The following is a 57,671-nucleotide window of genomic DNA, read 5'->3' as shown; positions in this document are numbered from 1 at the left end:
ACCGCGTCGCCGTCCAGCGTGGCCTGACAGTCTGCGCCAGTCAGCGCAATCACCGCCGCGGCATGAAAACGCAGCACCGGGCCTTGCAGGGTAAACTCCAGCCCCGCCGCCGCGTCGTGGTTGCCGACAATACGGTTCGCCAGCCGGAAAGCAAAATCATCCATCGGGCCGGAGGGCGGCACGCCGATGTCCCAGTAGCCGAGGCGTCCCGGATAATCCTGCACGCTGCTCCAGGTGCCGGGTTGCAGCACTTCAATCACCGCGCTCTCCACCGTTACGCTGTCCAGCATCCGCGTCCAGACATTGCCCTCCACGAAGGCGTCGCTGGCGGTGATCTGCCGCAGATAATCGAGGTTGGTGGCGATACCGTGCAGGCGCGTGGCGTTCAGCGCCTGCTGAAGTTTTGCCAGCGCCGCTTCGCGGGTTGGCGCGTGGACAATCAGCTTGGCGATCATCGGATCGTAAAACGCCGAGACCTCGCTGCCGGTGATCACACCGGTATCAATCCGCACGTCCGGCGGGAACACCACTTCGGTCAGCACGCCGGGGCTGGGCTGGAAGTTTTTCAGCGGGTTTTCCGCGTAAATACGCACTTCGATGGCCACACCCTGCGGCGCCTGTGCCAGTCGCGCCCAGTCGATGGACTCTCCGGCGGCGACACGCAGCATGCACTCCACCAGATCCAGCCCGGTGACGCACTCGGTCACCGGATGCTCCACCTGTAAGCGGGTGTTCACTTCGAGGAAATAAAAGGCGTCCTGCGCGCTGTCATAGATAAACTCCACCGTTCCCGCGCTGCGATAGTTCACCTGTTTACCCAGCTGTACGGCGGCGTTCAGCAGCGCCTCGCGGGTGGCTGGCGGCAGATGCGGCGCGGGCGTCTCCTCCACCACTTTCTGATTGCGGCGTTGCAGGGAGCAGTCGCGCTCGCCGAGGGCCACCACGTTGCCGTTGCCATCGCCAAAAATCTGCACTTCGATATGGCGCGCGCGATCGATGCAGCGTTCGAGGAACACCCCCGCATCACTGAAAAACTGTTCTCCCAGACGGCGCACGCTTTCCCACGCCTGCGCCAGCGCCTCATCGTCGGCGCAGCGCGTCAGGCCGATGCCGCCACCGCCCGCGGTGCTTTTCAGCATCACCGGATAGCCGATCATCGCCGCAGCACTCTGCGCCTCCGGCAGGGAATTGAGCAGCCCGGTGCCCGGCGTCATCGGCACGCCTGCGGCGGCGGCCAGTTCACGGGCGCGGTGCTTGAGGCCGAACTCGCCGATCTGCTCTGCGGTCGGGCCGATAAAGACGATCCCGGCGCTGTCGCAGGCGGCGGCGAACGCCAGGCTTTCGGAGAGAAAACCGTAGCCGGGCCAGATGGCCTGCGCCCCGCTCTCCTGCGCGGCGGCAATGATGTTGTCGATGCGCAGATAGCTGTCACTGGCTTTTTCACCGCCGAGGGGCAGTGCCACATCCGCCTGTTTGACGTGTTCGGCGTTTTTGTCGGCGTCGGAATATACCGCCACGCTGGTGATGCCGAGGCGCTTCAGGGTGCGGATAGCGCGGCAGGCAATTTCGCCGCGGTTAGCGATAAGAACGGTATTAAACATGGCGGGTCTCCTTGCGGGCGATCCAGTTGCGCCAGCCTGCAAATGCGGTAATGTCCGTGGCATCAGACAGCGCTGCCGGTTCACAAATAAAGCCTTTCACCAGACGGCCATCACTCAGCTCCAGCGTGCCGATGCCGAGCGGCGGCGGGATCTCCGCAACGAATTCGCCGAAGCGGGCCAGCGGGATGTCCCACAGCTCCACCTCAATGGCCGCGCCCTCATCCGCGCGGGCAAGACCGGGTTTCTGTGGCTGGGTATTCGCCAGCGCATACAACCGGTAGCAGGCGGCGGTTTGCGTGGTTTCCACAAATACCGCCTGGCGGCTGACAAGCTGGAAATTGAGCGGCATACCGCGCAGATGCGCGCCAACCACCGCCACCCGCACATGCTGCGCCGATACCGGCAGCGCTGTTGTCGATGGCGTAAACGCGAGGCCCGTCGCTCCCCGCGGCAGCGCCAGCTGCTGCTGCCAGCGGATCCCAAAATCCGCCAGCGCGCGATCGTGCCAGGCCGGGGCGATCAGCGTGATCCCGGCCGGTAAGCCGTCGGCGCGGAACGGCGCAGGCAGCGCCAGCGCCGCGAGATCCGCCAGATTGGTAAAGTTGGTATAAGTGCCAAACTGCGAGTTAAAGCGCACCGGCTCCTGCTTCATCTCATCAATGGTGTGAATGGTCGGCGAGGTCGGCACCACCAGCGCATCCACTTCACGCAGGGCGGCGTTGATCTGCTGCGCCAGCTCGGCGCGCAGGTATTCCGCCTGAAACGCTTCCACGGCACTGAACTTGCGTCCGGCAGAAATAATGCCGTGCACGGTGGGATCCATTTTCTCCGGGGCATTCAACAGAGCGCCCACCGCGGCGGTGCGCTCCGCCACCCACGGCCCCTGATACAGCTGTTCTGCGAGGCGGGTAAACGCCGAGAAATCAATCGGCTTCAGGCTTGCGCCGCTTTCGCGCAGCGCTGCCAGCGCCTGTTCCCACGCGGCTTCCGCCTTGGCATCATCAAAGAAGGTCAGGGTTGCCGGGATGGCAAACACCGGATTTTGGGGGATCGCGGCAGGCGCGGTGGCCGGATGCACGCGGGAGTACGCATCCCCGGCGTCATAGCCCGCAGCCAGTGACGTGATATAAAACGCGTCTTCAGCCGTCAGGGCGAATACCGATAACGTGTCGTTCAGGCGGCAGGCAGGCACCACGCCCTGCGCGGAGAGCCAGCCTTTGGTGGGCTTCAGTCCGACGATATTGTTAAAGGCCGCCGGGACGCGCCCGGATCCGGCGGTGTCGGTGCCCAGCGCGAACGGCACCAGACCGCGCGCCACCACCGACGCCGAGCCGGAGCTGGAGCCGCCGCTGACGTAATCGGCGTTAAAAGTATTGCTGACCGCGCCATAAGGTGAGCGCGTGCCCACCAGCCCGGTGGCGAACTGATCCAGGTTGGTTTTGCCGATAACAATCGCGCCCGCCGCTTTGAGTTTTGCCACGGCGAAGGCATCGCGCTCAGCGAGATAAGCGAAGGCCGGACAGGCGGCAGTGGTCGGCCAGCCCGCGACATCAATATTGTCTTTCACCGCAAACGGAATGCCGAATAACGGCAGCGCATCCGGCGTCTGCTGATACTGCGTCAGTAAGGGTTCGAGCTGATCTCGGATCTGCGTGGCGCTGGCAATGGCGATCCAAGCGTTATCCTCTGTCGACAGGGATCCGGCATACGCCTCAAGAAGTGAAATTAGATCGTCGCTGTGCTGGCGAATATACTGCTGCCACGCGGCCAACCCCTGTCCTGTCATTGCTGTCATATTCTGGATCCCTGTTGGTATACAAGATGAAATCCAGATAGCAACCGCCGTGCCAGAAATTTAAGATATTGATTTATTGAGTTTATTTAAAATATTAAAGGGTATTTCAAATAATGCGCTGCACTACCGTTGCACATATTTGTACCAGCGCAGTGCAGGGGGTCATTGGAATAACGAATAAAAGAAAAGGCCATCAGATAATAATCTGATGGCCTTTTGCCGAGAATTAACGTGGAAATATATCAGGCGCGAATATCGTCATACTCGCGGGTATTATCAAATTCATGTTTGGCAAAGGGGCAGAGAGGGATAATTTTTCGCTCTTCCTGACGCATCTTTTCCACCACGCGCGCTACCAGCTGTTTGCCAACGCCCTGACCTTTCAGGCTCGGGTCGACATCCGTATGTTCGATAATGCTTAAATGCTCGCCGGTCGGGACGAAAACGATTTCCGCGATCTGCTCGCCGTCGGCGTTATTCACATAAAATTTATTATGGCCTTCAAGGATTTCCATCATTCGCTCTCTTTGTTCTGGCGGTACTGTAGTGCACCGCTCGGGCAGGTGTCGATAATGCGTGTAACCGTTGCCGCATCCACTTCATCCGGCATGATCCAGGGTTTGCGTTTCAGATCGAAAAGCGCCGCGCTGCCGCGGACACACTTTCCGGCATGCTGACAGAGTGCGGTATTGAAATAGACATCTATTTGCTGACCGCGGTAGAGGCGGTAGCCCGCTTCCAGGAGTGCTTTATCCATGACATTGGCTCGGTGTGATGTTTTTATAAGGTCGAATCTAGCATACCGATGTGCAAGCGTGGTGACTACGAGGTTAACAACAAAGGGTGTGGTAAGCGCAGGAAACGGAGAGATCTGGAGCGGGCGAAGGGAATCGAACCCTCGTATAGAGCTTGGGAAGCTCTCGTTCTACCATTGAACTACGCCCGCTTTGAGGTGCGTAGGGCATTATAAACCTTACGCACCGTCTGGCAAGCCGCATGGCGGCTAACCGGCGATATATTAATCGCTTAGCCGTTGATCAACATTTAGGCGGAGTGCCCTGCGGCGGCAGATAACGCGCCGGATCGATAGCCGTGGCGCGATAACGCAGCTGGAAGTGCAGTCGCACTGAGTCGGCGTCGGTGCTGCCCATGGTGGCAATCTTCTGACCGATCTTCACGCTCTGACCGTTATTCACCAGCAACGAATCATTATGGGCATAGGCCGTAATGTAATCCTCGCTGTGCTTGATCATGATCAGATTGCCGTAACCGCGCAGTTGGTTGCCGACATACACCACTTTACCGGCACCGGCGGCGTAGACCGGCTGTCCACGCGTACCGGCAATATCCAGCCCCTTGTTACCGCCATCGGCGGAAGAGTACGGCAGGATGATTTTGCCGTTCGTCGGCCAGCGCCAGCAGCGTTGCCCCACTGGCGGCCACGAGGCTAACGGCACGGAGGCTGACGGTCTGGCGGACGCGGTTTTGCCGCCCTTGCCCGAGGATCCACCTGATTTTCCGCTGCTGTTTATTCGCAGACGCTGACCAATTTCAATGGTATAAGGCGGCGAGATACTGTTCAGGCGCGCCAGCTCTTTCACACTGGTGCCGGTGACGCGGGAAATTTTATAAAGGGTGTCACCGCGCTTAACGGTGTAAGTCTCGCCATCGGCGGCATTTTTCGATGAGCATGCCGCCAGCAACAGGCTGAACGCCAGGCAGATAAGAAGTCGACACGGGTTTTTCATCAGGCGTCCTGCAATCAAAACACTTCCCCGGAACAAATGAATATGACTGCATATGATAGCAGCCACAGCCGCGATGCAAAATGCATTAGCGATGATTCCCTTATCCAGCTGGCGAATGGATCTGGTCGAGCCAGATTAAGCGCGCCAGCGCAAACTGCTTTATCGACGCTCACGTATAATGAAGCCGTTATTCTGGCTGGATGAGAGTGGATGATGGTAATGCTACAGGAACATGTGATTTTACTGGATGAGCACGGAATGGCGTCCGGAACCCAGGAAAAATATGCCGCGCATCATGCTGACACCCCCCTGCATCTTGCCTTCTCCAGTTGGCTGTTCAATATGCACGGTGAATGTCTGCTGACCCGCCGCTCACTGCATAAAAAAGCCTGGCCGGGCGTGTGGACGAATTCTGTGTGCGGGCATCCGCAGAGCGGGGAAGCGTTTACCGCCGCGGTGATCCGCCGCTGCCAGTTTGAAGTGGGTGCAACCATCGCCGACATTGCGCCGATCTGTCCGGAATTCCGCTACTGCGAAACCGATCCCTCGGGCATTGTCGAAAATGAAATCTGCCCGGTGTTCGCCGCGCGCGTCATTACGCCGCTGGCGGTCAATGCCGATGAGGTGATGGATTATCAATGGGTGACGCTGGAAGCGCTATTCTGCGTCGTGGATGCCACGCCCTGGGCGTTTAGTCCGTGGATGGTGCAACAGGTGGCCCGGCCTGAGGTACGCGAAAAGCTGCGCCTTTTCGCCGCTGCATAAAAAAAGCCCCGGCATTGCGGCCAGGGCTTGTTTGCATTCCGCGTGATTATTTAACCGGGCGCATGGCCGGGAAGAGGATCACGTCGCGGATGGTATGGCTGTTGGTGAACAGCATCACCATACGGTCGATACCAATGCCGAGGCCGGCTGTTGGCGGCAGGCCGTGCTCCAGCGCGGTAACGTAGTCTTCGTCAAAGAACATGGCTTCGTCGTCGCCTGCGGCTTTCGCGTCAACCTGATCCTGGAAGCGTTTCGCCTGATCCTGCGCATCGTTCAGCTCGCTAAAGCCGTTACCGATTTCACGTCCACCGATGAAGAATTCGAAGCGGTCGGTGATCTCCGGGTTTTCATCGTTACGACGTGCCAGCGGAGAAACTTCTGCCGGGTATTCGGTAATGAAAGTCGGCTGGATCAGATGCGCTTCCGCGGTCTCTTCAAAGATCTCGGTCACAATGCGACCCAGACCCCAGCTCTTCTCAACTTTGATGCCCAGGCTTTCAGCGATGGCTTTCGCGCTGTCGAAGTTATCCAGATCGGCCAGATCCGTTTCAGTACGGTATTTCTTGATCGCTTCGCGCATGGTCAGTTTTTCGAACGGCTTACCGAAGTCGAAGACTTCTTCACCGTAAGGCACTTTGGTGCTGCCCAGAATATCCTGCGCCAGGGTGCGGAACAGGGACTCGGTCAGCTCGATCAGATCTTTGTAATCCGCGTAGGCCATATAGAGTTCCATCATGGTGAACTCAGGGTTATGACGAACGGAGATACCTTCGTTACGGAAGTTACGGTTGATCTCGAACACGCGATCGAAGCCACCAACCACCAGACGCTTGAGGTACAGCTCCGGCGCGATACGCAGGTACATGTCCAGATCCAGCGCGTTGTGATGCGTCACAAACGGACGCGCAGAAGCGCCGCCAGGGATGACCTGCATCATCGGGGTTTCCACTTCCATAAAGTCGCGGCTCACCATGAACTGGCGGATACCGGCCATGATCTGCGAGCGGATCTTGAAGGTGTTACGGGATTCTTCGTTGGCGATGAGATCCAGGTAGCGCTGACGATAGCGCGCTTCCTGATCCTGCAGGCCATGGAATTTGTCCGGCAGCGGGCGCAGGGCTTTTGTCAGCAGACGCAACTCGGTGCAATGGATGGACAGCTCGCCGGTTTTGGTCTTGAACAGCTTGCCGCGCGCGCCGAGGATGTCACCGAGATCCCACTTTTTGAACTGCTCGTTGTAGATGCCTTCCGCCAGATCGTCACGGGAGACGTACAGCTGAATACGGCCGCCCACGTCCTGCAGCGTCACGAATGAGGCTTTACCCATGATACGGCGGGTCATCATACGGCCCGCGACGGCGACTTCGATACCGAGCGCTTCCAGCTCGTCATTCTCTTTGGCGTCGTAGTCGGCATGCAGTTGGTCAGAGGTATGATCGCGACGGAAATCGTTCGGGAACGCAACACCCTGCTCACGCAGTTGTGCCAGCTTTTCGCGGCGAGCTTTCAGTTCATTGTTCAGATCAACTACGGTTTCAGCGCCCTGTGCTTGTTGTTCAGACATGTTGGTTCCTCATAGCCCTGCTTTCAAACTTGCTTCAATAAATTGGTCCAGACTGCCATCCAGCACCGCCTGCGTGTTACGGGTTTCAACACCGGTACGCAGGTCTTTGATGCGGGAGTCGTCCAGCACATAAGAACGGATCTGGCTGCCCCAGCCGATGTCGGACTTGTTATCTTCCATCGCCTGCTTCTCAGCGTTTTTCTTCTGCATTTCCAGTTCATAAAGCTTCGCTTTCATCTGCTTCATGGCCTGGTCTTTGTTCTTATGCTGAGAGCGGTCGTTCTGGCACTGCGTGACGGTGTTGGTCGGCAAGTGGGTAATACGCACCGCCGATTCAGTACGGTTAACGTGCTGACCACCCGCACCGGAGGCGCGGTAAACGTCGATACGCAGATCCGCCGGGTTGATTTCGATATCAATATCGTCATCCACTTCCGGGTAGACAAACGCCGAGCTGAACGAGGTGTGACGGCGGCCGCCGGAGTCGAACGGGCTCTTACGCACCAGGCGGTGAACGCCGGTTTCGGTACGCAGCCAGCCGTAGGCATAATCGCCGGAAATCTTGATGGTCACGGATTTGATACCCGCCACTTCACCTTCGGATTCTTCGATAATTTCGGTTTTGAAGCCGCGGGCTTCAGCCCAGCGCAGGTACATACGGGTCAGCATACTGGCCCAGTCTTGCGCTTCAGTGCCGCCGGAGCCAGCCTGAATATCCAGGTAGCAGTCGGCGCTGTCATATTCACCGGAGAACATACGGCGGAACTCAAGCTGTGCCAGCTTATCTTCCAGCCCGTCCAGTTCAGCTACGGCTTCGTTGAAGGTTTCTTCATCGTCGGCTTCCACAGCCAGCTCAAGCAGGCCTGCGACGTCTTCCAGACCCTGGCTCATTTGATCCAGCGTTTCAACGATAGCTTCGAGGGAGGAACGCTCTTTACCCAGCGCCTGAGCGCGTTCAGGTTCGTTCCATACGTCCGACTGTTCCAGCTCGGCGTTTACTTCTTCAAGACGCTCTTTCTTGGCATCGTAGTCAAAGATACCCCCTAAGAACGTCCGAGCGCTCTGTGAGGTCCTGAATGCGGTTTTTTACCGGATTGATTTCAAACATGGTCTGTTTTCTTTTATTGGACTTGTCAAAATGCGGTTATAAGGGCGGAATTCTACCGGAATTACGCCCTGTTTTATAGCGAATACTGGCGCTAAATTGGCCAGATGTCGTCGATGATCAGCTGAACGCTGCGATTTCCACGGAACTCGTTTACATCGAGTTTATAGGCCAGGTTCACCTCGCGCACGCCGTTGTCCGGCCAGAGGCTGGTATCGACATTAAAGGCGATGCCATCGAGCAACGGGCCACCGCCGATCGGCTCGACCATCACTTTCAGATGGCGCTCGCCGACAATGCGCTGCTGCAACAGGCGAAAATGGCCGTCAAACAACGGCTCCGGGAACATCTGTCCCCACGGTCCGGCATCACGCAGCATTTCGGCCACGCCGAGCGTCATCTCCTGCGCATCCAGCGGGCCATCGGACACGATCTCCCCCTGCAACAGCGCCGGATCCAGCCATTCGGTCACCAGCGCGCCAAAGCGCTGCTGGAACTCGTCGAAACGTGCCACTTCCAGCGACAGCCCGGCCGCCATCGCATGGCCGCCGAATTTAATCATCATACCGGGATAGAGCGTATCCAGGCGCTCCAGCGCATCGCGCATGTGCAGCCCCTGAATAGAACGGCCCGAGCCTTTCAGCAGGCCTTCGCCTGCGGGGGCAAAGGCGATCACCGGGCGGTTAAAGCGCTCTTTCAGGCGGGAGGCAAGAATGCCGACCACGCCCTGATGCCATTCAGGATGGTACATCGCCAGCCCGCCGGGCAGCGCTTCGCTGCTGCGCTCCAGCTTTTCGCACAGCGCCAGCGCTTCAGCCTGCATCCCCTGCTCGATCTCTTTTCGCGTCTGATTTAGCGCATCCAGTTCGCTGGCCAGCACGCGGGCTTCGCCAACGTTATCGCACAGCAGCAACGCCACGCCGACCGACATGTCATCCAGTCGTCCGGCAGCGTTCAGGCGCGGACCGAGAGCAAACCCCAGATCGCTGGCCGCCAGTTTTTGCGCGTCACGATTCGCGACTTCCAGCAGGGCTTTAATACCGGGGCGGCACTTGCCTGCCCGGATACGGCTCAACCCCTGCCAGGTGAGAATACGATTATTGGTGTCAAGGGGCACCACGTCAGCCACGGTGCCCAACGCCACCAGATCCAGCAGCTCAGCCAGATTAGGGATCGCCAGTCCCTGCGCTTCAAACCAGCCCTGATCGCGCAGATGGGTGCGCAGCGCCAGCATCAGATAAAAAGCCACCCCAACGCCTGCCAGTGATTTCGACGGGAACGCGCAGTCGCGCAGGTTTGGGTTAACGATGGCTTCCGCCTCCGGCAGCGTGTCACCTGGCAGATGGTGATCGGTTACCAGCACTGGAATGCCCAGTTCATGGGCGCGATCCACACCCGCATGGGACGAAATGCCGTTATCCACGGTGAGGATCAGTTGCGCGCCACGGGCATGGGCCTGATCGACCACTTCCGGGCTTAATCCGTAGCCATCGTCAAAGCGGTTCGGCACCAGATAGGCGACGTTCGGACAGCCCATCGCCCGCATCGCCAGCACGCTCAGCGCGGTGCTGGTGGCGCCGTCGGCATCGAAATCGCCGACCACCATGATGCGCAGCCCCTGCTTGAACGCCTGGTACAAATGCTCCGCCGCCTGCTCCACGCCGCTCAGCTGCTGCCAGGGCAACATGCCTTTCACGCCGCGCTCCAGCTCCGCAGGCGATACCACGCCACGGCTGGCATATAAACGGCGTAACAGGGGCGGCAGGTTATCCGGCAGATTTGCCGCCGGATCAGGCTCGCGACGGCGAAGTTGTCTCTGAAGTTTCACGAAAATTATTTACCGCCGGTCTGTTTTTTATGTTCATCCAGGAAGGTTTTCATCTCCTGCGGGCCCTGATAGCCCGGCACCACATAGCCATTGCTCAGCACAATCGCCGGCGTGCCGCTAACACCAAACTGCACGCCCAGCTCATACTGGTCGGCAATGTCGATGTCACAGCTGGCCGCTTTCACGCCTTTACCCGCCATCGCCTCGTCAAAGGCTTTGTTGCGATCTTTCGCACACCAGATGGCCTTCATGTTGTCCGCCGCTTCGCTCTGCATCCCCTGACGCGGGAAAGCCAGATAACGCACGGTGATGCCCAGCGCGTTGTAATCGGCCATCTGCTCATGCAGCTTGTGGCAGTAACCACAGGTGATGTCGGTAAACACGGTGATGACGTGTTTTTCATTCGCCGCTTTATACACGATCATCTCTTTTTCCAGCGCGTTGAGATGCGTCATCAGCATGCTGTTGGTGGTGTTGATCGGCTGCGCGCCGCTCACGTCATACAGCGGCCCCTGGATCATGTGTTTGCCGTCTTCGGTGACGTACAGCACGCCGCTGTTGGTCAGCACGGTTTTCATCCCGCTAATCGGCGATGGCTGGATTTCTGTACTCTGCACGCCCAGCTTCGCCAGCGTCTGCTTAATGGCCGCATCGTCGGCCTGAACCGCAGAACTGAACGCCGCCAGCAGGGTGAACATCATCAAACTCTTTTTCATTTCACATCCTTAATAAGTCAGCATCACGCGCGTGGGTGGTGCTGTTGATGGAGTTGCCGCAAGCGTTCCGTTGCCACATGCGTATAAATCTGCGTAGTGGAGAGATCGCTGTGCCCGAGCAGCATCTGCACGACGCGCAAATCAGCGCCATGGTTTAACAGATGCGTGGCGAAGGCATGTCGCAACACGTGCGGCGAAAGCTTTTCACTGTCTATACCCGCCTGAATGGCATAATGTTTTATGCGATGCCAGAACGTCTGGCGGGTCATTTGTTGGGCGCGATTACTGGGAAACACCACATCAACCGATGCGCCGTTTAAAAGCCAGGGCCGCCCGTGCTCAAGATAGTTCTCCAGCCAGTAGACCGCTTCTTCGCCCAGCGGTACCAGCCGTTCTTTATTACCTTTACCGATCACCCGCACCACGCCCTGACGCAGACTGATGTCGCTCATCGTCAACCCGACCAGTTCCGACACGCGCAGGCCGGTAGCATACAACACTTCCAGCATGGCTTTGTCACGTAACTCCAGCGGTTGATCGGTAAGCGGCGCCTGCAACAGGCGGTCTACCTGCGCTTCGCTGAGATCTTTTGGCAGCCGCTGCGGCAGTTTTGGCGATGCCAGCACGGCGCTGGGATCGTCGGGACGCACTTTTTCCCGGTACAGATACTGGAAAAAGCGCCGCATTGCGCTTAGCAAACGGGCAGAGCTGGTGGCTTTGTAACCGCCGGTGACGCGCTCGGCCAGCAGCGCCTGTAAATCGTCATGCTGCACGCTAAGCAGATCACTGTTGCGATGGTGCAGCCACTCAACAAGCATGCGCAGATCGCGACGATAGGCGCTCAATGTATTCTCAGCGACATTGCGTTCCAGCCACAGGGCGTCGAGAAAGTGTTCTATGCGTGCGAGATCCTGTTCCATCGTTGCCCCTTCTTTTCTGCGTCAGTGCATTATGCCTGAATGCGTATTGATTCTGGTACACTGTGCGCAAAGCCACATCAGGAATTGAGACGTTTACGCTATGAACATTGGTCTTTTTTATGGTTCCAGTACCTGCTATACCGAAATGGCAGCCGAGAAAATTCGCGACATTATCGGCCCGGAACTGGTGACGCTGCACAACCTTAAAGACGACGCGCCAACACTGATGGAGCAGTATGATGTGCTGATCCTCGGTATCCCAACGTGGGATTTCGGCGAACTGCAGGAAGACTGGGAAGCCATCTGGGATCAACTGGATTCGCTAAACCTCGATGGCAAAATGATTGCCCTCTACGGCATGGGCGACCAGCTCGGTTATGGCGAATGGTTCCTCGACGCCCTCGGCATGCTGCACGATAAACTGTCCAGCAAAGCGGTGAAGTTTATCGGCTACTGGCCTACCGAAGGATATGAGTTCACCAGCCCAAAACCGGTCATTGCTGACGGGCAGCTGTTTGTCGGCCTGGCGCTTGATGAAACCAATCAATACGATTTAAGCGAAGAACGCCTGCAAAGCTGGTGCGAGCAAATCCTCGGTGAAATGGCAGAAAACTTCGTCTGATCCTCAGTGTTTTTCCTGCGCCGGTAGCTGCAAAATCATCCGGCGCAGCTCACGCCATTCCTGCACATCCATACTGTCTGCCGCCAGCCATAAATGGTGCCGTTTGCCGTCCGGGCTGCGACGTAAACGCAACATCATGCCGCTGTTTAACATCCAGGGCGTGCCGGTAATCTCCCATTCCTTACCCTGCCAGCGCAGGCGCGAATCCATCAGCAGTTTAATTTCACCGTGGCTGGCGTTGATGCGGCGCTGGCTGCGAACGCAGTCAAACACCACCAGCGAAAGCAGTAATAACCACAGCGGCGTCAGGCTCAACGGCCAGGGGATAAGCAGCACCAGCGCCGCGACCAGGCCGTGGACTAATAAAGAGAGCCACTGTGAGCGCCATGAGACGCGTAAATCAGATTGCCACAGGACCACGTTCCCGATTCCGTGTCTGAATTAACTGTACCATCCGCTGCAATTCCGTATCCGCAGGTTTGCCGTGATTCATCAGCCAGTTGAATAAATCCGGATCGTCGCTCTCAAGCAGGCGGATAAACAGGCGTTTGTCGTCATCGCTTAGCGAATCGTACTCATGTTCGAAGAAAGGCATGATGGAAATATCGAGTTCACGCATACCTCGGCGGCACGCCCAGTGAATGCGGGCTTTGTTAGTAATATCCATGTTCTTTTCCTGCATAGCGACGTTAAAGAAGGCTTCTAGTGTAACGCTTTTTTCAGTCAATCCTCACCGGAATGTTCGGCTTCGGAAGCAGGCTTCCAGAATAAACCACTAAAAATGTAAGGATTACCATTTTTTGCGTGCAAACTCGCAAGCTGTGCGGAACGTGCGATTACCGCTTGCATTGACCCACGGCTCTTTTACCATTAAGCCTTCATACAGCGTTAAGCTAACCAGGACATCATTATGGCTTTTACTCCGTTTCCTCCGCGTCTGCCCTGCGCCTCTGCGCGTTTGCCGCTGACGCTCATGACGCTCGATGACTGGGCGCTGGCAACCATTACCGGTGCCGACAGCGAGAAATACCTGCAGGGCCAGGTCACCAACGACGTGGCCCAGTTAACTGAACATCAGCATCTGCTGGTCGCCCATTGCGATGCGAAAGGCAAAATGTGGAGCAACCTGCGTCTGTTCCGTCGTAACGGCGGCTTCGCGTGGATTGAGCGTCGCAGCATCCGCGAAACGCAACTGACCGAGCTGAAAAAATACGCTGTCTTCTCGAAGGTAACGATCGCCGCCGACGACGAGCATGTGCTGCTGGGCGTGGCGGGCTTCCAGGCTCGTGCCGCGCTGGCCAACCTGTTTTCTACCCTTCCCGACCCGCAGACGCAGGTTGTGCAGGAGGGTGCCACGCAAATTCTGTGGTTTGAGCACCCGGCAGAGCGTTTCCTGCTGGTGACCGATGTCGCGACCGCGGAGCGCATCACCAAGGCCCTGCGCGGCGAAGCGCAGCTCAATAACAGTCAGCAATGGCTGGCGCTCAACATTGAGGCCGGTCTGCCGGTCATTGATGCCGCAAACAGCGCGCAGTTCCTGCCACAGGCCACCAATATTCAGGCGTTGGGCGGTATCAGCTTTAAAAAAGGCTGCTATACCGGTCAGGAGATGGTGGCGCGGGCGAAATTCCGTGGCGCGAACAAGCGCGCGATGTGGTATCTGGCGGGTAAAGCCAGCCGTGTGCCAGAAGCCGGTGAGGACCTGGAAATGAAACTGGGTGAGAACTGGCGTCGAACCGGCACGGTGCTCGCCGCCGCTCAACTGGAAGATGGACGCCTGCTGGTGCAGGTAGTAATGAATAACGATATGGAGCGGGATAGCGTGTTCCGTGTGCGCGATGACAGCTTCACGCTGGCTATCGAGCCGCTGCCTTACTCGTTAGAAGAGGCCTGATCCAGGCTGGTTTGCCCGGCGGCGCGTTGCTTGCCGGGCTTTCAATCACCTTACCGGCAATGATTACGCTGTGCCGATATACAGATAAATCGCCAGGAAGTGACAGACGCTGCCACCCAGCACAAAGCCGTGCCAGATGGCGTGGTTATACGGAATGCGTTGGCAGGCGTAAAAGATCACCCCCAGCGTATAAACCAGGCCTCCCACGGCCAGCAGCGTCACGCTGCCGACGGCCAGCTTCATCACCATTTCATAAATGACCACCAGCGACAGCCAGCCCATCGCCAGATAGGTGATCAGCGACAGCACCTCAAAGCGGTGCGCAATGGTCAGCTTAAACAGGATCCCCAGCAGTGCCAGGCTCCAGATCACTATCATCAGGCCACGCGCCAGCGGCGAATCCAGCCCGATCAGTAAAAATGGGGTATAGGTGCCAGCGATTAATAAATAGATGGCACAGTGGTCAAATTTCTTTAACCAGGTTTTGGCCTGCGGATGCGGAATGGCGTGATAGAGCGTGGAGGCCAGATACAGCACAATCATGCTGACGCCGTAAACGGTAAAACTGGTGATCGCCGTGATGCTGGCGTGGTTATCCACCGCCTGCACCAGCAGCAGTATCAGCCCGACAATCCCAAACACCAGCCCAATACCGTGACTGATGCTGTTGGCTATTTCCTCAGCCACTGAATATCCCTTGGTGTTAAGCGGTTTTTCAACCATTAGCGTACTCCAGGAAATCTAAAGATGACTCACCGCCACTCAGGGGCGCGAGGATGACAAACGCGCGACACGGGCGATAACCTGTTCAGAGTAACTGAGAATGATTCCAGTGCACACCTGTTCGCTAAAAAAATTGTCAGCCGCTTCGCTTCCATCTGTGGCGGGAAATATTAAGTTTACAGCTGTTCATTTTTTATGGGCGCGTCTCTTCGCAACGGGTTGATTCCTGTTTCCGCCGTTTTGTGGCAGCATAGAGCCGTTCAGTTGCCCTGAAAGGATCCTGCAAGCCCGTGACCCTGTTTACTCACTCCGCTGTCGCCAGCCTCAATAATCTTGAGATGATGGTTTATCACTACGTCATCAAGAATAGCGACAAGGTGATGTACATGACTATTCGCGAGCTGGCCGACGCCGCTGGCGTCTCCACGACCACCGTGCTGCGCTTTTGCCGCAAGCTGAACTGCGACGGCTATTCAGAATTCCGCGTGCGCTATAAATTATATTTAGAGCAGAACGAACCGCCGCAGGCAAATTTTGGTGCCGGGGAGATCATCAGCTTTTTTAAAAGCGTGAATAACGATGAGTTTGATACGCTTCTGGATCAGGCGGTCGATATTATTTTCGCTTCCGAACGTATTATTTTTGTCGGCGCAGGCACTTCTGGATCGCTTGCAAAATATGGCGCACGCTTCTTTTCCAATATCGGAAAATTCAGCAACCATATTGACGATCCTTATTTCCCGGTGACCAATGATATGGCGAAAAACGCGCTGGCGATTGTGCTGTCAGTCTCCGGCGAAACGGAAGAGATCCTGCGCTTTGCCAGCCAGTTCAGCCTGCATAACTGTAAAGTAATGACCATCACCAGCCATGAGCACTCCCGTCTGGCTAAGCTTGCGGATTTCAATATTTCCTGGCATGCGCCGCAAATGCGTATTGCCGGTGTTTATGATGTCACCACGCAAATCCCGGTTATTTATATTCTCGAATCATTAGGCCGTAAACTGGCGAAGAAATTAGCATAAAAAAACAGGCTGTTTTTTCAATGTAACAAGTCACCGCAGCGGTGATTTTTTATATCGTGACATTTCCCCGTCCTTTGTTAGACTCATTTTCAGAGTGAAACTGCCCGGTAGATTATATTTACCGCACACAACGAGAAAATGATCGATGAAAAAGCTGACATTACCGAAAGACTTTTTATGGGGCGGCGCGGTTGCGGCGCATCAGGTTGAAGGCGGCTGGAACAAAGGCGGCAAAGGCCCGAGCATTTGTGACGTGCTGACCGGTGGCGCACACGGCGTACCGCGTGAGATCACCCAGGAAGTGGTGCCGGGCAAATACTACCCCAACCATGAAGCCGTTGAGTTTTACAGCCACTACAAAGAAGACATCAAGCTGTTTGCCGAGATGGGCTTCAAATGCTTCCGCACCTCCATCGCCTGGACGCGCATCTTCCCGAAAGGCGATGAGGCTGAGCCGAACGAAGAAGGCTTGCAGTTTTACGACGACATGTTTGATGAGCTGCTCAAATACAACATTGAGCCCGTGATCACCCTCTCCCACTTCGAAATGCCGCTGCATCTGGTGCAGGAGTACGGCGGCTGGACCAACCGTAAAGTTGTGGATTTCTTTGTGCGTTTCTCGGAAGTGGTGTTCGAGCGCTACAAGAATAAAGTCAAATACTGGATGACTTTTAACGAGATCAACAACCAGCGTAACTGGCGCGCGCCGCTGTTCGGCTACTGCTGCTCCGGCGTGATCTACACCGAGCATGACAATCCAGAAGAAACCATGTACCAGGTACTGCATCACCAGTTTGTGGCCAGCGCCATGGCGGTGAAGATTGGTCACCGTATCAATCCGGAGATGAAAATTGGCTGCATGCTGGCGATGGTGCCGCTGTATCCGTTCTCCTGTAAGCCAGAAGATGTGATGTATGCGCAGGAATCTATGCGTGAGCGTTATGTCTTTACCGATGTACAACTGCGTGGCTACTACCCATCCTATGTGCTGAACGAGTGGGAACGCCGGGAGTTCAACATCAAAATGGAAGCGGGCGACGAGCAGATCCTGCGTGAAGGCACTTGCGATTATCTGGGCTTCAGCTACTACATGACCAACGCCGTGAAAGAAGAAGGCGGCATCGGTGATGCGATTTCTGGCTTCCAGGGCAGCGTGCCGAACCCGCACGTTAAGGCCTCCGACTGGGGCTGGCAGATTGACCCGGTTGGCCTGCGTTATGCGCTGTGTGAACTTTATGAACGCTACCAGAAACCGCTGTTCATCGTGGAAAACGGCTTTGGCGCGTACGACAAAGTGGAAGAAGACGGCAGCATCAACGACGATTACCGCATCGACTATCTGCGTGCACACGTCGAAGAGATGGTCAAAGCGGTGACTTATGACGGCGTGGATCTGATGGGCTATACCCCGTGGGGCTGCATCGACTGCGTGTCCTTCACTACCGGTCAGTACAGCAAACGCTACGGCTTTATCTATGTGAACAAGCACGACGATGGCACCGGCGACATGTCCCGTTCACGTAAGAAGAGCTTTAACTGGTACAAAGAAGTGATCGCCAGCAACGGCGAGAATCTCTGAATCCCCTCACCCTAACCCTCTCCCCTGGGAGAGGGAACAGATCGGCGCGCATTTCCCCCTCTCCCTCAGGAAGAGGGGGACCTTATTTCCCGCCCGCCAGCTCCAGAAAACTCCCCGTCACATAGGATGCCTTGTCGCTCAGCAGCCAGACGATCGCTTGTGCGACTTCTTCGGGCTGACCGCCGCGCTGCATCGGCAGCGAGGCCTTCACGCGATCCACCCGCCCCGGCTCGCCGCCGTCGGCATGAATATCGGTATAAATTAAGCCAGGACGCACACCATTAACGCGGATCCCCTGCGCTGCCACTTCCAGCGCAAGGCCGGTCGTCAGCGAATCCACCGCCCCTTTCGAGGCGGCATAATCCACATACTCCCCTGGCGCACCTAAGCGCGACGCAGCGGAAGAGACGTTAACAATCGCGCCGCCCGTGCCGCCGTGTTTGTGCGACATGCGTTTTACCGCCTCGCGACTACAAAGAAAATAGCCGGTGACGTTGGTCGCCAGGACGCGGTTGATGCGTTCGGCACTCAGGTTTTCGATGGTGCTCTGTTCAAACAAAATGCCCGCGTTATTGACCAGCGCAGTCAGCGGTTCACCTTCGCGATCGATGCTGGCGAACATTGCCAGCACCTGCGCTTCGTCGCTGATGTCAGCCCGCAGCGCAAAAGCGTTACCGCCTGCCGCCACGATGTCGTTCACAACCCCGGTAGCCGCCTGAATATTGTGGTGGTAGTTCACCGCCACCGTATACCCTTCGCGCGCCAGTTGCAGCGCCGTTGCTTTGCCGATCCCGCGGCTGCCGCCGGTAACCAGTGCGATTGCCATACTCTCTCTCCCAATAAAAAAGCCGGGTGGCGCATGCGCTTACCCGGCCTACAGAACAGCATGGATTAATTATTCGTAGTCGCTCATCGGCACGCAGGAGCAGAACAGATTACGGTCGCCGTACACGTCGTCGAGACGCTTCACGGTCGGCCAGTATTTATTGTTCAGCCCTGCCGGGAAGACCGCCTGCTCGCGGCTGTAACCGTGCTGCCACTCCGCTACCAGCTCGCGCTGCGTGTGCGGTGCATTCACCAGCGGGTTGTCTTCCAGCGTCCATTCGCCAGCCTGCACACGGTCGATTTCCGCGCGGATCGCCAGCATCGCATCAATAAAGCGATCCAGCTCGACTTTGCTTTCTGACTCCGTCGGCTCGACCATCAGCGTACCCGCCACCGGGAAGGACATGGTCGGCGCATGGAAACCGTAGTCGATCAGGCGTTTAGCGATGTCCAGCTCGCTGATGCCAGTCTCTTCTTTCAGCGGACGAATATCCAGAATACATTCGTGCGCCACGCGACCGTCGCGACCAGTGTACAACACAGGATAGGCGTCTTTCAGGCGGCGGGCGATGTAGTTAGCGTTAAGGATTGCCACCTGACTCGCTTTTTTCAGGCCTTCTGCGCCCATCATGCGGATATACATCCAGCTGATCGGCAGAATAGAGGCGCTGCCGAACGGGGCCGCGGATACCGCGCCCTGACGGGTCAGCATACCTTCGATTTGCACCACGCTGTGACCCGGCACAAAAGGTGCCAGATGCGCTTTCACGCCAATCGGCCCCATGCCCGGACCGCCGCCGCCGTGCGGGATGCAGAAGGTTTTATGCAGGTTGAGGTGCGAAACATCCGCGCCGATAAAGCCCGGCGAAGTGATGCCCACCTGCGCATTCATGTTCGCGCCATCGAGGTATACCTGGCCGCCGAACTGATGCACGATCTCACACACTTCGCGGATGGTTTCTTCATACACGCCGTGGGTGGAGGGGTAAGTCACCATGATGCAGGAGAGATTGTCGCCTGCCTGCTCAGCTTTGGCGCGCAAATCGTTCAGATCGATGTTGCCGTTTTTATCACAGGCCACGACCACCACCTGCATCCCCGCCATCTGCGCCGATGCCGGGTTAGTACCGTGCGCGGAGCTTGGGATCAGGCAAATATCGCGATGCCCTTCGTTGCGGCTTTCGTGATAGTGACGGATCGCCAGCAGACCGGCATATTCGCCCTGCGCGCCGGAGTTTGGCTGCATGCACAAGGCATCGTAACCGGTGAGTTTTACCAGCCAGTCGGATAACTGGTTGATCATCTGATGATACCCTTCCGCCTGGTCTGGCGGGCAGAACGGGTGCAGCTCTGAGAATTCAGGCCAGGTGATAGGGATCATTTCGGCTGCGGCATTCAGCTTCATGGTGCAGGAGCCGAGCGGGATCATCGCCTGGTTGAGAGCCAGATCTTTGCGCTCAAGGCTGTGCATGTAGCGCATCATTTCGGTTTCGCTGTGATAGCGGTTAAACACCGGATGCGTCAGGATCGCGTCGTCACGCAGCATAGCTGGCTGAATGGAACGGCTGTCGTGGGCGACGTTTTTATCCAGCGCATCAACATCATGCAGCTCAACACCGGTGAGCACGCTCAGCAGAACCTGCACGTCTTCGCGAGTGGTGGTTTCGTCCAGCGTGATGCCGACCGCGTTAATAATGTCGCTGCGCAGGTTGATTTCACGGGCTTCGGCACGCGCCAGCACCTCGGCTTTATCTGCCACTTCCACGCACAGGGTGTCGAAGTAGTGGGCGTGACGCAGCTTCAGGCCGTGCTGTTGCAGGCCGGCCGCCAGAATATCCGCCAGACGGTGAATACGGCCGGCAATGCGCTTCAGGCCAGCCGGACCGTGGTAAACGGCGTAGAGGCTGGCAATGTTCGCCAGCAGCACCTGCGAGGTACAGATGTTGGAGTTCGCTTTCTCGCGGCGGATATGCTGCTCGCGGGTCTGCATCGCCATGCGCAGCGCGGTGTTACCAGCGGCATCTTTGGATACGCCAATAATACGGCCTGGCATGGAGCGTTTAAATTCGTCTCTGGCCGCGAAGAACGCCGCGTGCGGGCCGCCGTAGCCCATAGGTACGCCAAAGCGCTGGGCAGAGCCGAAGACGATGTCTGCGCCCTGCTTGCCCGGTGCGGTTAACAGCACCAGCGCCATAACGTCGGCGGCAACGCTGACAATCACTTTGCGGGCTTTCAACTCGGCGATCAGCGCGCTGTAATCATGCACTTCGCCGGTGGTGCCCACCTGCTGTAACAGCACGCCGAACACGTCCTGATGATCGAGCACTTTGTCGGCATCATCGACAATCACGTCAAAACCGAAGGTCTCGGCACGGGTGCGGACCACATCCAGCGTCTGCGGGTGTACGTCGGCCGCCACGAAGAAACGGTTGGCGTTTTTCAGTTTGCTGACGCGTTTTGCCATCGCCATGGCTTCTGCGCCTGCGGTCGCTTCATCGAGCAGCGAGGCGGAGGCAATGTCCAGTCCGGTCAGATCCAGCGTCACTTGCTGGAAGTTGAGCAGCGCTTCCAGACGGCCCTGGGAGACTTCCGGCTGATACGGGGTATAGGCGGTGTACCAGCCTGGATTTTCCAGCATGTTGCGCAGGATCACCGGCGGCAGCTGCACGGCGGTGTAGCCCATGCCGATGTAAGATTTAAAACGTTTGTTGCGGGCGGCAATGGCTTTTAACTCCGCCAGTGCGGCAAATTCGGTAGCGGCGTCACCCACCTGCGGCGGGGTGTCCAGCTGAATATCTTTCGGTACGATCTGGCCGATCAGCGCGTTAAGGGACTCTGCGCCCACGGCGTTCAGCATTTCTTGCTGCTGCGTGGCATCCGGTCCGATGTGGCGTTCAATGAATGCGCCGCTGTTTTCAAGCTGGCTTAGCGTCTGTGTCATGGGCGAGGGTTCCTGAAACGGTCTGGCAGATTTGCCCGGTAGCGCTGGCGCTTACCGGGCCTACAAGGTAATGAAAGATCCAGCAGAGATTTACTCGTCTAACAGCGCTTCATACGCGCTGGCGTCCAGCAGAGCGGCAACTTCGCTTTCGTCGCTGGCTTTGATTTTAAAGATCCAGCCGCCAGTGTAAGGCTCGCTGTTAACCAGCTCCGGGGTATCGCTCAGCGCGTCGTTGACGGCCACGATCTCACCGCTGACCGGCGCATAAATATCGGACGCGGCTTTGACGGATTCGGCAACGGCACAGTCGTCGCCCGCACTGACGGTCGCACCGACATCAGGCAGATCAACAAACACCATATCGCCCAGCAGCTCCTGCGCATGCTCGGTGATGCCAACGGTGTAGCTGCCATCCGCTTCTTTGCGCAGCCATTCGTGTTCTTTACTGTATTTCAGTTCAGCCGGTACATTGCTCATAAACATTTCTCCACAATAAAAATGCGTTACGCGACAGGTTTACCCATGCGCACAAAAACAGGTTTGGTAACGGTAACCGGCATTTCGCGGTTACGGATCTGTACGATGGCGGTGTCGCCAATGCCTGCCGGTACGCGGGCCAGCGCGATGCTGTAACCCAGCGTCGGTGAGAACGTACCGCTGGTGATAATGCCTTCCTGCTGATTGCCTTCCGCGTCGGTGAAACGTACGGGCAGTTCATTACGCAGCACGCCTTTTTCGGTCATCACCAGGCCGACCAGCTGTTCGGTGCCTTTTTCACGCTGCACTTCCAGCACTTCGCGGCCAATAAAGTCGCGGTCTGCCGGTTCCCAGGCGATGGTCCAGCCCATATTGGCGGCCAGCGGCGAGACGCCTTCGTCCATCTCCTGCCCGTAAAGATTCATTCCCGCTTCCAGACGCAGCGTATCGCGCGCGCCCAGGCCGCAAGGTTTAACGCCTGCTTCTACCAGCGCGTGCCAGAATTCGGCGGCCTTTTCATTCGGCATAGCGATTTCATAGCCCGTCTCGCCGGTGTAGCCGGTGGTGGCAATAAACAGGTCGCCCGTTTCCACGCCAAAGAACGGTTTCATGCCGTTGACGGCTTCGCGTTGTTCATCGCTGAACAGCGTGGCAGCTTTGGCTTTGGCATTCGGGCCCTGGACGGCGATCAGCGATAAGTCATCGCGTACGGTAATGTCGATGCCGTAAGGCGCAGCGTGCTCTGTGATCCACGCGAGATCTTTTTCGCGGGTGGCGGAGTTAACCACCAGGCGGAAAAAATCTTCGCTGAAGAAGTACACGATCAGGTCATCAATCACGCCGCCGGAGGCGTTGAGCATGCCGCTGTAGAGCGCCTTGCCGGGGGTGGTGAGTCTGGCAACGTCATTTGCCAGCAGGTAACGCAGGAAGTCGCGGGTACGGGTGCCTTTCAGGTCAACGATGGTCATGTGCGACACATCGAACATACCCGCATCGCGGCGTACCGCGTGGTGCTCGTCGAGCTGAGAGCCATAATGCAGCGGCATCATCCAACCGTGGAAATCCACCATGCGCGCGCCACATAGCGTGTGTTGTTCAAACAAAGGAGTCTGCTGAGCCATCTTTTCCTCATTGAATAAGCGGGGCTGTTAAGGATTTCACGGGTCATCAAAACCGCCACGACCCCCGGCGTCAGCTTCCTTTTGGATTGCCGACGCAAACGTTACCTTTCGCCTGAACTTATCACTGAAAAGCGCCCTAAACCATAAGTAAAAATGGGCCATCACATTAGCTTATGACTAAAAAACCCTTAAAGCCGCGCAGATTAAAAAACTACATAACGCGCCGTTAACCATCGTTTTACATGGCGCATATGACGTCAATCCGGTTCGAGCTGACATTTTTCACCAAAAAGCATGAGATTTTCCCGACAATGAAAAATCCGCACATGAGAAAAAGTAATCTGAAAAAGAGAGTGAAATTAGATTATTTCAAATGAGAAGAGGATACCCTTCCCGTTGCCGGGAAGGGAAAGTGTGACGCAGATCTTAATTCAGTCGGGGAGCAAAAAAGCGGTTATCGCAGCCAGTCGGGGAGGTCGTTAAGACCCATTGCCTGACGGATGAGTTGCGGCTTCACGCCAGGGAGCGTGTCGGCCAGTTTAAGACCAATATCACGCAGCAATTTTTTCGCCGGATTATTACCGGCAAACAGCCCACGGAAACCCTGCATACCGGCGAGCATTATCGCCGCGCTGTGCTTGCGGCTGCGCTCGTAGCGGCGCAGATAGAGATGCTGCCCGATGTCTTTGCCCTCACGATGCAGACGGCGCAGCTCGTTGACCAGCTCTGCCGCATCCATAAAGCCGAGGTTCACGCCCTGCCCCGCCAGCGGATGAATGGTGTGCGCCGCATCGCCAACCAGCGCCAGACGGTGACCCGCGAAATGACGGGCGTAGCGTCCGGTAAGGGGATAAACCTGGCGTTCGCTCTCTACCTGACACAGGCCAAGGGCATTGTCGAACGCCACGCCCAGCGCCTGGTTAAACGCTTCGGCGCTGGCCTGCTGCATTTTCTCCGCCTCAAGCGGCGGCAACGACCAGACGATAGAACACAGATGCGGATCTGCCAGCGGCAGAAATGCCAGGATACCGTCGCCATGGAAGACCTGACGCGCGGTGGCGTTGTGCGGCTCAACGGTGCGGATGGTTGCCACCAGTGCGTGATGGCCATAATCCCAGTAAGTCAGCGGAATATCGGCTTTGTTACGCAACCAGGAGTTGGCCCCGTCTGCCCCAACCACCAGCCGGGCCGTCAGCATACTGCCGTCCTGCAGAGTGAGGAAGGCGTCGTTTTCACCCCAGGCGACCTGTTGCAGCGTGGCCGGGGTAATCAGCGAGATGTCGCTGCTCTGCTGTGCTTTTTGCCACAGCGCCTGGTGCACCACGGCGTTTTCCACAATGTGCCCCAGATGGCTGTAGCCCATGCTTTCGTCGTCGAAGGCGATGCGGCCAAAGCTGTCTTTGTCCCACACTTCCATGCCGTGATAGCAGCTGACGCGCTGCGCCAGGATGTCAGACCAGACGCCCAGATGAGTGAGCAGTTTTTCACTGGCGGCGTTGATGGCAGACACGCGCAGTTCAGGCGGCGCATCGGGGGCCAGCGGCACCGGCGCATTCTGCTCCAGCACCGCCACGCGCAGCCCGCTACCCTGTAATCCGCAGGCCACAGCCAGTCCGACCATGCCCCCGCCAACAATTGCTACATCTACACTTTGCACTCATGTCTCCTTAGCGCGCGACCCAACCCAGCGTCCGCTGCGCCAGCACATCGCGTGCCGGGGTAAATAATTCCATTGCCATCAGACCGGCGTTACGCCCCGCGACCAGCGGTGCCCAGCGGTTGGCGAACAGATGCACCAGCCCGTCGGTGACGCCGATGGTGGCCTCTTTGTCGGCCTGGCGGCGTTTTTGATACTCGCACAGTACCGGATAGATCCCCACGTCCGTCTGGCTGGCCCACGCGGTGGTCAGCGTTTCGGCCAGCGTCATTACGTCGCGCATGCCGAGGTTAAACCCCTGCCCGGCGATAGGATGCAGCGTCTGGGCGGCATTGCCTACCAGCACCATGCGATGCGAAATGGACGACGAGGCGGTGGTCAGCGACAGCGGATACGCGCTGCGCGTTCCGGCGTGTACGATGCGCCCGAGCCGCCAGCCGAAGGCTTTTTGCAGCTCGTGACAGAATTTTTCATCAGACCAGGCGAGCACTTCATCGCGCTTGTCTTCGGCATGGCACCAGACCAGCGAGTAGCGTCCCTGGGTCATCGGCAGCAGCGCCAGCGGGCCGTGCTCGGTAAAACGCTCGAACGCGCGGCCAGCTTGTTGCGCGGACACCGTGACGTTGGCGATCACCGCCACCTGATGATAGGGCGTCTGCTGCCAGGTGATGCCGCTTTGCGAGCCGAGCGACGAACGGGATCCATCGGCGGCCACCAGCAGGGTGCCGTCAAGCTGCTCGCCGTTTTCCAGCGTCACGCTGACGCCGTTTTCCGAACGGGAAAAAGCACTCACCCGCGCCGGACAGTGCAGCGTGACGCCGGGGGCATTTTTCAGCATGGCAAACAGGCGCTGGCCGACGTCGTGCAGTTCGACCACCTGCCCTAACGCCTCGACGCGATAATCTTGCGCCTGCAAGGTGACAAAACCCGCATGGCCGCGATCGCTGACGTGCACGGTAGTAATAGGTGTTGCGCAGTCGGCAAGCCTTTGCCAGATACCGACGCGCGCCAGTTGCTGACAGGTGCCTGCCGCCAGCGCAATCGCGCGGGCATCAAACCCCGGATGACGTGTGGCATCCGGTGCGATAGCTTCCACCACCTGCACCGGCAGTTTTCCCTGCGATAAGCGTGAAATCGCCAGCGCCAGGGTCGCGCCAGCCATGCCGCCGCCGACAATAATCACGCTCATGCGCGTTTCGCTGCCGCCATCAGCGCCTCGATGTCATCGGCTTTTTTTACTACGCTGGCGGTGAGATTTTCGTTGCCGTCTTCAGTGATCAGAATGTCATCTTCAATACGAATGCCGATGCCGCGGTATGCTTCCGGCACGTCGGCATCCGGGGCGATATACAGACCCGGTTCAACGGTAATAACCATGCCCGGCTCCAGCACGCGGGAGCGATCCGCGCCGTAAACGCCGACGTCATGCACATCCAGCCCCAACCAGTGGCTGAGGCCATGCATAAAGAATGGCCGATGCGCGTTATCGGTAATTAACTGATCGACTTCGCCATGCAGAATGCCGAGCTTTACCAGCCCGGTGATCATAATGCGCACCACCTCGGCGGTAACATCCTGAATGGACACGCCCGGACGGAAGCGTTGCAGCGCCGTTTCCAGTGATTCCAGCACGATGTCATAAATGGCACGCTGGGCGGGGGTAAATTTGCCGTTCACCGGGAAAGTGCGGGTTATATCACCGGCATAGCCCTGGTATTCGCACCCGGCGTCAATCAGCACCAGATCACCATCGCGCATTTCACTTTCGTTTTCGGTGTAGTGCAGGATGCAGCCGTTTTCGCCGCTGCCGACAATAGTGTTGTAGGACGGGAAGCGCGCGCCGTGACGGGTGAATTCGTGCAGAATTTCCCCTTCCAGCTGGTATTCAAACATCCCTGGACGGCAGACCTGCATGGCGCGGGTATGGGCCAGCGCGCTGATTTCCCCGGCGCGGCGCATCACCTCGATCTCTTCGGCGGATTTAAACAGGCGCATTTCATGCACCATCGGACGCCAGTCGGTCATGGTCGCCGGTGCGGTCAGATTCTGCCGCGCGCTTTTACGCAGTTTATCCAGCGCGGCAAAGACGATCTCATCGGCCCAGGCGTATTCGCCCTGCGCGTGGTACACCACATCGAGGCCGTTCAGCAGCTGATAGAGCTGCTCGTTGATTTCGCTGAAGGCCAGCGCGCGATCGACGCCCAGTTTTTCCGGGGCGGCTTCCTGTCCGAGACGGCGACCAAACCAGATTTCGGCGGTTTTGTCGCGCAGGCGGTTGAACAGGACGCTGTGGTTATGGGTATCATCGCTTTTAATCAGCACCAGCACGGCCTGCGGCTCGTTAAAGCCGGTGAAATACCAGAAGTCGCTGCTCTGCCGATAGGGATATTCACTGTCGGCGCTGCGGGTCACTTCCGGCGCGGCGAAGATTAACGCCGCGCTGGCAGGTGCCATCTGCGCCAGTAAGGCCTGACGGCGACGAAGAAATTCAAGCTGTGTCATGACATCTCCCTATTCAACAAGACAGTTTAGTGTAGCGTGGGCTTACGCATTTCTGGTGCGGTTGGCTGTGGTCGGGTGAAAGTATCGTGGCACAGCAGCGCGGCGACGCGCACGTACTCAACGATCTCTTCCAGCGACATCTCCAGCTCTTCCTGGTCTTCGTCTTCGTCGTAACCCAGTTGCGCGATGTTGCGCAGATCGTCGATCGCCTCGCCAGTTTCACCGGTCACTTTATCCAGTTTAGGCTGCGTGACGCCCAGACCCAGCAGGAAGTGGTTTACCCAGCCCGCCATGGCGTCGGCACGTTCGAAAACGGTAATCTCGTCGCCATCCGGCAGAAACAGCTGGAACTGGAAGCCATCGTCTTCCAGCGCGTCGCTGGTGGCAGCGTGCAGCTTGCGTAAGGCTTCAGCCAGCTCGTGCCCAAAGGCCAGGCCTTCGTTTGTCAGATCGTGGAGCAGCGGCTGCCAGGAGGTGTCTTTGTTGCCGCCGCAGAGCATCCCGCCGATCAGACCGTGCATTTCTGCCGCCGTTAAGCCAACGCCCTGTTGGTTGAGTAACTGGTTAAGTTCATTGTAACCAGGCATTTCGTTCTGTATTGACATGCGCATTCGTCGTCGTTGGGAGGAATATTCATGGTATGCTACCACTTTGGACCCTGGTGATATACCCGTCAGGCCTTACGTCAGCCAATGTATTTGTGCCGTTAAAGGGCTTGAATCCTCTCATCAGGGTAGCTATAGTGACGCCCCTTCGCAGCCAGGGCTCGGCTGAGAAGGCAGAGCGCAGTCAAACAGCAGGAAGGTGGCATGTCTGCAGAACCCGTCGATATCCAAATTTTTGGCCGTTCACTGCGAGTGAATTGCCCACCTGAACAAAGGGATGCTTTGAATCAGGCTGCGGAAGATCTGAATCAGCGGTTGCAAGATCTGAAAGTACGCACTAGAGTCACAAATACTGAGCAGCTGGTTTTCATCGCCGCGTTGAACATCAGCTACGAACTTGCTCAGGAAAAGGCAAAAACCCGCGACTACGCCGCCAACATGGAACAGCGTATTCGGATGTTACAGCAGACCATCGAACAGGCATTGCTTGATCAGGGTCGCATAACAGAAAGACCGGGGCCGAAGTTTGAATAACACTTCAGGGTCTACTATGGTAGAGTGACCGTGAAGAAAAAATTTCTCTGAGATGTTCGCAAGCGGGCCAGTCCCCTGAGCCGATATTTCATACCACAAGAATGTGGCGCTCCATGGTTGGTGAGCATGCTCGGTTCGTCCGAGAAGCCTTAAAACTGTGACGACACATTCACCTTGAACCAAGGGTTCAAGGGTTACAGCCTGCGGCGGCATCTCGGAGATTCCCCTTCTTCTACCACTACCTGTTTTGTCCGTTATCATGACGCAATCAACACTTCCGGTTTCACCTCGTCAGACACTTCGTCAGCAAATTCGCCTGCGTCGTCGCGCATTGACCGCCGATCAACAATCACATTTTGCCGAACAGGCTGCTGCCCGCATGATGGCGTTTCCGCCCGTGGTGATGGCCCGTACCGTCGCGCTGTTTTTGTCCTTTGATGGTGAGCTGGATACGCGCCCGCTTATCGATCAGCTATGGCGCAGCGGCAAGCAGGTTTACCTGCCCGTACTGCACCCATTCAGCCCAGGCAATCTGCTGTTTTTGCATTATCATCCGCACAGCGATCTGGTGATGAACCGGCTGAAAATCTATGAGCCGAAGCTGGATGTGCGCGATGTGCTGCCGCTCAGTAAACTTGACGTGCTGATCACGCCGCTGGTGGCGTTTGACGCGCAGGGGCAGCGTCTGGGCATGGGCGGCGGCTTTTATGACCGCACGCTGCAAAACTGGCAGCACTACCCGCTGACGCCGGTGGGTTACGCCCATGATTGTCAGTTCGTGGAAAAGCTGCCGGTAGAAGAGTGGGATGTGCCGCTGCCGGCGGTGGTGACGCCGTCAAAAGTGTGGATGTGGTAAAACCCCTCTCCTGAAATGAGAGGGAGAAACGCGATACCAGACTCTTCCCTCTCCCAGGGGAGAGGGTCAGGGTGAGGGGAAATCAGTACAGCAGACGGGCGCGAATAGTGCCTGGGATCGCCTTCATGCTCAGCAGCGCTTTCTCCGCCACATCTTCTTCCGCTTCAATATCAATCACCACATAGCCCATCTGCGATGAGGTTTGCAGATACTGTGCGGCGATGTTCACGCCCTGCTCGGCAAAAATCTGGTTAATGGCCGTCAGCACGCCAGGACGGTTTTCATGGATATGCAGCAGACGACGCCCGCCGTGCAGCGGCAGCGAGACTTCCGGGAAATTCACTGCCGACAGCGTGGAGCCGTTATCGGAATATTTTGCCAGTTTACCCGCCACTTCGAGGCCGATATTTTCCTGCGCTTCCTGGGTAGAGCCGCCGATGTGCGGCGTCAGCAGCACGTTGTCGAATTCACAGAGCGGAGAGTTGAACGGATCGCTGTTGGTGGCCGGTTCCGTCGGGAATACGTCGATAGCCGCCCCCGCAAGATGTTTGCTGCGCAGCGCTTCACATAGCGCCGGAATATCCACCACGGTGCCGCGTGCGGCGTTAATCAGCAGCGAACCCGGTTTCATCAGCGCCAGCTCTTCCGCGCCCATCATATCTTTGGTGGAGGCGTTTTCCGGCACATGCAGGCTCACCACATCGCTCATGTTCAGCAGATCGGAGAGATGCTGAACCTGGGTCGCGTTACCGAGCGGCAGTTTGTTTTCGATGTCGTAGAAAAAGACGTGCATCCCCAGCGATTCCGCGAGGATCCCCAGCTGCGTACCGATATGGCCGTAGCCAATAATGCCGAGCTTTTTGCCGCGCGCTTCATAGGAGCCGGTCGCCAGCTTGTTCCAGATGCCGCGGTGCGCTTTGGCGTTCGCTTCCGGAATGCCGCGCATTAACAGCAGCAGCTCGCCGATCACCAGTTCCGCTACCGAGCGGGTATTAGAGAACGGCGCGTTAAATACCGGAATACCGCGTTTCGCGGCGGCATTCAGATCCACCTGGTTGGTACCGATGCAGAAGCAACCCACAGCGACCAGTTTTTCTGCCGCCGCAAAAATCTCTTCCGTCAGGTGGGTACGGGATCGCAGGCCGATGAAATGAGCATCACGGATGGAGGCTTTCAGCTGTTCGCTGTCCAGCGCCCCTTTGTGGAATTCGATGTTGGTGTAACCCGCAGCGCGGAGGCTATCGATTGCTTTTTGATGCACCCCTTCCACCAGCAGAAACTTAATTTTGTCTTTTTCCAGTGATACTTTTGCCATTTCCCCGACCCTGTTTGTCTTAACTTATGTGTGTTCGCTCTAGCCAACATATCAAAAAAAACTATTGCAGCAATATGAACGTTTGCGTCGGCACGTTGAAGGAAAGTCATACAGCGGAATTTGGCAGAGGAAAATGCTGGAAAAGAAAACGATTGCGGCAGGAAAATCAGAGCAGGTTTAAAAACGTGATACATGTCACCAAAATCTGGCACACGAAATTTTTTTAGCGGGGAGGCGCGCTCCCCGTCAGATCATTTTACGATGGTTTTCACGCCGTCGGCGGTGCCAATCAGCGCGACATCCGCGCCACGGTTGGCGAACAGCCCCACCGTCACCACGCCCGGCAGACCATTGATGGCGTTTTCCAGTGCGATGGGATCGATGATCTCCAGACCGTGCACGTCGAGGATCACGTTGCCGTTATCGGTCACCACGCCCTGACGATATTCCGGACGACCGCCGAGCTTGACCAGCTCGCGCGCCACGGCGCTGCGGGCCATCGGGATCACTTCCACCGGCAGTGGGAACGCGCCGAGGATCGCCACTTCTTTGGAGGCGTCGGCGATGCAGATAAATTTATCCGCCACCGACGCGATAATTTTCTCGCGGGTCAGCGCCGCACCACCGCCTTTGATCATCTGCATCTGACCGTTGATCTCGTCAGCGCCGTCAACGTACACCCCCAGACGATCGACTTCGTTGAGATCAAAAACGTGAATGCCAAGGCTTTGCAGTTTCGCCGTAGAGGCATCGGAGCTGGACACCGCGCCTTCGATCTGGCCTTTCATGGTGCCAAGCGCGTCAATAAAATGCGCCGCCGTGGAGCCTGTGCCCACCCCGACGATCGTGCCCGGTTCAACGTATTTTAGCGCCGCCCATCCAACTGCTTTTTTCAGTTCATCCTGCGTCATGATCATTGGCCTGTGGTGAGAAAATCCAGCCCGCATTATAAATGCATCCCGCCAGGACGCCAAAATTATGTCATAGTGCGCCTAATCACAAACGGGGATAAAAGTTATTGCAATGAAACGTCCTGACTACAGAACATTACAGGCGCTTGACGCGGTCATCCGGGAGCGTGGCTTTGAGCGCGCCGCGCAAAAGCTGTGTATCACTCAGTCCGCCGTTTCTCAGCGCATTAAACAGCTTGAGAATATGTTTGGTCAGCCGTTGCTGGTGCGTACCGTGCCGCCGCGCCCGACCGAACAGGGGCAAAAACTGCTGGCGCTGCTGCGTCAGGTAGAGCTGCTGGAAGAGGAGTGGCTCGGGGATGAACAGATCGGTTCAACACCGCTGCTGCTGTCGCTGGCGGTTAACGCCGACAGTCTGGCGACCTGGCTGTTACCCGCGCTGGCCCCGGTGCTGGCTGACTCGCCGATCCGTCTGAATTTGCAGGTTGAAGATGAAACCCGCACCCAGGAGCGGCTGCGTCGTGGCGAAGTGGTGGGCGCGGTATCTATTCAGCCGCAGGCGCTGCCAAGCTGCCTCGTGGATCAGTTGGGCGCACTGGATTACCTGTTTGTTGGCTCGAAAGCCTTTGCCGAGCGCTATTTTCCAAACGGTGTGACCCGCCAGGCGTTACTGAAAGCCCCGGCCGTGGCATTCGACCATCTGGATGATATGCATCAGGCGTTTTTACAGCAGAATTTCGATCTGCCGCCGGGCAGCGTACCCTGCCACATCGTTAACTCATCGGAAGCTTTCGTGCAGCTGGCGCGTCAGGGCACCACCTGTTGCATGATCCCGCATTTGCAGATCGAAAGAGAGTTAGACAGCGGCGAGCTGATCGACCTGACGCCGGGCCTGTTTCAGCGCCGGATGCTCTACTGGCACCGCTTTGCGCCAGAAAGCCGCATGATGCGCAACGTCACCGACGCGCTGCTCGCGCACGGTCATCGGGTATTGCGTCAGGATTAAGATTTTGCCCGGCGGCGCTGCGCTTGCCGGGCCTACGTACTGGCTGATGTAGGCCGGGTAAGCGCTAGCGCCACCCGGCACAACGAATCTGACTAAACCTTACTGAGCTGCCGGAGCCGACTCGCTGGCAGGCGTGGACTGTGCCGGTGCCGCGTTCGCACCCGGTTGCAGTTCAAACACCACATCAACCTGATCGTCAAACTGAATGGTCGGCTGCTCGTAAGTTTCCTGCGCAGAGACCGGGGCAGCATCCGCTTTCATCATGCGGACCATCGGGGTCGGCTGATAGTTGGATACGTGGTAGCGCACGCTGTACACCTGACCCAGTTTGCTGTTAAAGCCTGCCGCCAGCTGTTCAGCCTGATGCTTCGCATCGTCAATCGCCGCTTTACGCGCTTTGTCTTTGTACTCTTCCGGCTGTGCCACGCCCAGGGTCACTGAACGCACTTCGTTCAGGCCTGCTTTCAGCGCGCCATCCAGCAGCGAGTTAAGTTTATCCAGCTCGTGCAACGTGACTTCTACGCTACGTACCGCGCGGTAGCCTTTCAGAATGCTTTTGCCGTCCTGATAATCGTAATCAGGTTGGGTACGCAGGTTGGCGGAGTTGATGTCTTTCTTGGCGACACCATTTTTTTCCAGGAAGCCTAAATACTGCGCCACGCGATCGTCTGCCTGTTTCTTGGCAGAGGCCGCATCCTTAGCCGCTACGTTGACCTCAATTGCCAGGGTGGCAATATCCGGAACCGCATCGACGCTCGCCGTGCCCGAAGTAACGATGTGCGGCCCGTTCGGCAATTCACTCGCCTGTACCGACATCGCACCTAATCCAACCATTGCTGCCAGGGCTATAACGTTAAACTTCACTGTAGTTCCTCCATGTCATCACCATCGCCCATCAATACAGGCGTCTGCCAGCAAGCTTAGCGTTTTCAGCGCGCTTGTCCACAGGTATGGTCCGATTACCACAGCGCCTGTAAATGATGAATGCCTTCGCGCGCCAGCTGGACGGCGATAAACCACATGACCAGGCCCACCAGCGTATTGATGATACGTTGTGCAGTGGCCGTGCGCAGGCGCGGAGCAAGCCAGGCCGCCAGCAATGCCAGGCTGAAAAACCACAGGAAAGAGGCGCTGATAGTACCGAGCGCAAACCAGCGTTTCGGCGCTTCCGCCAGTTGCCCACCCAGGCTGCCGAGCACCACAAAGGTATCGAGATAAACATGGGGATTCAGCCAGGTGACCGCCAGCATGGTGGCGATGATCCGCCCACGCCCCTGTTTTAACGCTTCCTTACCGGCAAACTCCGGCTGGCTGCCGAGCGCCGTTTTCAACGCACCAAAGCCGTACCACAGCAAGAACGCCACCCCGCCCCAGGTGACGATAGCCAGCAGCCACGGCGACTGCATCAGCAATGCGCTGCCGCCAAAGATCCCTGCGCAAATCAGTAGCAAATCGCTCACTGCGCACAGCGAGGCGACCAGCAAATGGTGATGACGGCGAATGCCCTGATTCATCACAAAGGCATTTTGCGGGCCGAGGGGTAAAATCATGGCCGCACCGAGGGCAAGCCCTTGAATATAATAAGTTAACACGTTGAATACTCACGCTGCTAAAGAATGCGCCGACTATACCGGGCGTGAGTTATTAGCGGAAATGGATAATTTTAATCGGGGATAAGTGGCATTAATAATAGGTTGCCCGGCCTGTGTATTACCTGGAGGCCGGGCACGACGACTATGCTCAGGCTTCAGCTTCCGCCTGTTTTTCTTCTTTCACGCGTTTGAAGTTTACGTCCATATGCGGATGCGCAAAACCGATGCCGTTAGCATCGAACGCCTTTTTGATTCGCTCCAGCACATCCCAGTAAACACTTTGCAGATCGCTGCTGTTGCTCCAGATGCGGATCACAAAGTTCACCGAGGAGGTGGTCAGCTCGTTCATGCGCGCGGTCATTTCACGATCTTTCAGGATGCGATCGTCAGACTCAATAATGTCAGTCAGAATTTTTCGCACCTGATCAATATCAGCGTCATAGTCCACGGCGATGACGATTTCGTTACGCCGCACCGGCTCGCGGGAAAAGTTAATGATGTTGCCGGCAATGATTTTACCGTTCGGGATCACCACAAAGCGCCCATCGGCGGAACGCATGGTGGTGGAGAAGATTTGCACGTGCAGCACAGTACCGGCCACGCCGCCCAAATCCACATATTCGCCCGCGCGGAACGGGCGGAAGGTCACCAGCAGCACCCCTGCGGCGAGGTTCGACAGCGAGCCTTGCAACGCCAGACCAACCGCCAGACCAGCGGCACCCAGCACGGCGATCACCGAGGCGGTTTGCACCCCGACGCGCCCCAGCGCGGCAATCAGCGTAAACGCAATAATGCCATAACGTACCAGCGCCGATAAAAAGTCAGCCACCGTGGCGTCAATATGTCGCGACAGCATCAGGCGATTGAGGCCATTGGAAATGATACGCGCGATGATCATCCCGATGATGATAATGGCGATAGCCGCCACGATATTCACCGCATAACTCAGCAGTAGTGCCTGGTTGTGTACCAGCCAGGTACCCGCCCCATTTACGCTGTCGACAACATTCAAATCTTCCATTGGATGTTCCTTGGTCATAACAAAAAATGAGATCGTTCTCACGAAAACAATCTGTTAAAGGTAAACAAGAATCACCGAATATGCCATTTTTCAACGCGATCCTTTTCTGGGATCAGCGTTCCGTTGGCCTGTCTACCATTCTTAAAAAGCCGCTAACCAATGACTGTTTTTGCTTAAATATCTCTGCAATTTCGCTCACCACTTTTCCACTACCCGCATTTTTCCAGGCGACCGACAGCGGTGACGGCTGACGCGGGTTGACCACTTCGCGAGCAACTAACGCACCGGATTCAACGTACGGACGACACAGTCGCTCCGGCAAAAATCCCACGCCCAGACCGCTTAAATGGCAGGCCAGCTTGGTGCTGAGATCCGGCACTTTGATCTCTTTTTGACCGCTGAGTAACCAGGCCACGCGGCGAGTAAGCGTGCGCGAAGTATCTTCAATATTAATAGCCGGGAAGCGGCGAAGCATGTCGTCAGATAATACAGGGGAAGGATGGCTGGCTAATGGATGGCTCTGCGCCACCACAAACTGCCAACTAATATCTCCCAGCGGCAACAGCGAGATATTATTGGAGAGAGATTCCGAGCCAGTGACGCCTATCGCCAACTGGAAATCGTCATAAAGCAGAGAGTCCCATACGCCCATATACACCTGGCGGGAAATCTGAAAACGGGTAAAGGGAAATTGCTGATGCAGCCAGGTGAGTAAATCCGCCGTCGACTGCGGCTGGTACAGCAGGTTATTGATGACGATATTAACCTGGCGTTCTACACCGGCGTTGATTTGTTGAAGCTCATCCGGCATCGCGTCCAGCCAGTTTAGCCACTGGCGACAGTGCTCAAGCAGATGATGCCCGGCAAGCGTCAGGCTGACGGAGCGAGTGGTGCGCAAAAAGAGCTGAGTGCCAACCTGTTCCTCTAGGGTCTTAATGCGGTAGCTAATCGCTGCTGGCGTTTTGTGCAGCGAACTGGCGGCACGGGAAAAGCTCTCAGTTTCAGCCACCCGAATAAATGTGCGTATTGTTTCCTGATCGAGCATGCATTCCCCTTGAGTCGACCGCCTGTAACCACCGTTGCGCTATCACCATACCCACCAGGATGTCGGTTCCGGAAGTGTGCCCTACCCGAAGCAAACGTCGTATGGCGGGATGCGGATCGCGCCGGGCCTGTAAATCACGCAAAACCCTCAGTACCGGCGTGGAGAACTCCCCCAATCTGGCGCTGTTCAGATAGCTACAGCTTACCGAAGTGGTGAGCAACGTGAGTTGATCCCCTGGGGGTAAAAAATGGTGCTCCCGCAGTCGCCCGAAAAAACCAGTGGCGCTTAATACTGCCATCATGCCTGTCAGCATATCATCACCGCTGGGCGTCAGCCCCAGCCCTCGTCCGATAAGCCAGTGCCAGTCAGGTTGTTGTCCCTCTAACCAGCGATCAAGTTCAGCACTTATCCGGGCGTAAACGGGGATAGCAGAGAGCGGCTGATTGAGCGAACCGCCGAGGCCAATTTGCTGAGTATAGAAAGAGAACGGGACAGGCGCGACATCTCCCACTGTTATCTGCAAACGCAGCTCGCGCGGCAGATGCAGCACGATGCCGCGTCCGTAAAGTCGGTTTCCCCGCTTGATCCAGCGTGAAACAGGGGAAACCCGGGAGAAATTGGTGGTATTTAGCAACACGCCCGACGGCCCCATCCCTTTGCCGTAGCGAAAGAACGTCAACAGTTCACCGTCGGGTCGGCAAAAGTTGATGGCCTGGGAGAAGCGGCTATGCAGCGTCCACTCTCCGTCCGGAAGTCGGTAAAGACCGGCGCAGGCCAGGGCGTTGAGAGTGATCATAACCGCTTTTCTCCGTAGGCCGGAAAGATGTGCCAGCGTCGCCATCCGGCAATGATGCCTTTCAATGCCGAATGGCGACATGAACGCCTTATCCCACTTATGCAGTGATGTGGTGCAGCTCCGCCAGCGCTTCCAGCGCTTTTTCAAAGCAGAGCAGCGGAGCACGAACGGTACCCGCCCCCACCTGACCAATCCCCGCTTCCCGGTGCGCAATACCGGTGTTAATCAGCGGCGTGATCCCCGTTTCCACTACGCGGCGAATATCCAACCCCAGGCATGCGCCTTTAAAATCCCATGACGGGATCTGGAACAGCGGATTATTTGCGAGATAAATTTCATCCATCTCTTCCGACGTTTCCAGTGCGGCTCCCATGCCACCGGCACCGACAAAACGCGTCACCCCAGGTGCCGCGATCATCGCCGCCCCGCCGATCCCCAGCGTCTCGGTGATGGCACTATCGCCAATATCAGGGTTAGCATCCGCCTGGCTGTACCCCGTAAAGAACAGTCCCTGCGGAGTATTCACCGGCGCGGTAAACCAGCGATCGCCCGTGCCGCTAACGCGAATACCAAACTCCCGACCGTTACGCGTCATCGCCGTGACGACGGAACCCGCTTTAATCTCCGCCGCCGCATCCATCACCGCTTTGCTGTATGCCATCGCCAGGTTTAAGAAGAACTGGTCGGTGACACTCAGGAATTGCAGCACTTCGATGATTTCCGCTTTTGGGCGATCCAGGCCGGCGATAATCGGCGACAGCGTACGCAGTAGCAGAGAAGATGCCGCAATATTACGTTGATGGAACTCATCACCCATCGTGATGGCCTGCGCCATCATCGCGGTCAGATCGACGCCGTTCTCCATTTGGGATAACGCATCCTGGAGCACCGGAGCCAGCGTATCGCGCATCCAGCGCAGGCGCGTTTGCACATCGTCACCATAGGCGCCAAAGCGCATCACCTTGCCAATACCTTCATTAAGGTTGCAGCAGGATTGATTGCCATGCACCACGTCACGCACAACCAGCACCGGCATATTGGCGGAGGTAATTCCGCCCATCGGGCCAACCGCGCCGACGTGATGGCAGGGGATGAACTCGACCTCTCCTTGATTCAACAGTTGGACAACCTCTTCTTCACTGCTGGCCCATCCCTCAAACAGCGATGCGCCAATACACGCGCCACGCATCGGACCGGTCATCTCTTCCCAGGCGATCGGCGGACCGGCATGAAGCAGTTTGCGACCAGAAGACAATTCTTTCACCGCCTCTTTGGCGGGGCATACCGCAACCCAATGCGGCCTGGCGGCTTTAATTCGTTCAATAATGGCTTCGTTGGCCTGCGCAATAGATGAATACATATCCGTACCTCTGAACTTAATGTAACTGTTTGAGTAAACTGGCGAGACGGGCATTGCCACCGGCAATCGGCGCCCATTGATAATGCACAACCGGCGTGCCGCTACTTTGTAGATCCAGCGCGAAGCTGCGTAATCCGGCATTGATCACCTGAACCCCATCAAGAAGCGCGCTGTGCGTTACCGGCAACGTGTCATCGTGATGATGAATAAGGCTGACGGCGAGCAACACAGCCTCTTCGAGCGTTTCCACTACCGCTATTCCCGCTTCGCGCAACTTTTCACTTTGCGCGCTGCGCCCCTGTGGATCGGCATCGGTGCCGGTAAGCGTGGCAATCACCACCAGCGGCGCGGCGCGACGAGAACGAACCTGCTCAATGGCTTCCACCACCGCTCCGGCTGGATCGGCGCATGCGCCATAGCCCAGCACCACATCCAGCAGCAGCACGCCCACGTCCGGTCTGTCCGCCAGTTTTTCGATTTCGATACTGCGAGTTGTCGGGTCGATCATCGGGTGCGGTCTGCCCAGCGTATAGCTGTCATCCCCCAGATCCACGATACGGTGACCACCGGCTTCCAGCATGACGCCCTCAGCATGGCTTTCACTTACCGGAACACCGAGTGCAGCAGAAAGCAGCATGGCGGCTTCTGCTGCCAGTGTGCCCCCTGCGTACAGACCATAAATACCTTTACCCACCACTTCCGGCAGGATTTGCCGCTGTTGCGTCACGCGCATCAGCAGCACCGCCAGTTGCGAAGCATCAGAGAGTGAATTGGCCAACCAGACATTGCCTTCACGGCGCTGTGCGGGCTTGCTGCCAAGGAACAGCGCAACCACCGGTTTGTGCAGGCGTTGCATGGCAGCGATAATGCGCGTTTTGACTTCCGCAGACGGTGGCTTGGAGACAAACGTGATGACCTGGGTCGCATCGTCAGTCGCTAACATCTCAAGCGCAGTCAACGCGCTGATACCGCCCACTTCGGCGCTCAGGTCGCGACCGCCAAGGCCAATGGCATGGCTGATCCCTTGCTGGTGCAGAGCGATCTGCGAAGTGATCTCCTGAATACCGGTACCGGATGCCCCAATAACACCAATTCCGCCAGCAGGCAGAACGTTGGCAAATGCCAGCGGACTACCGGCAATCATCGCCGTCCCGCAGTCTGGCCCCATCACGATCAGCCCCCGCTCACGCGCTATCGTTTTCAGCTCAACTTCCTGTTCCAGCGGAACGTTATCGGAAAACAGCATCACATTTTTATCTGCCAACAACCCTTGTTTGGCGACCGAGGCGGCATATTCCCCGGCAACAGACACCAGCAGCAAGTTAGACTGAGGCAATTTTTGACAGGCGCTTTCCCAGCGGCGAGCCTTAATCAATTGATGCGAACTTCCCGAGGCGTTAGTTATCGCATTCAGTTCTTTCTCAAGCTGCTCCCGAATTAAATCAAGAATTTCGGGCTGCTCATTCCTGGTTCGAACGGCCACGCATATATCATTTGGCGTCGCCTCAGCAAAATCGTCATGCCAGAAGCCCGTCGAATCCAGCATCGATTTATTAGCTGGCGTCCCCATCATGACGGAAACCTGATCCACTTCCGGACGTTCACTCAGTTTTCGGGAAATAATCATCAGGCTGACGGAATCCTGAAAACTTCCCTTTTTAATAAAAGCGTAAATCATTACAGCTACCTCTTTATGAGCGTTTTTCTTTTAAGAACAGCATGGCAATCAGACCAACGGCCAGCAGAGTGGCTGAAACATAGAAACTGGATGCGAGGCTTCCGGTCATATCGCGAGCTGCACCTGCAATAATGGGTGCCAAAATAGATGAACTCATACCGATGAAATTAAATAAGCCGAATGCGGTACTGTAATTATTTTCATCAACGCTATCGGCAACCAATGCTACCAGTACCGGATCCAACGCCAACTTACCGACCAGTCCGTAAACACATAGCGCAACAACTACACCTGTCATACTCGGCATCCAAATAATTGACAGCATGCTGATAATTGCAATCGGCACCAGGAACATAATTAACGGTTTACGGCGACCTAATCTGTCAGAAAGACTGGAAAATAACAGCGCACCGGGAATTGAAATCCATGCGACCAGCGATGAAATAAACCCAGTTTCACTGCCCGCAATTCCGCGCTCACTTTGCAAATAATAGGGTAGCCAGGTCAGAATAACGAAGAAACCAAACAGGCTACAGAACACCATAATATAGGTAATAATTAAGTTACGATTCTTCAGCAAGTCGCTAAATTTGCCTTTTTTGACCGGGGTGCCATCGATTTCTGTGGTGCGTTTTTTCTCTTTGACAAACATCCAAATCGCCACGCCAACCAAAACGGAGGGGACCGCCATGGCATAGAACGGCATACGCCACGAATATCCCTGGTCGTAGACCAGCCAACTGGAGGACATCAGCCCTAATGCGATACCGAACGCCATCCCGCTATTGATGATGGCACTGCCGAGAGAGCGGTATTTTTTCGGGATCTGCTCAGATGATAAGCCATACTGTGGGCCATAATAGGTGCCTTCGCCGGCCCCGGTGACAACGCGAGCAAACAACAGCGTGTACCAACTTTTTGCCCAGCCCGTTACAGCGGTGAACACGCCAAACAAGATAAAGCCAGGCACCAACACTTTTTTCTTACCAATTTTGTCGCCCAAAATTCCGGCGGGCACTTGCAACAAAGCGTAAGAAAAATAGAAAACTGAATTAAGAACACCGAGTTGCGTTCCACTTAAACCAAATTCTTTTTCCAGCTCCCCCATCACCGGATTCAATATCGTCCGGTCGGCATACATAAATATCCAACCTAACCAGAACAAGAAAATAGTGACCCACCAGGCCGGTATTCCCCTTTTCTTTGTGACTGCTGTGACTTCACATGATTCAGACATAAGCACTCTCCCGGTAAACTTACCGTTTAACACCCCATGTTATCGAATGGATACGTGAGGTTTGATGTTTTAACTGCGCTTACCATATCGGGGAGTTAAGCCCTTTCATTTGAGCGAAATCACACAAAATTCATTGTTATAAATTCCTGGGAACTGGTCGCGTAATTATTAAAAAATATCTAACAATCATTATTAAACCAATTTAAATAAATCTTTAAAAAATAGATTCGATTAGCGAGATATTTTTACTGATAGTTTAGTTGTCGAATTCATCACATTATGAAAAGAGTAAACCTTTATTTTCTGTCGTGAGATATTTTGCATAATGAGGCTCTCATGAAAAAGAAACTTGTCATTGCCCTGGGCGGTAATGCGTTATTACAGCGCGGAGAAATTCTCAGCGCAGAAAATCAACAACGGAGCATTCAAATTTTCGCACAGATGGTATCGACCCTGGCGCGTGACTATCAACTGGTGATTGTTCACGGCAACGGGCCGCAGGTGGGTTTACTGGCGCTGCAAAACGCGGCGTACAGCGATTCTCCCGCCTGGCCGCTGGACATGCTGGTTGCGGAAAGTCAGGGGATGATTGGCTTCGCGATCGCCCAGGAACTCACCCGTAGCGCTGACGCTACGCCCGTCACCACCGTGATGACCCGTGTCGTCGTCGACCCGCAGGACGATGCGTTTGCCGCGCCCGGAAAGTACATCGGGCCGGTGTATCAACCGGAGCAGCAGGCCGAGCTTGAACAACGCTATGGCTGGCAGATGAAGGCCGATGCACAGTATATTCGCCGGGTGGTAGCCTCACCCACGCCGCTGAAGATCCTCGACGGCGAGGCGATCAATACGCTGATGAATGCCGGGCATACGGTTATTTGCTGCGGCGGTGGCGGGATCCCTGTTATCGCCCAGAGCGAAGGATATGCGGGAATCGAAGCGGTTATTGATAAAGACCTGACGGCCGCTTTACTGGCACAGAGCATTAACGCTGATCATCTGCTGATCCTGACAGACGCGGACGCGGTGTATGAAAATTGGGGAACGCCGCAGGCGCGCGCGCTGCGTCACGTTACGCTTGCAGAAATAGCGCCGTTCGCCGCCCCCGATGGTGCGATGGGCCCAAAGGCCGCGGCGGTAATGCATTTCGTCAAACAGAGCGGTAATGCTGCATTTATTGGTGCGCTAAAAGACGCGCCGCAGATTCTGGCCGGAGAAAAAGGCACCTGCGTGACACGATAACCCCCCTTTTGCCGGATGGCGCTACGCTTATCCGGCCTACCACTGACAGTCGTGCTTGCCGTAGGCCGGATAAAACGCTTTCGTGTTGCCATCTGGCAAAAAAAATGGCTTCCCGAAGGAAGCCATTTGCACAGCTTATTTCCGATTACAGAACGTCAACCGCGTTCAGTTCTTTGAAAGCCTGCTCCAGACGGGTGATCATGGACGTCTGTGCAGCACGCAGCCATACGCGCGGATCGTAGTATTTCTTGTTCGGCTGGTCTTCGCCTTTCGGGTTGCCCAGTTGGCCCTGCAGATACGCTTCGTTTTCTTTGTAGTAGTTCAGGATACCTTCCCATGTTGCCCACTGGGTATCGGTATCGATGTTCATTTTGATAACGCCGTAGCTTACAGAGTCTTTGATTTCCTGCGCAGTAGAACCGGAACCGCCGTGGAACACGAAGTTCAGGGCGTTGTGCGGCAGGTTGTGTTTCTTGGTCACGTATTCCTGAGAATCACGCAGGATCGTCGGGGTCAGTTTCACGTTACCCGGCTTGTAAACGCCGTGTACGTTACCGAAGGACGCCGCGATGGTGAAGCGCGGGCTGATCGCGTTCAGTTTGGTGTACGCGTAATCAACGTCTTCCGGCTGGGTGTACAGTGCAGAAGCGTCCATGTGGCTGTTGTCCACACCGTCTTCTTCGCCACCGGTGCAACCCAGTTCGATTTCCAGCGTCATGCCGATTTTGGACATGCGCTCCAGGTATTTGGAGCAGATTTCGATGTTCTCTTCCAGAGACTCTTCAGACAGGTCGATCATGTGAGAAGAGAACAGCGGTTTGCCGGTCGCCGCAAAGTGTTTTTCACCTGCGTCCAGCAGACCGTCGATCCACGGCAGCAGTTTCTTCGCGCAGTGGTCAGTGTGCAGGATCACCGGAACACCGTAGTGTTCAGCCATCTGGTGTACGTGATGCGCGCCAGAGATAGCGCCCAGGATTGCTGCGCCCTGCGGCACGTCGGTTTTCACGCCTTTACCGGCGATGAATGCAGCGCCACCGTTGGAGAATTGCACGATAACCGGTGCTTTAACTTTCGCAGCGGTTTCCAGAACGGCGTTAATGGAGTCGGTACCGACGCAGTTAACTGCTGGCAGCGCGAAGTTGTTTTCTTTAGCTACCTGGAACACTTTCTGAACGTCATCACCAGTGATCACGCCAGGTTTTACGAAATCGAAAATTTTAGACATGTTACGTAGTCCTGTATCTTGGCCGTTAGAAAAAGGGAGCGCGTGCTTTAGCGAAGCGCGCTGAAAATCAGGCGGGTTTCCCCGCCCGATCAAACTTACTGCTTAGCGCGCTCTTCGAGCATAGCAACTGCAGGCAGCACTTTGCCTTCCACGAATTCGAGGAACGCACCGCCGCCAGTGGAGATGTAGGAAATTTTGTCAGCGATACCGAACATATCGATGGCTGCGAGGGTATCACCACCACCGGCGATGGAGAACGCTTCGCTGTCTGCGATAGCGTGCGCCACAATTTCGGTACCTTTACGGAAGTTAGGGAACTCGAACACACCTACCGGGCCGTTCCACAGAATAGTTTTGGCGTTTTTCAGGATTTCAGCCAGTTTCTGTGCGGAAACGTCACCCATATCGAGGATCTGCTCTTCATCTTTGATGTCGCTGGCAGACTTGAGGGTCGCGGTCGCGGTTTCAGAGAACTCGGTCGCTACGCGAACATCCGTCGGAACCGGGATGTCACAGGTGGTCAGCAGACGTTTTGCTTCCTCAACCAGGTCTGGTTCGTAGAGGGATTTGCCCACGTTATGGCCCTGAGCAGCAACGAAGGTGTTAGCGATACCGCCACCGACGATCAGCTGGTCAGCGATTTTGGACAGGGAATCCAGCACGGTCAGTTTGGTGGAAACTTTAGAACCACCTACGATAGCCACCATCGGGCGAGCCGGTTCTTTCAGCGCTTTACCCAGCGCGTCCAGCTCTTCAGCCAGCAGCGGGCCTGCACACGCCACGTCAGCGAATTTCGCGATACCGTGGGTGGAAGCCTGCGCACGGTGCGCGGTACCAAATGCGTCCATAACAAACACGTCGCACAGCGCGGCGTATTTTTTAGCCAGGGTTTCGTCGTCTTTCTTTTCGCCTTTGTTAAAGCGAACGTTTTCCAGTACCACCAGCTCACCGTCGGCAACTTCAACGCCGTCCAGGTAATCTTTCACCAGGCGAACCGGGCTGGACAGTTTGTCTTTCAGGTAGTTAACCACCGGCAGCAGAGAGAATTCTTCGTTGTACTCGCCTTCGGTCGGACGGCCCAGGTGAGAAGTAACCATCACTTTCGCACCCTGTTTCAGCGCCAGCTCAATCGTCGGCAGAGAAGCGCGGATACGCGCGTCGCTGGTGACTTTGCCATCTTTAACCGGTACGTTCAGATCCGCACGGATAAAAACACGTTTACCAGCCAGATCCAGATCGGTCATCTTAATTACAGACATGGTGAATCCTCTCGTTTTTTTTAAAGTTTGGCAGACGCAATGCGCGTCTCACCTGAAACCAGTCGCTGCCATGGCTAACGTCGTGTCGAGCATTCGGTTAGCAAAGCCCCATTCATTATCACACCAGACCAGCGTTTTGATGAGGTGTGCGCCACTGACCCGCGTCTGCGTACCATCTACAATGGCACTGTGCGGATCGTGATTAAAATCTGCTGAGACCAACGGTAATTCCGTATAGTCAACTATACCATGAAATGCTCCCTGTGCCGCTTTTTGCAGCAACAGGTTGACTTCTATAGCTTTTACCGGCTGCTTCACCGTAACGCTTAAATCGATTGCCGTGACGTTAATCGTCGGGACGCGCACGGAAATCGCTTCAAATTTATCTTCAAACTGCGGGAAGAAACGGGTGATACCCGCCGCAAGTTTCGTATCTACCGGGATGATTGACTGGCTGGCAGCGCGCGTGCGGCGCAGATCCGTATGCCAGGCGTCGATCACTGGCTGGTCGTTCATCGCCGAGTGGATCGTCGTTACCGTGCCGGAATCAATGCCGTACGCGTCATCAAGAAGTTTGATCACCGGAATAATGCAGTTGGTGGTGCAGGAGGCGTTGGACACGATGCGGTCATCTTCACGCAGCGTATGCTGATTCACGCCAAAGACCACGGTGGCGTCGAGATCGTGGCTGCCGGGATGGGAAAACAGCACCTTTTTAGCGCCCGCCGCCAGATGCGCCTCGCCGTGCTGGCGATTGCCGTACACGCCAGTGCAGTCGAGGACCACATCCACGCCCAGTTCACGCCAGGGCAGCGCCGCAAGCGTTTCCTGATGCAGCAGGCGGATGGCGTCATCGCCGATATACAGCAGCTCGCGTTCCTGTCGGACATCCCAGGCGAACCGCCCGTGGGTGGTGTCATATTTCAACAAATGCGCCATGCCCGCAGCATCCGCCAGTTCATTGATTGCCACCACGCTCACTTCCGCACGACGCCCGGATTCATATAAAGCACGAACCACGTTACGCCCGATGCGACCGAAGCCATTTATCGCCACGCGTACGGTCATAGATCTCCTGCAAGGCTGTCCCTGATTTGCTGTGGCTGACAGAATAATGCAGCGACACAACAAGGGAAACCTTACCTGTCGCAAACTGCGACCTGTTAATAATTTGTCGAAAATTTAATCGACTGAAACGCTTCAGCTAGAATAAGCGAAACGCGGAATAAAAGGAATCGACGCCCGGCGGGGAACGACATTTATCTGATCTGCATCACACTTTTGCGCCCCTGCTGGCGCGGTTTTCCTTAGCGATAAACCGCATGTCTTCAGAAGAAAAGCGTCATAAACGTGGAATAGTTTAATGATATACATCAGTACCCAGAACCGCCGTCACTCTTATTATGCGGGCCACGTCCGAGTTTCGGAGTTTACTCATCCCATGAATCAGTCTATTGCCTCTGCGGCACGCTTTTATGCGCTGCGCCTCGCTCCCGGCCAGGAGCTGTTAACCGAATTACGCCAGTTTATTCGCCATCACGGGCTACAGGCCGCGTGGATTGCAGGCTGTACCGGCAGCCTGACGGAGGCCACCCTGCGCTATGCGGGCCGCGAAGAAAGCACGCGGCTTTACGGCACCTTTGAAGTGATTTCCCTGTCCGGCACGCTGGAGCTGACGGGGGAGCATCTTCACCTGAGTATTGCCGATGAAAACGGCGCGCTGCTGGGCGGGCACGTCATGCCCGGCTGCACGGTGCGCACCACGCTGGAACTGGTGATTGGCGAACTGACGGCGCTGTCGTTTTCCCGCCAGCCCTGCCCGCTCTCCGGCTATGACGAACTCGTGATAAATCCCCGTTAATTCTCGCTTGATAAAAGAGGTTGCTATGGCGCGTCGCCAACTCTCCAGCCAGACCCTGGTCCTGATCGTTATTTCCGTCGCCATCAATATGATCGGCGGGCAGCTTGTCAGTATGCTCAAGCTGCCGATTTTCCTTGATTCCATCGGCACGCTGCTAAGCGCAGTTCTGCTGGGGCCGCTCGTTGGCATGTTGACCGGTTTGCTCACCAATCTGCTGTGGGGATTGTTAACCGATCCGATTGCCGCCGCCTTTGCCCCGGTCGCCATGGTGATCGGCCTGACGGCAGGCTGGCTGGCGCGGCTTGGCTGGTTCCGCTCGTTGCCGAAAGTGATCCTCAGCGGCGTGGTGATCACCCTGGCGGTCACAGTAGTGGCGGTGCCGATCCGTACCGCGCTGTTTGGCGGCGTAACAGGTAGCGGCGCGGATCTCTTCGTCGCCTGGATGCACTCGATGGGTAACGATCTGATCGAATCCGTGGCGCTGACGGTGATCGGGGCCAACCTGGTGGATAAGATCCTCACCGCGGTGATCGTCTGGATCCTGCTGCGCCAGTTACCGCTGCGCACCACGCGCCTCTTCCCGACCATGTCGCCGGTACGCTGAATGCATCCTTTTACCTCCCTGACGCTGTGGAGTCTGGGGGCCTGGTCGGTTCTGCTGCTCCCCGCCGGACCAGGATTAACCCTGATAAGCGGCGCGGCCTTTCTCAGCCTGCTGCTGTTTCGTGCCACCCGTCCCCGCGCGCGTTATGTCGCGTGGCTGATGGTGTCCCTCGGCGTTGGCATGTGGCTGGTGCACGGCGGCTGGCTGGTCGCCTGGATGAGCGGTCAGCCGCGCGATGCCACCGGCTGGGCGCAGGCGATCGTCCTGTGGCAGCGCATTCTCACCATCGTCGCCACCTCGCAGCTATGGATGGCCTTCGTGCCGGTACGCCAGTTTATTCGCGCCCTGTTTGCCAGCCGTCTGCCGCCGGGCTTAGCGTATTTATTCTCCGGCCCCTTGCTGATTGCCGAACAGCTCAGGCACCGACTGGCAAGCATTCACGAAGCACAGCGCGCTCGCGGCGTTCCCCTCGACGGTCGCTGGCATCAGCGGCTGCGCGCCATGCCAGCGCTGATCGTGCCGCTGATCCAGGGCGCGCTTAACGATCTGGCGATCCGCGGCGCAGCGCTGGACATGCGCGGTTTTCGCCTGCACCGCACCCGCACCACGTTATGGGCGCCGCCCGACAGCCGCCGCCAGCGCGTGTTGCGTTATACCCTGCTCGCCCTGATGCTGGCAGAAACCGGAGTCTGGTTATGGTTACGCTAGAGGATCTCTGTTTTCAGCCCGCGCATGCTGCCGCTCCCGCGCGTCGCCTGAATTTTCACTGCCCGCAGCCGGGCATGGTCGCTGTGCTGGGCGGTAACGGCAGCGGTAAAAGCACGCTCGCGCAACTGCTTGCTGGCTGGTATCCGGCCTATCTGCCCGGCACGCTCAGCGGTAGCGGGCAGATACTGGATCAGCCAATGGGTCAGCGTTCGCTGCCTGAACAGGCGCAGACCGTCCAGCTGGTGCAGCAGTCCCCCGCCCTGCAACTCTCCGGCTGTACGTTTAGCGTCGAAGAAGAAATTGCCTTCGGCCCGGAGAATTTCTGTCTGGGGGAAGATGAGATCCTCGCCCGGCTGGAGGCCGCTCTGACGCTTACCGATTGCCTGCCGCTGCGCCACCGGCATCCCGCCACGCTGTCCGGTGGCGAAGCCCAGCGCGTAGTAATCGCCTGTGCGCTGGCGATGCAGCCGCGGCTTTTGCTGCTCGACGAGGCTTTTAGCCGTCTGACGCCGCAGGCCACGCAGCAGATGCTCACTCGCCTGTCTGCCTGGGCAAACGACAGCCAGGCGCTGGTGATCCTCTTTGAACGCCACCGCCAGCCAGCCCAGGCGTTTTGCCGCCAGATGTGGCAGCTCGATGAAACAGGACTGACCGCCTTATGATCGCGTTACACAACGTCACCTTCCGCTGGCCGGCGGCTGCCGAAAACTGTCTGCACAGCCTGACACTCACAATTGAGCGCGGCGAATGGGTGGCGCTCATCGGCGATAACGGTGCCGGAAAATCCACCTTATTGCGTCTGATGGCGGGGCTGTTAACACCGCAGCAGGGTAAGGTTTTGCTGAACGGGCAGCCGCTGTCAGCGCTAAACGCCCCGCTGCGCGCCGCGCAGGTCGGCGTGCTGTTTCAGGAGGCGGAAAACCAGATCCTGCACAGCACGGTGCAACGTGAAGTGGCTTTTGGGCTGAAGCTGCAAAAGCTGCCCGCCGCCGTTATTGAACAGCGCACCCGTGCGGCGCTTGAGCTGTGCGGTCTTGCTGATGTGGCGCAGGCGCATCCGCTGGATCTGCATGCCGCCCAGCGGCGAATGGTCGCGGTCGCCAGCCTTGAAGCGATGGCCCCGCCTGTGCTGCTGCTTGATGAGCCGAGCCGGGATTTTGACGATCGCTGGCTCGGCATATTTGAAGGCTGGCTGGCAGTCTGTCGTCAGCGGCAGACAACGCTGCTCGCCATCAGCCATGATTATGATTTTACCCGCCGCCACTTTTCCCGTGTGATTCGCCTGAAAGACGGGAAAATCTGCGCCGACGATCTGCCCGCCTAATTCCTCTCTTAATAGCCGAACCCTTAATAATGCCGCAGAACGCGGCATTTTTTCTTACAAATAACCTCTGCGTATCTGGCGTTACGCTGTTCACATCACAAAACACGCTAACTGAAATCGTTATATTTCCGCACATCAGTCTGATAATTGAAATGTAATTTCAGACCACGCATTGAAATCGTGAAATAATAATTATCACGATCAATACATCACAAAATAAATACTCCGGGGTGCTTCAAAACATTATTCAAATGAATAATTAAAGCCCGTGAAAAAGGATTTTTATGAAGCAAACAATGCAAATGATCGGCCAGGCCATGCTGGTGCCGATCTCCATCATTACCGTCGGCTCAATGTTTATGGGTTTTGGCAGCGCCTTTACCAGTAGCGGCACCATTGAAGCCCTGCATTTACAGAGTGTCATTACTAAAGGTTCAGTTTTATTTACCGTATTCAGCGTGATGAAAGCCACCGGCGATGTGGTATTTCGCAATCTGCCGCTGTTCTTTTCCATCGGCGTGGCTTTTGGTCTGGCGAAAAAAGAAAAAGGCTGGGCGGCATTTTCTGGCGCGGTCTGTTTTATGGCGATGCATTTTATTATCGCCACGCTGCTGGAATTAAATAACATGACGCCGCAGACCACCAGCGTCGACTTCTTCCGGCAGCAGCAACATCTTAGTGAGATTGCCGCCGTCCAGCGCGCGTCTATTTATACCAGTGAACTGGGGATGTTTTCCTACCGCATGAGCGTCTTCGGCGGCATGGCGGTGGGCCTGATCACCGCCTGGCTGCATAACCGCTTATATAACGTCAAGCTGCCGCTGGTGCTGTCGTTTTTCGCCGGTACGCGCACGGTGCCTATCGTCACGCTGCTGGCCGGATCGCTGCTCGGCGTGCTGCTCTTTTTTATCTGGCCACCGCTGGGCGGCATGCTGGCGCAGTTCAGCAAACTGATTGGTAACTCCGGCCTGTTTGGCACCTTTATCTGGGCGGTAGCAGATAAATCGTTGCTGCCCGTCGGCCTGCATCACCTGATCACCACGCCCATCCGCCTGACAGAATTAGGTGGCTCCATGACCGTCTGTAACCAGCTGGTGAGCGGCACCACCAATATCTATATGGCACAGCTGGGTTGTGAAGAAACACCGCAGCTGCTGGTGCGCGGCTTTCAGTCCGGGCGCGTGGTGGTGCATTTTGGCGCGCTGCCAGGGGCGGCGCTGGCCATCTATCAGTGCGCGAAATCACCGCACAAAAAAGTCGTCGCGGGCTTACTGATCCCGGTAGTGGCGACCATGATCCTGTTTGGCGTCACCGAACCCATTGAATACACCTTTCTGTTCGTCGCCCCCTGGCTGTTTTATCTGGTGCACGTGCCGCTGACCGGCCTCGCTTTCGTGCTCACCGAAATGGCGAACGTGTCCATCTACGGCGGCAGCCTGAAAGACATCCTGCCGGTGTTGCTCCAGCCTGCGAAGCTCAATCTATGGGGCTACCTGTGGCTGATCCCGCTGTTTTTCGCGCTCTACTACGCCCTGTTTCGCTTTTTGATCCTGCGTTTTAACGTCATGACGCCGGGGCGCGAAGACGAGGAGGAAAACACCCGGCTGTACAGCAAACAGGATTTTAAGGATCAGCAGGGAATGCGCTTTGCCCGGCAAATCATCGACGCTTTCGGCGGCAAAGAGAATATCGAGCAGTTCGACAACTGCATCTCCCGCCTGCGCGTGCAGGTGAAAGACGGCTCGCGCGTTGCGCCGGAAGCGGTGTGGAAAAAAACGCTCAACGCGAAAGGCTATGTGCAGGTCAGCGAGCGGGCCTTTCAGATTATCTATGGTGCCGAGGTGGTGATGATCGCCGGGGACTGCAAAGAACTATTAGATGAAGGAGAAGCAGCATGAATGCCCATCCGGTGACGCTGACCCGTACCCTGAAGATTTCACCCAATGAGGAAAAAACCCTGCGCCACGTGGAGTTCAATCCGGGTCTGAATACCGAGCGCATCGACATCAGCTATCACTGCACGCCGGGAAATGTGGTGGATATGGGGCTGATGATCAACGACCGCATCAATGGCTGGAGCGGCGGCGCGCGTAAAACCATTACCCTGAGTGAAAATTTCGCCTCGCCGGGCTATCAGCGCACCAGCATCGTCAACGGCAAATGGCACGTGCTGCTGGGGCTGCATAAGATCCGCCGCGCCTGCGAAGTGATCGTCGAGATCACCCTCTACCCAAAATTTTCGCGCTGGCTGAAAGGCGACACCCATCTGCACTCCGTGCACAGTGATGGCAAATTAACGGTGAGCGAGCTGATCGCCCGCGCCAGTCAAATGGAGTTCGATTTCCTCTGTTTTTCCGATCACAACACCACGTCACAAAACCATGAAATTGCAGGTATTAATTCCTCACTGTGCCTGATCCCCGGCATGGAGCTGACCAGCGAACGCGGCCACGCCAACCTGCTGGGCGTCACCCAGCCGGTAGTCAATTTTCTGCCGCACTTTACCGAAGAAGACATCGCCAGCCGGATGGCAGAAGCCCGCCGCAATGGCGCACGCATCGGCATCAATCATCCATTCTGCCACTACTGCCCGTGGCAGAACCGCTTCGCAGGCCACGACTGGCTGGAGATCTGGAACGGGCCGTGGGACGGCGAAACCGGCAATGAAGATGCCTTTAATTACTGGCATCACCAGCTCTGTCAGGGCGAAAAAATCAGCGCCGTGGCAGGCAGCGATTTTCACAAAGAAAAAGGGCTGATCAATCCCTACATGTGGGTGCGCGCGATCAGCCGCGAACGCAAAGACATTCTCTCGGCGCTGGTCGCCGGACACAGCTACATGCAAAGCGATGACCAGACCCAGTTACACCGTTTTTGCATTGGCGACGCGGGGCCTGGCGACACCACCAGCGGGGAGATCCTGCACGTTAAGCTCCGTACCCATAAAGACAATAACGTCCTGATCTATACCGACAAGACGGTCATCGTGGTGCCCAATCGCTACGGCGATGTGAACCAGGAAATCGTCGTTCAGGATGCCGCCTTCACCCTGCTGCGTATCAATCGCGGCCCGGTGGTCCAGCTTTTGACTAACCCAATTTACCGAGGATAATTCCGTGCAACGTGTGCATATCATCTATAAAACGCATCTGGATATTGGCTTTACCGATCTGGCCAGTACCATCGAAGACAAATACCTGCACGAGTTTATCCCGGCAGTGATCAAGGTGGCGCAGGAAGTGAATACCCCGGCGCAGAAGAACTTTATCTGGACCTGCGGTTCCTGGCTGATTACCCGCTATCTGCAAACCGCAGACGACACCGCGCGTCGCGCGCTGACTGACGCCATCGGGCGTGGTGACATCGCCTGGCATGGCCTGCCGTTTACGTCGCACAGCGAACTGCTCAGCCCCGGCACACTCCAGGCGGGACTTGAACAGGCCCTCGAACTGGATCTGCGCTTTAACAAACGCACCATCGCCGCCAAAATGACGGACGTGCCCGGCTATACCCAGGCGATTATCCCGTGGCTGGCTAAAGCCGGCATCGCCTGGTTACATCTTGGGGTTAATGAAGCCTCCACCTCCCCGGCCGTGCCAAACCTGTTCCGCTGGCGCCTGGGAGAGGCGGAAGTTATCGTCACCTACTCGCCGGGCGGCTACGGCAACGAATACTGGTGCGAACCGCTTGATGAACTGCTGGTGTTTTGTCATGCCGCCGATAACTGCGCCCCGCCTGACGCCGAACTGGTCCATGCCACTATCGCGGCCTATCAGTCACGTTATCCCGGCGCGCAGGTCAGCGCCTCCACGCTGGATCAGTTTGCCGCCCGCGTGGAAACCATCAAACATGTGCTGCCCGTGATCGACGGCGAGATCGGTGATACCTGGAATCACGGTCTGGCGACCGATCCGGGCAAGGTCAGCCGCTATCTGCGCCTCACACGTCTGCTGGAAGAGGAAGTGGCCGCCGGGCGGCTCTCTGCCACCAGCGAGGCATACCGACAAGCGATGGCGCAGTTGATCATGGTACCGGAGCACACCTGGGGAATGGATCTCAAGCTGCATCTGGCCGATTACAACCACTACCTGCCCGCCGAATTTGAGGTGGCACGGCGGGCGGATCGCGTGGAAAACGGCATCCCGGAGAAATACCGTTTTATCGGCGATTTCGCCGCGCGTCTGCCGCACCGCAATGAACCTGGCTATCAGAATATTGCCGCCTCCTGGCAGGAACAGCGTGATTACATCGATAACGCCCTCGCCTGCCTGCCGCCGGCGATAACCACGAAATTTACCCCGCTTTCTCCCGTGACCATGGAGGGCATTATTGTTCCGGCGCGTGCACATTATTTTGGCGATTATCAACTGGTTATTGCCGAGGATGGCAGCCTGAGCACGCTTAACGTCGGCGGTAAAGCGCTCTGCGCGGCTCCCCTCGGCAAGCTGATTTACCGTCAGGTGAGCGACGACGAATACCAGCGTTTTGCAGAACACTATCTGCAAAATCTCACCTCCACGCGCGACTGGGCGATAGCCGATTTTACCAAGCCAGGCCTGGAGCTGACCGCCGTTCCCGTGTCTTCACAATGCGCGACGCTGCAACTGCATGAGGTACGCGTGGAAGAGACGCCGGACGAGTATCAGCTGTTTATCGACGCGCGTTTTGTGCAAAACGAACCAGGCATGGTGCTGCGACTGCCCAAAAAAGTGCTGCACTGCTGGCGCTTTAGCAAACATCGCCGCGCTATTCGCTATCAGGTATCGATTATCGGTAAACAGGCCAACCGCCTGCCGGAAGAGATCTGGTTACAGTTCGGGTTAATGAATAAATCCCGCAGCCAGTGTCGCAAAATCGGCCACACCATCGACTGGCAACAGGTGGTGCACAACGGCAACCGTAATCTGCACGGCGTCGAGCGCGTTTTCACCCCTGACTGGCAATTACAGCCGCTCGACGCGCCGCTTATCGCCCTGCACGAGCCGCGTATTTTGTGGTTTGGCGAGCCACATGACGAGCCGGAAGGCATTTTCCCCCACCTGTATAACAATATCTGGGGCACCAATTTCCCGATGTGGTACGGCGAGGATATTCATGCCGAATACCTGCTGGAAACGGGCAGCGACGGGGAACGCCAATGAACGACAAACGCATCGTCCACGCGGTATCGCATACCCACTGGGATCGCGAGTGGTATTTCACCACCCTCGACACGCAGGTGTTCGCCCTGAAAGCCTTCACGGAGGCGATTGACGCCTTAGAACATCACCCGGAGCTGGCGTATCACCTGGACGGACAAAGCTCCCTGCTGGCGGATTATTTACAGCTTAAACCGGAGATGACCGAACGGGCGACGGCGCTCGTTCGCCAGCGTCGGTTAATGGTCGGCCCCTGGTATACGCAGCCGGATCTGTTCAGCATCAGCACCGAATCCATGTTCCGTAATCTGCGCATTGGCATTGCGCTTGCCCGCGCAGCGGGCGGTTGCATGGACGTGCTCTATTTACCCGATACCTTTGGCAGCCCGGCGCAGCTACCGCAGCTGGCAGCCGCCTTTGGACTGCGGCATATTTTGCTGCGCCGGGGGTACGATCCTGAGGTGATGGGCGCGACGGAAATGCGCTGGCAGGCGGCGAACGGCGACACCGTCACCACGGCCATCATGCCGTTTGGCTATTCGCTGGCCCACCCGGAGCGCGGCGGGCGCTGGCGCAATTTCTCGCTTGCGCATGTTGAGACAGAAACGTTCCCGCTGATCGCCCGCCTTAAACAGCTCACCCCCTGCCGCCATCTGCTGTGTCCGATTGGCGGCGATCAGGTGAGTTGTGATGCGGATTTCGCCCGTCTTATCGCGGAAATTAATGCCCACAGCGAGGATGAGTTTATCGCCAGTCGCTACGAGGCGTATTTCGCGGCGCTGAACGCGGAAGAACTTCCGCTGTGGCAGGGGGAGTTCCGCCGTCCGCGCCTGTCCCGGGTGCATAAAACCATTGGTTCCTCGCGCTACGACATTAAACGGGCGAACGACGAGGCAGAAACCCAGTTGATCCATCAGACCGAGCCGCTGCTGGCGCTGGCACGCATGAACGGGCTGGCCTGTAGCGAGCCGATGCTGGAGAAAGCCTGGCGTCTGCTGCTGGAGTCGCACGCCCACGACAGCATGGGCGGCTGCAACAGCGATGAAACCAACCGCGACGTGCTGGCCCGCTGCGCCCACGCACAGCAGACTGGCGAGGCGCTGTTCAGCCTGCACGCCCGCCTGCTGCTGGCCAACCTCGCGCCGGATCAGGATCACCGTTTTCTGCTGGTCAACGGCACCGGGGCGCCCACCGTTTGCGTACACAATCGCGTGCTGATCACGCCGACCCCCACCTTCCGGCTGGTGGATGAACAGGGCAAACCGGTGGAATTCATCCTGCTGGCACAGGAGAAAATCCGCAAACCGCGCGGCGTGCTGCTGACGCCTGACGGCGAAGTAGAGACGTTCTCGGCAGACTATTACTACCGTAACCGGGTGGATATTGTCCATGCGCCGGTGCCGCCGCTGGGGATGGCGCTGTTTTTTGTGCAGCATACGGAACCGGCGGCGATGCCGTGGATGCAGTCCCTGCGCCAGACGTTCATTGAAAACGCCTGTTATCGCATCAGCTGGCATGAGCAGAATTTGTGCCTGTTTGATAAGCGTAATCAGCGCACGCTGACGCGGCTGTTACAGCTCAGCGATCTGGGTAACGATGGCGACCTGTATGATTTCTCGCCGCTGGCAGGCGACATGGAGTTACGCTCTGGCTGGATGGAGCTGGTGTCCGTGAAGCAGCACTCGGCCAAACAGGAGATGATCGTCACCAGCCTGCTGTCGCTGCCGGAGTGTCTTGATCCACAGCGCGCCGGGCGCAGTGAACACATGAAGTCAGTGGCGGTGACGCTGACGGTGACGCTGGAAGACGCGCTGATCCGCTTTCATCTGACGGTAGATAATCAGGTGCGCGAGCATCGGATGCAGCTGGTGTTCGATACCGGCACGCCTATTGCAGCGGTGCAGGCGGATATGCCTTTCGGCTGGATCAGCCGCCAGAACCAGCCGGACAGCGCGCGCACGGATTTTACCGAGCGTCCGGTGGACATCGAACCCTTCATGCACCAGTTGCGCGCTCACGACGATTTTCATTTCTTCGCCCGCGGCCTGAAAGAGTATGAATATGACGATCGCCACCTGCGCGTCACGCTGTTTCGCGGGGCGTCGCAACTGGGCAAAGATGATTTGCTGTGGCGTCCGGGTCGCGCGTCAGGCCAGCGGTTAGCCACCCCGGAAGCGGAGCTGCCGGGACTACTGTGCTTTGATTTCGCCCTGTGTCTGACGCCGCTTGCCGCGCCCGAACGCGTGGCCTGCGCGCAACGCTTTCGCGTTAATCCGACGCTCTGGCAGTGGCAGCGTGATGAAACCTGTGTGCAGCGGCTGGATAATTTCGACGTCTTCCTACCGGCGCAACCGGTGCAGGTACGGCAGTTACTGGCAGATATTCCGGCAGGGCTGGCGGTCAGCGGCGTGGATGTGCTTTATGGCGGGACGTTAGTCAGGTTGTTTAACCCAGGCGAGCAACCGATCCCCGTGCCGCAAGCGTGGCAGACGTGTAATGCGCTGGGCGAACCGCTGGCACTCCGTCAGGTTCCCCCGTTCGGCCATGTGAATGTGCGGGTAGCCGTTGAATAGTGGGGCCGTGCTGCCCGGCGGCGCAGCGCTTGCCGGGCCTACAAAACCTGAAGCAATGATGTTCGGGTAAATTGGGCCGTATTGCCCGGCGGCGCGGCGCTTGCCGGGCCTACAAAATCTGAAGCAATGATGTTCGGGTTAATTGGGCCGTATTGCCCGGCGGCGCGGCGCATGCCGGGCCTACAAAACCTGAAGCAATGATGTTCGTGTAGGCCGGGTAAGGCGCAGCCGCCACCCGGCGTCGAGACGTAGATACTGTTATGCCATGCAAGCATTTTCCTCATGCAGCGTGGCATCGAACGGGCGTCCTGATTTCAGGACGCCATACGCCACCTGGGCAAGTTTACGCATCATCGCCCCGATTATCAGCTTC

At 56.8% G+C, this 57,671-nt stretch carries 52 protein-coding genes, 1 tRNA gene and 1 other RNA gene (1 of these 54 running past the window's edge); 19 read left to right on the top strand and 35 right to left on the bottom strand.

Annotation, left to right across the window (positions count from 1 at the left end):
* The 6 genes from uca to actS all read right to left on the bottom strand — a co-directional run.
* Window positions 1–1,601, bottom strand: partial view of an urea carboxylase gene (gene uca / locus KW828_RS19185; RefSeq protein WP_218337857.1) — the 5' end (the start) only. Its footprint begins 2,011 nt before the window's first position; the window shows 1,601 of its 3,612 coding nt (coding positions 1–1,601); it begins with the start codon at window positions 1,599–1,601; its stop codon lies off the left edge, out of view.
* Window positions 1,594–3,396: an allophanate hydrolase gene (gene atzF, locus KW828_RS19180; protein ID WP_218337856.1), complete on the bottom strand. Its 1,803-nt coding sequence runs from the start codon at window positions 3,394–3,396 to the stop codon at window positions 1,594–1,596. The genes uca and atzF overlap by 8 nt, the downstream gene beginning before the upstream one ends.
* Before the next feature lie 242 nt (window positions 3,397–3,638).
* Complete coding sequence (locus KW828_RS19175; protein ID WP_072569866.1) at window positions 3,639–3,911, bottom strand: GNAT family N-acetyltransferase; 273 nt, start codon at window positions 3,909–3,911, stop codon at window positions 3,639–3,641.
* Complete coding sequence (locus KW828_RS19170; RefSeq protein ID WP_218337854.1) at window positions 3,911–4,153, bottom strand: (4Fe-4S)-binding protein; 243 nt, start codon at window positions 4,151–4,153, stop codon at window positions 3,911–3,913. The genes KW828_RS19175 and KW828_RS19170 overlap by 1 nt, the downstream gene beginning before the upstream one ends.
* Before the next feature lie 115 nt (window positions 4,154–4,268).
* A tRNA-Gly gene (locus tag KW828_RS19165) sits at window positions 4,269–4,342 on the bottom strand.
* Window positions 4,343–4,433: 91 nt separating this feature from the next.
* Complete coding sequence (gene actS / locus KW828_RS19160) at window positions 4,434–5,144, bottom strand: amidase activator ActS (RefSeq protein ID WP_218337853.1); 711 nt, start codon at window positions 5,142–5,144, stop codon at window positions 4,434–4,436.
* 219 nt (window positions 5,145–5,363) lie between these two features.
* On the opposite strand from actS, the gene idi reads away from it, so the two are divergent.
* The gene (gene idi / locus KW828_RS19155) at window positions 5,364–5,909 is read left to right on the top strand and encodes an isopentenyl-diphosphate Delta-isomerase (protein ID WP_218337852.1); all 546 of its coding nucleotides are present in this window, start codon (window positions 5,364–5,366) and stop codon (window positions 5,907–5,909) included.
* 46 nt (window positions 5,910–5,955) lie between these two features.
* Here idi and lysS read toward each other — a convergent pair whose 3' ends face one another.
* From lysS to xerD, 5 genes are all read right to left on the bottom strand, one after another.
* A complete protein-coding gene (gene lysS, locus KW828_RS19150; protein ID WP_218337851.1) occupies window positions 5,956–7,473 on the bottom strand; it encodes a lysine--tRNA ligase in 1,518 nt (505 codons plus the stop codon).
* A 9-nt stretch (window positions 7,474–7,482) separates the two neighbouring features.
* Window positions 7,483–8,581, bottom strand: a protein-coding gene (gene prfB / locus KW828_RS19145; protein ID WP_218337850.1) for a peptide chain release factor 2 whose coding sequence is annotated in 2 segments (ribosomal slippage) — window positions 7,483–8,505 and window positions 8,507–8,581 — 1,098 coding nt in all. Because the reading frame shifts where the segments join, the coding sequence is not laid out codon by codon here.
* A gap of 91 nt (window positions 8,582–8,672) precedes the next feature.
* Window positions 8,673–10,406: a single-stranded-DNA-specific exonuclease RecJ gene (gene recJ / locus KW828_RS19140; RefSeq protein ID WP_218337849.1), complete on the bottom strand. Its 1,734-nt coding sequence runs from the start codon at window positions 10,404–10,406 to the stop codon at window positions 8,673–8,675.
* Window positions 10,407–10,411: 5 nt separating this feature from the next.
* Window positions 10,412–11,122, bottom strand: a complete 711-nt coding sequence (gene dsbC, locus KW828_RS19135) for a bifunctional protein-disulfide isomerase/oxidoreductase DsbC (protein WP_218337848.1) — start codon at window positions 11,120–11,122, stop codon at window positions 10,412–10,414.
* Between the two features lie 23 nt (window positions 11,123–11,145).
* On the bottom strand, window positions 11,146–12,042 hold the full coding sequence (gene xerD / locus KW828_RS19130) for a site-specific tyrosine recombinase XerD (RefSeq protein ID WP_218337847.1): 897 nt from the start codon (window positions 12,040–12,042) through the stop codon (window positions 11,146–11,148).
* Window positions 12,043–12,142: 100 nt separating this feature from the next.
* On the opposite strand from xerD, the gene fldB reads away from it, so the two are divergent.
* A complete protein-coding gene (gene fldB / locus KW828_RS19125; RefSeq protein WP_218337846.1) occupies window positions 12,143–12,664 on the top strand; it encodes a flavodoxin FldB in 522 nt (173 codons plus the stop codon).
* Window positions 12,665–12,667: 3 nt separating this feature from the next.
* Here fldB and KW828_RS19120 read toward each other — a convergent pair whose 3' ends face one another.
* Window positions 12,668–13,084: a protein YgfX gene (locus tag KW828_RS19120; protein ID WP_218337845.1), complete on the bottom strand. Its 417-nt coding sequence runs from the start codon at window positions 13,082–13,084 to the stop codon at window positions 12,668–12,670.
* The gene (gene sdhE, locus KW828_RS19115) at window positions 13,065–13,331 is read right to left on the bottom strand and encodes an FAD assembly factor SdhE (protein ID WP_088221361.1); all 267 of its coding nucleotides are present in this window, start codon (window positions 13,329–13,331) and stop codon (window positions 13,065–13,067) included. Before sdhE ends, KW828_RS19120 begins: the two co-directional genes overlap by 20 nt.
* 243 nt (window positions 13,332–13,574) lie before the next feature.
* On the opposite strand from sdhE, the gene ygfZ reads away from it, so the two are divergent.
* A complete protein-coding gene (gene ygfZ / locus KW828_RS19110) occupies window positions 13,575–14,558 on the top strand; it encodes a tRNA-modifying protein YgfZ (protein ID WP_218337844.1) in 984 nt (327 codons plus the stop codon).
* Between the two features lie 63 nt (window positions 14,559–14,621).
* Here ygfZ and KW828_RS19105 read toward each other — a convergent pair whose 3' ends face one another.
* Window positions 14,622–15,281 carry a hemolysin III family protein gene (locus KW828_RS19105; protein WP_218337843.1) on the bottom strand — a complete coding sequence of 220 codons (660 nt, stop codon included), beginning with the start codon at window positions 15,279–15,281 and terminating at the stop codon, window positions 14,622–14,624.
* A gap of 296 nt (window positions 15,282–15,577) precedes the next feature.
* Between KW828_RS19105 and KW828_RS19100 the strand changes: the two genes are divergently transcribed.
* Window positions 15,578–16,306 carry a MurR/RpiR family transcriptional regulator gene (locus tag KW828_RS19100; RefSeq protein WP_088221609.1) on the top strand — a complete coding sequence of 243 codons (729 nt, stop codon included), beginning with the start codon at window positions 15,578–15,580 and terminating at the stop codon, window positions 16,304–16,306.
* 145 nt (window positions 16,307–16,451) lie between these two features.
* Entirely contained in the window at window positions 16,452–17,885 is a 1,434-nt protein-coding gene (locus KW828_RS19095; RefSeq protein WP_218337842.1) for a 6-phospho-beta-glucosidase, read from the top strand.
* An 82-nt stretch (window positions 17,886–17,967) separates the two neighbouring features.
* Here KW828_RS19095 and KW828_RS19090 read toward each other — a convergent pair whose 3' ends face one another.
* The 8 genes from KW828_RS19090 to KW828_RS19055 form a co-directional block, all read right to left on the bottom strand.
* Window positions 17,968–18,711, bottom strand: coding sequence for an SDR family oxidoreductase (locus KW828_RS19090; RefSeq protein ID WP_218337841.1), 744 nt, complete (start codon window positions 18,709–18,711; stop codon window positions 17,968–17,970).
* A gap of 69 nt (window positions 18,712–18,780) precedes the next feature.
* Window positions 18,781–21,651: an aminomethyl-transferring glycine dehydrogenase gene (gene gcvP / locus KW828_RS19085; protein WP_218337840.1), complete on the bottom strand. Its 2,871-nt coding sequence runs from the start codon at window positions 21,649–21,651 to the stop codon at window positions 18,781–18,783.
* Window positions 21,652–21,741: 90 nt separating this feature from the next.
* Complete coding sequence (gene gcvH / locus KW828_RS19080; protein WP_218337839.1) at window positions 21,742–22,128, bottom strand: glycine cleavage system protein GcvH; 387 nt, start codon at window positions 22,126–22,128, stop codon at window positions 21,742–21,744.
* Between the two features lie 26 nt (window positions 22,129–22,154).
* Window positions 22,155–23,249 (bottom strand): glycine cleavage system aminomethyltransferase GcvT, encoded by a 1,095-nt coding sequence (gene gcvT, locus KW828_RS19075; protein ID WP_218337838.1) that lies wholly within the window; start codon window positions 23,247–23,249, stop codon window positions 22,155–22,157.
* A gap of 454 nt (window positions 23,250–23,703) precedes the next feature.
* On the bottom strand, window positions 23,704–24,906 hold the full coding sequence (gene ubiI, locus KW828_RS19070) for an FAD-dependent 2-octaprenylphenol hydroxylase (RefSeq protein ID WP_218337837.1): 1,203 nt from the start codon (window positions 24,904–24,906) through the stop codon (window positions 23,704–23,706).
* Between the two features lie 10 nt (window positions 24,907–24,916).
* Window positions 24,917–26,095: a 2-octaprenyl-6-methoxyphenyl hydroxylase gene (gene ubiH / locus KW828_RS19065; protein WP_218337836.1), complete on the bottom strand. Its 1,179-nt coding sequence runs from the start codon at window positions 26,093–26,095 to the stop codon at window positions 24,917–24,919.
* Window positions 26,092–27,408, bottom strand: a complete 1,317-nt coding sequence (pepP, locus tag KW828_RS19060; protein WP_218337835.1) for a Xaa-Pro aminopeptidase — start codon at window positions 27,406–27,408, stop codon at window positions 26,092–26,094. Before pepP ends, ubiH begins: the two co-directional genes overlap by 4 nt.
* A gap of 26 nt (window positions 27,409–27,434) precedes the next feature.
* Window positions 27,435–28,013 carry a YecA family protein gene (locus KW828_RS19055; protein WP_218337834.1) on the bottom strand — a complete coding sequence of 193 codons (579 nt, stop codon included), beginning with the start codon at window positions 28,011–28,013 and terminating at the stop codon, window positions 27,435–27,437.
* A 204-nt stretch (window positions 28,014–28,217) separates the two neighbouring features.
* Here KW828_RS19055 and zapA point away from each other — a divergent pair, with 204 nt between their 5' ends.
* The 3 genes from zapA to KW828_RS19040 all read left to right on the top strand — a co-directional run bounded on the left by zapA (window position 28,218) and on the right by KW828_RS19040 (window position 29,403).
* Window positions 28,218–28,547, top strand: coding sequence for a cell division protein ZapA (gene zapA / locus KW828_RS19050; protein WP_072569826.1), 330 nt, complete (start codon window positions 28,218–28,220; stop codon window positions 28,545–28,547).
* A 41-nt stretch (window positions 28,548–28,588) separates the two neighbouring features.
* Window positions 28,589–28,772, top strand: a non-coding RNA gene (ssrS, locus tag KW828_RS19045) — 6S RNA.
* Between the two features lie 34 nt (window positions 28,773–28,806).
* Window positions 28,807–29,403 (top strand): 5-formyltetrahydrofolate cyclo-ligase, encoded by a 597-nt coding sequence (locus KW828_RS19040; RefSeq protein WP_218337833.1) that lies wholly within the window; start codon window positions 28,807–28,809, stop codon window positions 29,401–29,403.
* Between the two features lie 82 nt (window positions 29,404–29,485).
* Here KW828_RS19040 and serA read toward each other — a convergent pair whose 3' ends face one another.
* Both serA and rpiA read right to left on the bottom strand, forming a co-directional pair.
* Window positions 29,486–30,718, bottom strand: coding sequence for a phosphoglycerate dehydrogenase (gene serA / locus KW828_RS19035; protein WP_218337832.1), 1,233 nt, complete (start codon window positions 30,716–30,718; stop codon window positions 29,486–29,488).
* A gap of 251 nt (window positions 30,719–30,969) precedes the next feature.
* Complete coding sequence (gene rpiA / locus KW828_RS19030; protein ID WP_072570136.1) at window positions 30,970–31,629, bottom strand: ribose-5-phosphate isomerase RpiA; 660 nt, start codon at window positions 31,627–31,629, stop codon at window positions 30,970–30,972.
* A 112-nt stretch (window positions 31,630–31,741) separates the two neighbouring features.
* Between rpiA and argP the strand changes: the two genes are divergently transcribed.
* Entirely contained in the window at window positions 31,742–32,635 is an 894-nt protein-coding gene (argP, locus tag KW828_RS19025; RefSeq protein WP_072569822.1) for a DNA-binding transcriptional regulator ArgP, read from the top strand.
* Between the two features lie 99 nt (window positions 32,636–32,734).
* On the opposite strand, the gene KW828_RS19020 is transcribed toward argP, so the two are convergent.
* The 8 genes from KW828_RS19020 to KW828_RS18985 all read right to left on the bottom strand — a co-directional run bounded on the left by KW828_RS19020 (window position 32,735) and on the right by KW828_RS18985 (window position 41,364).
* Window positions 32,735–33,499, bottom strand: coding sequence for an oxidative stress defense protein (locus tag KW828_RS19020; protein WP_218337831.1), 765 nt, complete (start codon window positions 33,497–33,499; stop codon window positions 32,735–32,737).
* Window positions 33,500–33,594: 95 nt separating this feature from the next.
* Entirely contained in the window at window positions 33,595–34,227 is a 633-nt protein-coding gene (argO, locus tag KW828_RS19015) for an arginine exporter ArgO (protein WP_218337830.1), read from the bottom strand.
* Between the two features lie 148 nt (window positions 34,228–34,375).
* Window positions 34,376–35,248, bottom strand: a complete 873-nt coding sequence (mscS, locus tag KW828_RS19010; protein ID WP_218337829.1) for a small-conductance mechanosensitive channel MscS — start codon at window positions 35,246–35,248, stop codon at window positions 34,376–34,378.
* Between the two features lie 112 nt (window positions 35,249–35,360).
* The gene (gene allS, locus KW828_RS19005) at window positions 35,361–36,293 is read right to left on the bottom strand and encodes an HTH-type transcriptional activator AllS (protein ID WP_218337828.1); all 933 of its coding nucleotides are present in this window, start codon (window positions 36,291–36,293) and stop codon (window positions 35,361–35,363) included.
* Window positions 36,250–37,089 (bottom strand): DUF2877 domain-containing protein, encoded by an 840-nt coding sequence (locus KW828_RS19000; RefSeq protein WP_218337827.1) that lies wholly within the window; start codon window positions 37,087–37,089, stop codon window positions 36,250–36,252. The genes allS and KW828_RS19000 overlap by 44 nt, the downstream gene beginning before the upstream one ends.
* A 97-nt stretch (window positions 37,090–37,186) precedes the next feature.
* Window positions 37,187–38,449, bottom strand: coding sequence for a DUF1116 domain-containing protein (locus tag KW828_RS18995; RefSeq protein WP_218337826.1), 1,263 nt, complete (start codon window positions 38,447–38,449; stop codon window positions 37,187–37,189).
* Between the two features lie 16 nt (window positions 38,450–38,465).
* Window positions 38,466–40,127, bottom strand: a complete 1,662-nt coding sequence (locus KW828_RS18990) for an acyl-CoA synthetase FdrA (RefSeq protein ID WP_218337825.1) — start codon at window positions 40,125–40,127, stop codon at window positions 38,466–38,468.
* A 13-nt stretch (window positions 40,128–40,140) separates the two neighbouring features.
* Window positions 40,141–41,364, bottom strand: a complete 1,224-nt coding sequence (locus KW828_RS18985; protein WP_218337824.1) for an MFS transporter — start codon at window positions 41,362–41,364, stop codon at window positions 40,141–40,143.
* A gap of 336 nt (window positions 41,365–41,700) precedes the next feature.
* On the opposite strand from KW828_RS18985, the gene KW828_RS18980 reads away from it, so the two are divergent.
* Window positions 41,701–42,606, top strand: a complete 906-nt coding sequence (locus KW828_RS18980) for a carbamate kinase (RefSeq protein ID WP_218337823.1) — start codon at window positions 41,701–41,703, stop codon at window positions 42,604–42,606.
* Window positions 42,607–42,751: 145 nt separating this feature from the next.
* Here KW828_RS18980 and fbaA read toward each other — a convergent pair whose 3' ends face one another.
* The 3 genes from fbaA to epd all read right to left on the bottom strand — a co-directional run bounded on the left by fbaA (window position 42,752) and on the right by epd (window position 46,158).
* Window positions 42,752–43,831 carry a class II fructose-bisphosphate aldolase gene (gene fbaA, locus KW828_RS18975; RefSeq protein WP_088221344.1) on the bottom strand — a complete coding sequence of 360 codons (1,080 nt, stop codon included), beginning with the start codon at window positions 43,829–43,831 and terminating at the stop codon, window positions 42,752–42,754.
* Between the two features lie 95 nt (window positions 43,832–43,926).
* Window positions 43,927–45,090 carry a phosphoglycerate kinase gene (gene pgk / locus KW828_RS18970; protein ID WP_218337822.1) on the bottom strand — a complete coding sequence of 388 codons (1,164 nt, stop codon included), beginning with the start codon at window positions 45,088–45,090 and terminating at the stop codon, window positions 43,927–43,929.
* A gap of 48 nt (window positions 45,091–45,138) precedes the next feature.
* On the bottom strand, window positions 45,139–46,158 hold the full coding sequence (gene epd, locus KW828_RS18965) for an erythrose-4-phosphate dehydrogenase (protein ID WP_088221342.1): 1,020 nt from the start codon (window positions 46,156–46,158) through the stop codon (window positions 45,139–45,141).
* A gap of 373 nt (window positions 46,159–46,531) precedes the next feature.
* Here epd and KW828_RS18960 point away from each other — a divergent pair, with 373 nt between their 5' ends.
* The 9 genes from KW828_RS18960 (at window position 46,532) to KW828_RS18920 (ending at window position 57,298) form a co-directional block, all read left to right on the top strand.
* Window positions 46,532–46,951, top strand: a complete 420-nt coding sequence (locus KW828_RS18960; RefSeq protein ID WP_218337821.1) for a PPC domain-containing DNA-binding protein — start codon at window positions 46,532–46,534, stop codon at window positions 46,949–46,951.
* Window positions 46,952–46,976: 25 nt separating this feature from the next.
* Complete coding sequence (locus KW828_RS18955; RefSeq protein ID WP_218337820.1) at window positions 46,977–47,555, top strand: ECF transporter S component; 579 nt, start codon at window positions 46,977–46,979, stop codon at window positions 47,553–47,555.
* Window positions 47,556–48,263: an energy-coupling factor transporter transmembrane component T gene (locus KW828_RS18950; protein WP_218337819.1), complete on the top strand. Its 708-nt coding sequence runs from the start codon at window positions 47,556–47,558 to the stop codon at window positions 48,261–48,263.
* Window positions 48,251–48,925 carry an ABC transporter ATP-binding protein gene (locus KW828_RS18945; protein ID WP_218337818.1) on the top strand — a complete coding sequence of 225 codons (675 nt, stop codon included), beginning with the start codon at window positions 48,251–48,253 and terminating at the stop codon, window positions 48,923–48,925. The genes KW828_RS18950 and KW828_RS18945 overlap by 13 nt, the downstream gene beginning before the upstream one ends.
* Window positions 48,922–49,587 carry an energy-coupling factor ABC transporter ATP-binding protein gene (locus tag KW828_RS18940; protein WP_218337817.1) on the top strand — a complete coding sequence of 222 codons (666 nt, stop codon included), beginning with the start codon at window positions 48,922–48,924 and terminating at the stop codon, window positions 49,585–49,587. Before KW828_RS18945 ends, KW828_RS18940 begins: the two co-directional genes overlap by 4 nt.
* A gap of 284 nt (window positions 49,588–49,871) precedes the next feature.
* Window positions 49,872–51,485, top strand: a complete 1,614-nt coding sequence (locus KW828_RS18935; RefSeq protein WP_218337816.1) for a PTS transporter subunit EIIC — start codon at window positions 49,872–49,874, stop codon at window positions 51,483–51,485.
* Window positions 51,482–52,699 (top strand): CehA/McbA family metallohydrolase, encoded by a 1,218-nt coding sequence (locus tag KW828_RS18930; protein ID WP_218337815.1) that lies wholly within the window; start codon window positions 51,482–51,484, stop codon window positions 52,697–52,699. Before KW828_RS18935 ends, KW828_RS18930 begins: the two co-directional genes overlap by 4 nt.
* A 4-nt stretch (window positions 52,700–52,703) precedes the next feature.
* Window positions 52,704–54,728 (top strand): DUF5054 domain-containing protein, encoded by a 2,025-nt coding sequence (locus tag KW828_RS18925; protein ID WP_218337814.1) that lies wholly within the window; start codon window positions 52,704–52,706, stop codon window positions 54,726–54,728.
* Complete coding sequence (locus KW828_RS18920; protein WP_218337813.1) at window positions 54,725–57,298, top strand: glycoside hydrolase family 38 C-terminal domain-containing protein; 2,574 nt, start codon at window positions 54,725–54,727, stop codon at window positions 57,296–57,298. Before KW828_RS18925 ends, KW828_RS18920 begins: the two co-directional genes overlap by 4 nt.
* Window positions 57,299–57,671 lie beyond the last annotated feature (373 nt).

Source organism: Enterobacter sp. ENT03 (assembly GCF_019218745.1).
Classification (GTDB): domain Bacteria; phylum Pseudomonadota; class Gammaproteobacteria; order Enterobacterales; family Enterobacteriaceae; genus Enterobacter_D.
Note: the sequence above shows the minus strand (reverse complement) of the source record. Positions and strands in the feature narration are given on the sequence as shown.

Bases quoted from the DNA above. Each gene is read 5' to 3' on its own strand.
- KW828_RS19170 (WP_218337854.1), bottom strand. From the start codon at position 4,153: ATGGATAAAGCACTCCTGGAAGCGGGCTACCGCCTCTACCGCGGTCAG.
- KW828_RS19105 (WP_218337843.1), bottom strand. From the start codon at position 15,281: ATGGTTGAAAAACCGCTTAACACCAAGGGATATTCAGTGGCTGAGGAA.
- KW828_RS19040 (WP_218337833.1), top strand. From the start codon at position 28,807: ATGACGCAATCAACACTTCCGGTTTCACCTCGTCAGACACTTCGTCAG.
- rpiA (WP_072570136.1), bottom strand. From the start codon at position 31,629: ATGACGCAGGATGAACTGAAAAAAGCAGTTGGATGGGCGGCGCTAAAA.
- KW828_RS18980 (WP_218337823.1), top strand. From the start codon at position 41,701: ATGAAAAAGAAACTTGTCATTGCCCTGGGCGGTAATGCGTTATTACAG.
- argP (WP_072569822.1), top strand. From the start codon at position 31,742: ATGAAACGTCCTGACTACAGAACATTACAGGCGCTTGACGCGGTCATC.
- zapA (WP_072569826.1), top strand. From the start codon at position 28,218: ATGTCTGCAGAACCCGTCGATATCCAAATTTTTGGCCGTTCACTGCGA.
- KW828_RS19090 (WP_218337841.1), bottom strand. From the start codon at position 18,711: ATGGCAATCGCACTGGTTACCGGCGGCAGCCGCGGGATCGGCAAAGCA.
- KW828_RS18995 (WP_218337826.1), bottom strand. From the start codon at position 38,449: ATGTATTCATCTATTGCGCAGGCCAACGAAGCCATTATTGAACGAATT.
- KW828_RS18940 (WP_218337817.1), top strand. From the start codon at position 48,922: ATGATCGCGTTACACAACGTCACCTTCCGCTGGCCGGCGGCTGCCGAA.
- epd (WP_088221342.1), bottom strand. From the start codon at position 46,158: ATGACCGTACGCGTGGCGATAAATGGCTTCGGTCGCATCGGGCGTAAC.
- KW828_RS18950 (WP_218337819.1), top strand. From the start codon at position 47,556: ATGCATCCTTTTACCTCCCTGACGCTGTGGAGTCTGGGGGCCTGGTCG.
- gcvH (WP_218337839.1), bottom strand. From the start codon at position 22,128: ATGAGCAATGTACCGGCTGAACTGAAATACAGTAAAGAACACGAATGG.
- gcvP (WP_218337840.1), bottom strand. From the start codon at position 21,651: ATGACACAGACGCTAAGCCAGCTTGAAAACAGCGGCGCATTCATTGAA.
- fldB (WP_218337846.1), top strand. From the start codon at position 12,143: ATGAACATTGGTCTTTTTTATGGTTCCAGTACCTGCTATACCGAAATG.
- KW828_RS19055 (WP_218337834.1), bottom strand. From the start codon at position 28,013: ATGTCAATACAGAACGAAATGCCTGGTTACAATGAACTTAACCAGTTA.
- fbaA (WP_088221344.1), bottom strand. From the start codon at position 43,831: ATGTCTAAAATTTTCGATTTCGTAAAACCTGGCGTGATCACTGGTGAT.
- gcvT (WP_218337838.1), bottom strand. From the start codon at position 23,249: ATGGCTCAGCAGACTCCTTTGTTTGAACAACACACGCTATGTGGCGCG.
- KW828_RS18960 (WP_218337821.1), top strand. From the start codon at position 46,532: ATGAATCAGTCTATTGCCTCTGCGGCACGCTTTTATGCGCTGCGCCTC.
- actS (WP_218337853.1), bottom strand. From the start codon at position 5,144: ATGAAAAACCCGTGTCGACTTCTTATCTGCCTGGCGTTCAGCCTGTTG.
- KW828_RS18930 (WP_218337815.1), top strand. From the start codon at position 51,482: ATGAATGCCCATCCGGTGACGCTGACCCGTACCCTGAAGATTTCACCC.
- pgk (WP_218337822.1), bottom strand. From the start codon at position 45,090: ATGTCTGTAATTAAGATGACCGATCTGGATCTGGCTGGTAAACGTGTT.
- KW828_RS19095 (WP_218337842.1), top strand. From the start codon at position 16,452: ATGAAAAAGCTGACATTACCGAAAGACTTTTTATGGGGCGGCGCGGTT.
- atzF (WP_218337856.1), bottom strand. From the start codon at position 3,396: ATGACAGCAATGACAGGACAGGGGTTGGCCGCGTGGCAGCAGTATATT.
- KW828_RS18935 (WP_218337816.1), top strand. From the start codon at position 49,872: ATGAAGCAAACAATGCAAATGATCGGCCAGGCCATGCTGGTGCCGATC.
- mscS (WP_218337829.1), bottom strand. From the start codon at position 35,248: ATGGAAGATTTGAATGTTGTCGACAGCGTAAATGGGGCGGGTACCTGG.
- KW828_RS18955 (WP_218337820.1), top strand. From the start codon at position 46,977: ATGGCGCGTCGCCAACTCTCCAGCCAGACCCTGGTCCTGATCGTTATT.
- allS (WP_218337828.1), bottom strand. From the start codon at position 36,293: ATGCTCGATCAGGAAACAATACGCACATTTATTCGGGTGGCTGAAACT.
- KW828_RS18990 (WP_218337825.1), bottom strand. From the start codon at position 40,127: ATGATTTACGCTTTTATTAAAAAGGGAAGTTTTCAGGATTCCGTCAGC.
- pepP (WP_218337835.1), bottom strand. From the start codon at position 27,408: ATGACACAGCTTGAATTTCTTCGTCGCCGTCAGGCCTTACTGGCGCAG.
- sdhE (WP_088221361.1), bottom strand. From the start codon at position 13,331: ATGGATATTACTAACAAAGCCCGCATTCACTGGGCGTGCCGCCGAGGT.
- lysS (WP_218337851.1), bottom strand. From the start codon at position 7,473: ATGTCTGAACAACAAGCACAGGGCGCTGAAACCGTAGTTGATCTGAAC.
- dsbC (WP_218337848.1), bottom strand. From the start codon at position 11,122: ATGAAAAAGAGTTTGATGATGTTCACCCTGCTGGCGGCGTTCAGTTCT.
- ygfZ (WP_218337844.1), top strand. From the start codon at position 13,575: ATGGCTTTTACTCCGTTTCCTCCGCGTCTGCCCTGCGCCTCTGCGCGT.
- KW828_RS19000 (WP_218337827.1), bottom strand. From the start codon at position 37,089: ATGATCACTCTCAACGCCCTGGCCTGCGCCGGTCTTTACCGACTTCCG.
- xerD (WP_218337847.1), bottom strand. From the start codon at position 12,042: ATGGAACAGGATCTCGCACGCATAGAACACTTTCTCGACGCCCTGTGG.
- KW828_RS19175 (WP_072569866.1), bottom strand. From the start codon at position 3,911: ATGGAAATCCTTGAAGGCCATAATAAATTTTATGTGAATAACGCCGAC.
- serA (WP_218337832.1), bottom strand. From the start codon at position 30,718: ATGGCAAAAGTATCACTGGAAAAAGACAAAATTAAGTTTCTGCTGGTG.
- KW828_RS18945 (WP_218337818.1), top strand. From the start codon at position 48,251: ATGGTTACGCTAGAGGATCTCTGTTTTCAGCCCGCGCATGCTGCCGCT.
- ubiH (WP_218337836.1), bottom strand. From the start codon at position 26,095: ATGAGCGTGATTATTGTCGGCGGCGGCATGGCTGGCGCGACCCTGGCG.
- KW828_RS18920 (WP_218337813.1), top strand. From the start codon at position 54,725: ATGAACGACAAACGCATCGTCCACGCGGTATCGCATACCCACTGGGAT.
- idi (WP_218337852.1), top strand. From the start codon at position 5,364: ATGCTACAGGAACATGTGATTTTACTGGATGAGCACGGAATGGCGTCC.
- KW828_RS18985 (WP_218337824.1), bottom strand. From the start codon at position 41,364: ATGTCTGAATCATGTGAAGTCACAGCAGTCACAAAGAAAAGGGGAATA.